The sequence below is a fragment of the Brevibacterium sp. HMSC24B04 genome, assembly GCF_001806835.1.
Lineage (GTDB): Bacteria > Actinomycetota > Actinomycetes > Actinomycetales > Brevibacteriaceae > Brevibacterium > Brevibacterium ravenspurgense.
Map to the genome: position 1 here is coordinate 1 of NZ_KV786086.1, position 51,269 is coordinate 51,269.

The 51,269-nt window shown below is 62.6% G+C and carries 49 protein-coding genes, 1 tRNA gene and 1 other RNA gene; 13 read left to right on the forward strand and 38 right to left on the reverse strand.

The window, feature by feature from the left end; translation table 11 throughout:
* Positions 1–423: 423 nt before the first annotated feature.
* The 3 genes from HMPREF3092_RS04570 to HMPREF3092_RS04580 all read right to left on the reverse strand — a co-directional run bounded on the left by HMPREF3092_RS04570 (position 424) and on the right by HMPREF3092_RS04580 (position 5,618).
* Positions 424–843, reverse strand: a complete 420-nt coding sequence (locus HMPREF3092_RS04570) for an ectoine synthase (RefSeq protein WP_256173386.1) — start codon at positions 841–843, stop codon at positions 424–426.
* 123 nt (positions 844–966) lie between these two features.
* Complete coding sequence (gene topA / locus HMPREF3092_RS04575; protein WP_070423993.1) at positions 967–3,756, reverse strand: type I DNA topoisomerase; 2,790 nt, start codon at positions 3,754–3,756, stop codon at positions 967–969.
* A gap of 110 nt (positions 3,757–3,866) precedes the next feature.
* A complete protein-coding gene (locus tag HMPREF3092_RS04580; protein ID WP_083274251.1) occupies positions 3,867–5,618 on the reverse strand; it encodes a DUF7059 domain-containing protein in 1,752 nt (583 codons plus the stop codon).
* 75 nt (positions 5,619–5,693) lie between these two features.
* On the opposite strand from HMPREF3092_RS04580, the gene HMPREF3092_RS04585 reads away from it, so the two are divergent.
* Positions 5,694–8,180: a DEAD/DEAH box helicase gene (locus tag HMPREF3092_RS04585; RefSeq protein WP_070423994.1), complete on the forward strand. Its 2,487-nt coding sequence runs from the start codon at positions 5,694–5,696 to the stop codon at positions 8,178–8,180.
* A gap of 86 nt (positions 8,181–8,266) precedes the next feature.
* Here the strand turns inward: HMPREF3092_RS04585 and HMPREF3092_RS04590 are convergent, their stop codons facing one another.
* The 5 genes from HMPREF3092_RS04590 to HMPREF3092_RS04610 form a co-directional block, all read right to left on the reverse strand.
* Positions 8,267–9,070 carry a 3-oxoacyl-ACP reductase gene (locus tag HMPREF3092_RS04590; protein ID WP_244878104.1) on the reverse strand — a complete coding sequence of 268 codons (804 nt, stop codon included), beginning with the start codon at positions 9,068–9,070 and terminating at the stop codon, positions 8,267–8,269.
* A 63-nt stretch (positions 9,071–9,133) separates the two neighbouring features.
* Positions 9,134–10,735, reverse strand: coding sequence for an SLC13 family permease (locus HMPREF3092_RS04595; protein WP_062020159.1), 1,602 nt, complete (start codon positions 10,733–10,735; stop codon positions 9,134–9,136).
* A 93-nt stretch (positions 10,736–10,828) separates the two neighbouring features.
* A complete protein-coding gene (locus HMPREF3092_RS04600) occupies positions 10,829–11,224 on the reverse strand; it encodes a hypothetical protein (protein WP_239232859.1) in 396 nt (131 codons plus the stop codon).
* Complete coding sequence (locus tag HMPREF3092_RS04605; protein ID WP_082790993.1) at positions 11,221–11,610, reverse strand: TadE family protein; 390 nt, start codon at positions 11,608–11,610, stop codon at positions 11,221–11,223. The genes HMPREF3092_RS04600 and HMPREF3092_RS04605 overlap by 4 nt, the downstream gene beginning before the upstream one ends.
* A gap of 56 nt (positions 11,611–11,666) precedes the next feature.
* Positions 11,667–11,882 (reverse strand): DUF4244 domain-containing protein, encoded by a 216-nt coding sequence (locus HMPREF3092_RS04610; protein ID WP_019174483.1) that lies wholly within the window; start codon positions 11,880–11,882, stop codon positions 11,667–11,669.
* An 830-nt stretch (positions 11,883–12,712) separates the two neighbouring features.
* Between HMPREF3092_RS04610 and HMPREF3092_RS04615 the strand changes: the two genes are divergently transcribed.
* The 3 genes from HMPREF3092_RS04615 to HMPREF3092_RS11600 all read left to right on the forward strand — a co-directional run bounded on the left by HMPREF3092_RS04615 (position 12,713) and on the right by HMPREF3092_RS11600 (position 14,789).
* Positions 12,713–13,261, forward strand: a complete 549-nt coding sequence (locus HMPREF3092_RS04615; RefSeq protein ID WP_019174482.1) for an RNA polymerase sigma factor — start codon at positions 12,713–12,715, stop codon at positions 13,259–13,261.
* Between the two features lie 169 nt (positions 13,262–13,430).
* A complete protein-coding gene (locus HMPREF3092_RS04620; RefSeq protein ID WP_019174481.1) occupies positions 13,431–14,240 on the forward strand; it encodes a hypothetical protein in 810 nt (269 codons plus the stop codon).
* A gap of 141 nt (positions 14,241–14,381) precedes the next feature.
* Positions 14,382–14,789, forward strand: a complete 408-nt coding sequence (locus HMPREF3092_RS11600) for a peptidase inhibitor family I36 protein (RefSeq protein ID WP_162131021.1) — start codon at positions 14,382–14,384, stop codon at positions 14,787–14,789.
* Between the two features lie 87 nt (positions 14,790–14,876).
* Here the strand turns inward: HMPREF3092_RS11600 and HMPREF3092_RS04630 are convergent, their stop codons facing one another.
* From HMPREF3092_RS04630 to HMPREF3092_RS04665, 8 genes are all read right to left on the reverse strand, one after another.
* The gene (locus tag HMPREF3092_RS04630; protein WP_231863257.1) at positions 14,877–15,320 is read right to left on the reverse strand and encodes a hypothetical protein; all 444 of its coding nucleotides are present in this window, start codon (positions 15,318–15,320) and stop codon (positions 14,877–14,879) included.
* Entirely contained in the window at positions 15,307–16,404 is a 1,098-nt protein-coding gene (locus tag HMPREF3092_RS04635) for a DUF3238 domain-containing protein (protein ID WP_231863256.1), read from the reverse strand. The genes HMPREF3092_RS04630 and HMPREF3092_RS04635 overlap by 14 nt, the downstream gene beginning before the upstream one ends.
* 648 nt (positions 16,405–17,052) lie before the next feature.
* On the reverse strand, positions 17,053–17,694 hold the full coding sequence (locus tag HMPREF3092_RS04640) for a type II secretion system F family protein (RefSeq protein ID WP_019174477.1): 642 nt from the start codon (positions 17,692–17,694) through the stop codon (positions 17,053–17,055).
* On the reverse strand, positions 17,694–18,416 hold the full coding sequence (locus tag HMPREF3092_RS04645; protein WP_070423995.1) for a type II secretion system F family protein: 723 nt from the start codon (positions 18,414–18,416) through the stop codon (positions 17,694–17,696). Before HMPREF3092_RS04645 ends, HMPREF3092_RS04640 begins: the two co-directional genes overlap by 1 nt.
* Positions 18,413–19,639, reverse strand: a complete 1,227-nt coding sequence (locus HMPREF3092_RS04650; RefSeq protein ID WP_070423996.1) for a TadA family conjugal transfer-associated ATPase — start codon at positions 19,637–19,639, stop codon at positions 18,413–18,415. The genes HMPREF3092_RS04645 and HMPREF3092_RS04650 overlap by 4 nt, the downstream gene beginning before the upstream one ends.
* Positions 19,636–20,652, reverse strand: coding sequence for a septum site-determining protein Ssd (gene ssd, locus HMPREF3092_RS04655; protein WP_070423997.1), 1,017 nt, complete (start codon positions 20,650–20,652; stop codon positions 19,636–19,638). The genes HMPREF3092_RS04650 and ssd overlap by 4 nt, the downstream gene beginning before the upstream one ends.
* A 180-nt stretch (positions 20,653–20,832) precedes the next feature.
* A complete protein-coding gene (locus tag HMPREF3092_RS04660) occupies positions 20,833–21,672 on the reverse strand; it encodes a Fic family protein (RefSeq protein WP_019174473.1) in 840 nt (279 codons plus the stop codon).
* Positions 21,672–23,357: a hypothetical protein gene (locus tag HMPREF3092_RS04665; protein ID WP_070423998.1), complete on the reverse strand. Its 1,686-nt coding sequence runs from the start codon at positions 23,355–23,357 to the stop codon at positions 21,672–21,674. The genes HMPREF3092_RS04660 and HMPREF3092_RS04665 overlap by 1 nt, the downstream gene beginning before the upstream one ends.
* Before the next feature lie 255 nt (positions 23,358–23,612).
* Between HMPREF3092_RS04665 and acs the strand changes: the two genes are divergently transcribed.
* A complete protein-coding gene (acs, locus tag HMPREF3092_RS04670) occupies positions 23,613–25,571 on the forward strand; it encodes an acetate--CoA ligase (RefSeq protein WP_070423999.1) in 1,959 nt (652 codons plus the stop codon).
* Positions 25,572–25,652: 81 nt separating this feature from the next.
* Positions 25,653–26,060, forward strand: coding sequence for a phage holin family protein (locus HMPREF3092_RS04675; RefSeq protein ID WP_061940936.1), 408 nt, complete (start codon positions 25,653–25,655; stop codon positions 26,058–26,060).
* A gap of 117 nt (positions 26,061–26,177) precedes the next feature.
* On the opposite strand, the gene HMPREF3092_RS04680 is transcribed toward HMPREF3092_RS04675, so the two are convergent.
* A complete protein-coding gene (locus HMPREF3092_RS04680) occupies positions 26,178–26,861 on the reverse strand; it encodes an NUDIX hydrolase (RefSeq protein ID WP_256174378.1) in 684 nt (227 codons plus the stop codon).
* Positions 26,858–27,604, reverse strand: a complete 747-nt coding sequence (gene nth, locus HMPREF3092_RS04685) for an endonuclease III (RefSeq protein WP_070424019.1) — start codon at positions 27,602–27,604, stop codon at positions 26,858–26,860. The genes HMPREF3092_RS04680 and nth overlap by 4 nt, the downstream gene beginning before the upstream one ends.
* Positions 27,605–27,774: 170 nt before the next feature.
* On the opposite strand from nth, the gene HMPREF3092_RS04690 reads away from it, so the two are divergent.
* Positions 27,775–28,452, forward strand: coding sequence for a Crp/Fnr family transcriptional regulator (locus HMPREF3092_RS04690; protein WP_026022688.1), 678 nt, complete (start codon positions 27,775–27,777; stop codon positions 28,450–28,452).
* A 122-nt stretch (positions 28,453–28,574) separates the two neighbouring features.
* Here the strand turns inward: HMPREF3092_RS04690 and HMPREF3092_RS04695 are convergent, their stop codons facing one another.
* From HMPREF3092_RS04695 to HMPREF3092_RS04760, 15 genes are all read right to left on the reverse strand, one after another.
* The gene (locus tag HMPREF3092_RS04695; RefSeq protein ID WP_070424001.1) at positions 28,575–29,417 is read right to left on the reverse strand and encodes an MBL fold metallo-hydrolase; all 843 of its coding nucleotides are present in this window, start codon (positions 29,415–29,417) and stop codon (positions 28,575–28,577) included.
* The gene (locus HMPREF3092_RS04700; RefSeq protein WP_019174465.1) at positions 29,414–30,334 is read right to left on the reverse strand and encodes an NUDIX hydrolase; all 921 of its coding nucleotides are present in this window, start codon (positions 30,332–30,334) and stop codon (positions 29,414–29,416) included. The genes HMPREF3092_RS04695 and HMPREF3092_RS04700 overlap by 4 nt, the downstream gene beginning before the upstream one ends.
* Positions 30,335–30,422: 88 nt before the next feature.
* The gene (locus HMPREF3092_RS04705; RefSeq protein ID WP_019174464.1) at positions 30,423–30,887 is read right to left on the reverse strand and encodes a RidA family protein; all 465 of its coding nucleotides are present in this window, start codon (positions 30,885–30,887) and stop codon (positions 30,423–30,425) included.
* A gap of 1 nt (position 30,888) precedes the next feature.
* Positions 30,889–31,047 (reverse strand): Sp36 family protein, encoded by a 159-nt coding sequence (locus HMPREF3092_RS11315; RefSeq protein WP_019174463.1) that lies wholly within the window; start codon positions 31,045–31,047, stop codon positions 30,889–30,891.
* 86 nt (positions 31,048–31,133) lie between these two features.
* Complete coding sequence (locus HMPREF3092_RS04710) at positions 31,134–33,290, reverse strand: transglycosylase domain-containing protein (protein WP_256174379.1); 2,157 nt, start codon at positions 33,288–33,290, stop codon at positions 31,134–31,136.
* Positions 33,291–33,352: 62 nt separating this feature from the next.
* Positions 33,353–34,255: a metallophosphoesterase gene (locus HMPREF3092_RS04715; RefSeq protein WP_070424003.1), complete on the reverse strand. Its 903-nt coding sequence runs from the start codon at positions 34,253–34,255 to the stop codon at positions 33,353–33,355.
* Between the two features lie 11 nt (positions 34,256–34,266).
* Positions 34,267–35,181: a metal ABC transporter permease gene (locus tag HMPREF3092_RS04720; RefSeq protein WP_070424004.1), complete on the reverse strand. Its 915-nt coding sequence runs from the start codon at positions 35,179–35,181 to the stop codon at positions 34,267–34,269.
* Positions 35,178–35,921 (reverse strand): metal ABC transporter ATP-binding protein, encoded by a 744-nt coding sequence (locus tag HMPREF3092_RS04725; protein ID WP_019174458.1) that lies wholly within the window; start codon positions 35,919–35,921, stop codon positions 35,178–35,180. The genes HMPREF3092_RS04720 and HMPREF3092_RS04725 overlap by 4 nt, the downstream gene beginning before the upstream one ends.
* Before the next feature lie 88 nt (positions 35,922–36,009).
* A complete protein-coding gene (locus HMPREF3092_RS04730; RefSeq protein WP_070424005.1) occupies positions 36,010–37,011 on the reverse strand; it encodes a metal ABC transporter solute-binding protein, Zn/Mn family in 1,002 nt (333 codons plus the stop codon).
* Positions 37,012–37,171: 160 nt separating this feature from the next.
* Positions 37,172–38,203, reverse strand: a complete 1,032-nt coding sequence (locus HMPREF3092_RS04735) for an aspartate-semialdehyde dehydrogenase (RefSeq protein ID WP_070424006.1) — start codon at positions 38,201–38,203, stop codon at positions 37,172–37,174.
* On the reverse strand, positions 38,200–39,495 hold the full coding sequence (locus tag HMPREF3092_RS04740; RefSeq protein ID WP_061940957.1) for an aspartate kinase: 1,296 nt from the start codon (positions 39,493–39,495) through the stop codon (positions 38,200–38,202). Before HMPREF3092_RS04740 ends, HMPREF3092_RS04735 begins: the two co-directional genes overlap by 4 nt.
* Positions 39,496–39,552: 57 nt before the next feature.
* Positions 39,553–40,155, reverse strand: a complete 603-nt coding sequence (gene recR, locus HMPREF3092_RS04745; RefSeq protein ID WP_070424007.1) for a recombination mediator RecR — start codon at positions 40,153–40,155, stop codon at positions 39,553–39,555.
* Complete coding sequence (locus HMPREF3092_RS04750) at positions 40,152–43,025, reverse strand: DNA polymerase III subunit gamma and tau (protein WP_070424008.1); 2,874 nt, start codon at positions 43,023–43,025, stop codon at positions 40,152–40,154. Before HMPREF3092_RS04750 ends, recR begins: the two co-directional genes overlap by 4 nt.
* Positions 43,026–43,075: 50 nt before the next feature.
* Positions 43,076–43,693 carry a TIGR03085 family metal-binding protein gene (locus HMPREF3092_RS04755; RefSeq protein ID WP_070424009.1) on the reverse strand — a complete coding sequence of 206 codons (618 nt, stop codon included), beginning with the start codon at positions 43,691–43,693 and terminating at the stop codon, positions 43,076–43,078.
* Between the two features lie 74 nt (positions 43,694–43,767).
* Positions 43,768–44,640 carry a Sir2 family NAD-dependent protein deacetylase gene (locus tag HMPREF3092_RS04760; RefSeq protein WP_070424010.1) on the reverse strand — a complete coding sequence of 291 codons (873 nt, stop codon included), beginning with the start codon at positions 44,638–44,640 and terminating at the stop codon, positions 43,768–43,770.
* Positions 44,641–44,648: 8 nt separating this feature from the next.
* Between HMPREF3092_RS04760 and HMPREF3092_RS04765 the strand changes: the two genes are divergently transcribed.
* Positions 44,649–45,122 carry a flavodoxin family protein gene (locus HMPREF3092_RS04765; RefSeq protein WP_331711384.1) on the forward strand — a complete coding sequence of 158 codons (474 nt, stop codon included), beginning with the start codon at positions 44,649–44,651 and terminating at the stop codon, positions 45,120–45,122.
* Positions 45,123–45,218: 96 nt separating this feature from the next.
* Here the strand turns inward: HMPREF3092_RS04765 and HMPREF3092_RS11505 are convergent, their stop codons facing one another.
* Entirely contained in the window at positions 45,219–45,353 is a 135-nt protein-coding gene (locus HMPREF3092_RS11505; protein WP_019174449.1) for a hypothetical protein, read from the reverse strand.
* Positions 45,354–45,489: 136 nt separating this feature from the next.
* Here HMPREF3092_RS11505 and HMPREF3092_RS04770 point away from each other — a divergent pair, with 136 nt between their 5' ends.
* Entirely contained in the window at positions 45,490–46,047 is a 558-nt protein-coding gene (locus tag HMPREF3092_RS04770) for a hypothetical protein (protein ID WP_070424011.1), read from the forward strand.
* Between the two features lie 99 nt (positions 46,048–46,146).
* On the opposite strand, the gene HMPREF3092_RS04775 is transcribed toward HMPREF3092_RS04770, so the two are convergent.
* Positions 46,147–46,329 carry a CsbD family protein gene (locus HMPREF3092_RS04775; protein ID WP_070424012.1) on the reverse strand — a complete coding sequence of 61 codons (183 nt, stop codon included), beginning with the start codon at positions 46,327–46,329 and terminating at the stop codon, positions 46,147–46,149.
* 311 nt (positions 46,330–46,640) lie between these two features.
* Here HMPREF3092_RS04775 and HMPREF3092_RS04780 point away from each other — a divergent pair, with 311 nt between their 5' ends.
* Positions 46,641–47,177: a type 1 glutamine amidotransferase domain-containing protein gene (locus tag HMPREF3092_RS04780; protein ID WP_070424013.1), complete on the forward strand. Its 537-nt coding sequence runs from the start codon at positions 46,641–46,643 to the stop codon at positions 47,175–47,177.
* A gap of 25 nt (positions 47,178–47,202) precedes the next feature.
* On the opposite strand, the gene HMPREF3092_RS04785 is transcribed toward HMPREF3092_RS04780, so the two are convergent.
* Positions 47,203–47,544, reverse strand: a complete 342-nt coding sequence (locus tag HMPREF3092_RS04785; protein ID WP_070424014.1) for a cupin domain-containing protein — start codon at positions 47,542–47,544, stop codon at positions 47,203–47,205.
* Between the two features lie 178 nt (positions 47,545–47,722).
* Here HMPREF3092_RS04785 and HMPREF3092_RS04790 point away from each other — a divergent pair, with 178 nt between their 5' ends.
* On the forward strand, positions 47,723–48,217 hold the full coding sequence (locus tag HMPREF3092_RS04790) for a hypothetical protein (RefSeq protein ID WP_070424015.1): 495 nt from the start codon (positions 47,723–47,725) through the stop codon (positions 48,215–48,217).
* Here HMPREF3092_RS04790 and HMPREF3092_RS04795 read toward each other — a convergent pair.
* Together HMPREF3092_RS04795 and HMPREF3092_RS04800 are read right to left on the reverse strand one after the other, a co-directional pair.
* Positions 48,195–48,902 (reverse strand): DUF1345 domain-containing protein, encoded by a 708-nt coding sequence (locus tag HMPREF3092_RS04795; RefSeq protein WP_070424016.1) that lies wholly within the window; start codon positions 48,900–48,902, stop codon positions 48,195–48,197. The genes HMPREF3092_RS04790 and HMPREF3092_RS04795 overlap by 23 nt on opposite strands.
* Before the next feature lie 194 nt (positions 48,903–49,096).
* Positions 49,097–49,182, reverse strand: a tRNA-Ser gene (locus HMPREF3092_RS04800).
* 192 nt (positions 49,183–49,374) lie between these two features.
* Here HMPREF3092_RS04800 and ffs point away from each other — a divergent pair.
* Positions 49,375–49,470: signal recognition particle sRNA small type (ffs, locus tag HMPREF3092_RS04805), an RNA gene on the forward strand.
* Positions 49,471–49,708: 238 nt separating this feature from the next.
* A complete protein-coding gene (locus HMPREF3092_RS04810) occupies positions 49,709–51,214 on the forward strand; it encodes a L,D-transpeptidase (protein WP_070424017.1) in 1,506 nt (501 codons plus the stop codon).
* Positions 51,215–51,269 lie beyond the last annotated feature (55 nt).

Sequence of the window (51,269 nt, forward strand, 5' to 3'; positions counted from 1 at the left end):
GCCCAACAACGCCAAACTCACGCTTAAATGCAACTTCACGCGCTAATGCACCGCATTAAACCGCAAACCTGCATTACCGCGTAAATCCAGCCGCGCAACGGGAACGAGGTGGCTGGGACGGACGAGGTGGAGTTGCCGGGACGGTTGGGAGCTGCGGGTGGAGGTGCGGGCTGAGTTGAAGGGCTGGGCTGGAATGCAGGGCTGGGCTAGCCGGCACCGGTCGCACTTCTCCCGCACGACGACGCCAAACTCACGCTTAAATGCAACTTCACGCGCTAATGCACCGCATTAAACCGCAAACCTGCATTACCGCGTAAATCCAGCCCACCCGCCGCGGCTGATACTCAGCCCGGCAGCCACCGCATACAGAAGCGCCCGGTCAGCGTGCACAACTGCATGCTGACCGGGCGCTGTCGTTGAAGCTCAGTAGCTCGAGAAGCCGTCCTCACTGAGCACGTGCTTCTCAGTGCCGTCGATCGGCGGGTTGAAGATGCTCAGCAGCTCCATGTCTTCGTGGTCGGACGCACGCAGGTAATGCGGGTCGTGCTTGTCCAGGACGTAGATGACGCCGGGGGTCACGGGAAACACGTTGCCCTCTGTGTCCTCAACGTTGCCGGAGCCCGAAATGCAGTAGCAGGCTTCCAGGTGATTGCGGTACTCAAGCTTCGATTCGGTGCCCTTGCGCACAACGGTGCGGGCAACGGCGAAGCCCATATTGTCTTTTGCAGTCAGGACGCGCTGGCTGGTTCCAGCACCCCACTCAACAGCTTCGACATCGTTAACGGAACGAGTGAACACGGCGCCTCCTATGAGGTCGTATTGAGAAATCCGTACATCAGTCACGCTACGAGAACGCTCCCTGCGCCACAAGGCACAAGGAGCGTTCTCAGTGCTTACCAAGGGTTCTCTCCGCCGACGGTCGAGGAGTGACCGTCAGCAAAGAAACTCGGCCTAGCCAGTCCGCCGTTACGACTTCTTCGCGGTGCTGCTTTTCACAGTGCTCTTCGCAGTCGTCTTCTTAGCCGTGCCCGTCTTCGACGCAGTGCTCTTCGCAGTCGTCTTACGCGCCGTTGTCTTCCGCGTGGTCGTCTTCTTCTTGACCGGCCCCTTAGCGCGCTTTTCAGCCAGCAGCTGGAATGCGCGTTCAGCGGTGATGCCTTCGACGGTGTCGTCCTTGCGCAGGGTTGCGTTCGTGGTGCCGTCGGTGACGTACGGGCCGAAACGGCCGTCCTTGAGCACAACCGGCTTTTCGGAGTTCGGGTCGGTGCCGAATTCCTTCAACGGCGGCTTCGCAGCACGGCGTCCGCGGGTCTTGGGCTGAGCGAAGATTTTTTCGGCTTCTTCAAGCGTGATGGTGAAGATCTGCTCTTCAGATTCGATAGACCGGGAGTCGGTGCCCTTCTTCAGGTACGGACCGTAGCGGCCGTTCTGCGCGGTGATGTCGACACCTTCGGCGTCCTGGCCGACAATCCTGGGCAAGCTCAGCAGCTTCAGCGCTTCTTCCAGACCGATGGTGTTCAGATCCATCGACTTGAACAGGCTCGCTGTGCGCGGCTTGGGCTTCTTGGCTCCGCGCTTGGGCTTTTCGTCAGATTCCGGCAGAACCTCGGTGACATAGGGGCCGAAGCGGCCGTTCTTCGCCACAATCGTGTGTCCGCTTTCGGGATCGACACCGAGTTCACGGTCGCCGTCGCCCTGCTTTTCGATGAGCTCACGAGCTTTTTCTGCCGTGAGTTCATCCGGGGCGAGGTCATCCGGAAGCGACACTCGCTTGGGCTGATCCGGGTTGTCGCCTTCGGCTTCGAGATACGGGCCGTAGCGGCCAACGCGCAGGTTGATTCCATCGGCAATGTTCACGGTGTTGAGTTCACGCGCGTCGATGTCTCCGAGGTTGTCGACAATCGACTTCAGCCCCGCGTGACCGACGTCGGAGTCCATGCCAGCCGGCGCATCGTGACCGTCCTCGGCCGTGCTGCCGAAGTAGAAATCGCGCAGCCATTCGGCGCTGTCTTCCTGGCCCTTGGCGATTTCGTCGAGATCAGCTTCGAGCCCGGCGGTGAACTGGTAGTCCACAAGGTCATCGAAGTGCTCTTCGAGCAGCTTGACCACCGAGAACGCCAACCAGCTGGGAATGAGCGCGTTGCCGCGCGTGGTGACGTAGCCGCGGTCCTGGATGGTGGAGATGATGGCCGCGTAGGTCGAAGGACGGCCGATGCCGAGCTCTTCCATCCGTTTGACCAGGCTGGCTTCCGTAAAGCGCGGCGGAGGTGCCGTGGTGTGCCCATCGGCTTCCACGCGGTCGACCGACAGGGCGTCGCCTTCTTTGACGTCCGGCAGTCGGCTCTTGTCCTTTTTGTCCGAGCCATAGCGCTCGAGGTCCTGGCCTTCTTCGTAGGCGGCGAGGAATCCCTTGAACGTGATAACGGTGCCGCTTGCGGTCAGTTCGGCACTGCTTCCGCTGCCGAGGTCCGCGTTGATCCGCATGGTTGCGGTCGAACCCTTGGCATCGGCCATCTGCGATGCGACAGTGCGCTTCCAGATGAGTTCGTAGAGCTTGAATTCGTCACCGCGCAGCTGACTCGACACCTGGGCCGGCGTGCGGAAGTGGTCACCGGCGGGGCGGATGGCTTCGTGTGCTTCCTGCGCACCCTTCTGCTTGGAGGCGTAGATGCGCGGCTTCGACGGCACGAATTCGGGGCCGTAGAGCTCACCCACCTGACGGCGAGCAGCCGAAAGCGCTTCCGATGACAGGACTGGTGAGTCCGTACGCATATAGGTGATGTAGCCGTTTTCGTACAGCGACTGGGCGGTGCGCATGGCCTGACGAGCACTCATGCGCAGCTTGCGGCCGGCTTCCTGCTGGAGGGTCGAGGTGGTGAAGGGCGCCGCGGGACGACGCGAGTACGGCTTGGTCTCAAGTGCCGTGACTGACAGTCGGTCTTTGGCTTCACCACTGAGTTTGGCTGCGAGTTCTTCGGCGTCCTGCTGACCCAGAATGCGCGCCTTAGTGCGCGGTTTCAGCGTGCCTTCGTCAGTGAAGTCGCGGCCTTGGGCGATCTTCTGCCCGTCAACGGCGGTGAGTTTCGCCGCGAAGCTTTCGGCCTGCCCGGGAGCCTGCAGGTCGATGTCGAGGTCCCAGTAATCAGCCGAAACGAACGCCATGCGCTCACGTTCGCGTTCGACAACAAGACGGGTGGCAACGGACTGCACACGGCCGGCGGACAGCCCCGCACGGACCTTGCGCCATAGAACGGGCGAGATTTCGTAGCCGTACAGGCGGTCGAGGATGCGGCGGGTTTCCTGCGCGTACACGAGGTCGTAGTCGATTTCGCGGGTGTTTTCGAGTGCCCGTTCAAGGGCTTCCGGGGTGATTTCATGAAACACCAGGCGCTTAACCGGGACTTTCGGCTTGAGCACTTCCAGAAGGTGCCACGCAATGGCTTCACCTTCGCGGTCCTCATCTGTTGCCAGATAAAGCTCATCGGCTTCTTTCAGCAGCTTGCGAAGCTCGGTGACTTTCTTCTTCTTGTCAGGGTCCACCCGGTAGTAGGGCTTAAAGCCGTCTTCGACGTCGACTGCGAATTTGCCGTAGGGCCCTTTTTTCATGTCCGCGGGCAGTTCAGAGGGCTGTGGGAGATCCCGAATGTGCCCCACTGAGGCTTCGACGGTGTAGCCGTCGCCCAAAAAGCCGACAATCGTCCGCGCTTTCGTCGGGGATTCGACGATCACCAAACGACGTGGTTTCTTCTCAGCCACAGTTTTCCTTTCCACGGATACGCTGCGAATGTAGCACCGGGCACTGACACGGCGTTGATGCTGATAGCCACATCCAGGCTTCTTGCAGCCGTCACCTGACTGTAACGGTCCTACTCGAGTACAGGGTAGACGAATCCAAGCGGGAGTATGTCGCGCACTTGCTCTACCAGCTGCTGACACAGCTTGTCAGAATCCACTTCGAGCAAGGCTGCGAGCGCCCCTGCCACGGTGCGCAGAGTCATGGTCCCGTCGGCCACTCCGATGAACGCGGCGAGTGCGGTATCAACTGTCAGCGTCTGCCCGAAACCGGTTCCCTGCGCCATTTCGATGACGGACGGATTTTCGCTGCCCGGTGTGTGGTGCCGGTGTTCGACGATATCGGAGCCGCGAACAAAAGCCGTGTCGGCTATTTCCGAGTCTTCGGCACCGGCAAGCCATTCGAGCATTGCCATACGGGTGTCGAGAAACGCCGCCACCCCTGCCGCGTTCGCCCCGAGCGGGCCGCTGACACGATGCGCGGCAACAACCGGCACGCCACCAGCGCCCCTCTTGAACCGCACCCACCCAAACGAGATCTGCTCGACGCCGCGCGAAACGAAGTCGTCAAGCCAGGCGGCGGTATCTGCGTTCCACTTTTCGCTGGCGCGAACCACACCGCCGTCGCGAATCCACGTGTGCGCGTAGGCGGTAGGCGACAGCTGCTCGCGTTCAATCACCATGAGCGATGTCTGGCCGACGGCAGCTGTGCCAACCGCCGCCTCGTCTGCTGATGCGGCCTCATCCTGCGCCGCCTTGTGCCAGGCAGAGGGACCGGCCTCGGCATCCGGCTGGCCGACCTCCCAGTTGCCGAGCATGGCGGCCTGCCCGCCGTCGCTCAGATGATGCGGAATGTCGCGCACGAGCGAGCGCATCAGCTGATCACCTGGCATCCCGCCATCGCGGTATTCAAACTGCCCGCGGGCAGCCTGCGGCGTGATGACGAACGGCGGATTCGTCACCAAGAGGTCGACCGTCTGTCCGTGCAGAGGCTCCAGCAGACTTCCCTGCCGGGTTTCGATGTTGCCGATCCCGTTGATCTGTGCGTTCAGGCGCGTGAACTCCAGGGCGCGCTCAGAGATATCGGTTGCGATGACGGTGTCTGCGTGCAGCGCCAGAGCGAGCGCCTGAATCCCACAGCCCGTGCCAATGTCAGCCGCTGTTGTCACGGCTTCGCGCGGTGTGATCTCGATGAGAGTGCGCCCTGCACCGCCGAGTCCCAGCACGAAGTCGCCGTCAAGCACTTCCGGCCGTGTGAGCGTCCCGAAATCCGATGCCAGGTAGAGGGTGTCAGGTTTGCGCCTGCCAGCCAGCCGCGGCACACCCACCGGCAGGGAGTACGGAGCGATCGACACGGAACTCACGAGGCGTCGCTCGCTTTCCTCCGCATGCTCACCCGGGCTCGGGTCACCTGAGTGGGACTCACCAGCATCGGGTGAAACCAGCAGGCCAGCAGCTTGCAGCGCACTGACGAGTTCGGCGCCCAGAGCGTCCTCAGCGCTGGCTGTGGGAACAGCATCCGCCAGCAGAAACAGCCGTGCGACAACAGCAAGCGGTGCGGAGCTTGTGCGCGAAAACCACAGGGCGGGTGCGGCATCGTTTGTCTGCAGCGCCTGGTCGACGTCCGGTCCCCACAGTGCTTTCAGACCCGGCTGCGTGTACTCCAGACCTTCCAGCGCCAAGCGCAGGCGCGCCGGCCATGCAGAGCCAGCAGCATGGCCACCGGCCACGGTCGCTCCCGAACCCCCTGATGTTTCAGAGCCTGCGGACGTTCCAGCAGCCCCTGCAGAGTCAATCCGGGGCACAGCGGGCAGCGAGCTTCGCATATTTCCTTCCAACAGCAGGCAGCAGACAGCGCATATCAAGCCTACGCACAACCGGGCACGTGAGAGAATGCGCGCATGCCGTCCGCTCTTACCGACCTCCTCACTCGCTTTGGCGAACGTGCCGACCGCGTGACCCACATTGAGAGCATTCCGCATCGGCAAGCACTTACCGGTGACTGGCCCGACTGGGTGCACGACGACGTCACCGCGGTATTCGCCGGTACGGGCATCACCAAGCCGTACAAGCACCAAGTCGAAGCTGTGAACAGCATTGCATCAGGCACTGACACAGTGGTGGCGACCGGCACCTCGTCAGGTAAGTCCCTGACCTTCCTGGTGCCGATCCTCGATTCCATAGCCCGCACCCGCGACAGCATCCGGCCGGCGACCTCCATATATTTAGCGCCGACGAAAGCCCTGTCACACGACCAGCTGACGGCTGCGAAGAACCTGCCCCTGCAGGGCCTGCGGCCGGCAGCCTTCGACGGGGATGCCTCACGCGAACAAAAGGACTGGGCCCGCCGGTGGGCGAACCTGCTGTTCACCAATCCGGACATGCTGCACCGTTCAGTCCTTCCGGCCCACTCCCGCTATGCCCGCTGGTTCAAGTCCCTGCGGTTCGTCGTCGTCGACGAAGCCCACAGGTATCGGGGCGTTTTCGGTTCGCACGTGGCACTCGTGCTGCGGCGGCTGCTGCGCATTGCCGAGCACTACGGTGCCCAGCCGGTGGTCATCGGCGCATCGGCCACCATGAGCGAACCGGCCGAAACCTTCGCCCGGCTCACCGGTCGACCGGCTGCCGCAATCACCAACGACTGCTCCCCGCGCGCCGCCGGAGAATTCATCCTGTGGGAACCTCCGCTGCTGCCAGGCTCTGCTGACGGGGGCCTCGGAATTCCCTCCACCGCACCGACCACGCCGACCACACCGGAATCCACCGACCCAGCAAACACCCCTGACACCTCGCCGCCCGGGTCCGACGACGCCGACGACGCCCTCCCCGCAGACGCAGCCCGCCGCTCCACGATTGCCGAAGCCGCCGACATGCTCACCGACACCACGTGCGCCGGCTACCGGTCGATTGCCTTCATCGCCTCAAGAAAAGGAACGGAAGCCCTCGCCTCGGCCATCCGCCAGGAAGTCGAAACCATCGCACCGGAACTGACGAAGACGATTGCGGCCTACCGCGGCGGGTACCTGCCCGAAGAGCGCCGCATGTTGGAAACCGCCCTGCGCAACGGCAAGCTGCGCACCGTCGCGTCGACGAACGCACTGGAGTTGGGCATCGACATATCCGGGCTCGATGTGGTCGTCATGGCCGGCTGGCCCGGCACCCTGGCCGCCCTGTGGCAGCAGGCGGGACGGGCCGGTCGTTCCGGCCAGCAGTGGTCTGCGGTTCTCATCGCCCGCGATGACCCACTGGACACCTACGTTGTCCACCACCCCGAGGCGATCTTTGACACCCCTGTCGACGCCGGCGTCATCAACCCCGCCAACCCCTATGTCCTAGCGGGTCACCTGTTGGCCGCAGCCGCCGAACTGCCGCTGACCACCGCCGACTTCCCCCGTTTCGACGCCCATACTCACCCAAGCGCCCACCACTCCACCCCTGACCAGCCGGAACAGACAGAAGAACCGGGCGGCGCCTCGTCATCCCAGGCAGCCCAGCTTGTCGCCCAGCTGACCGAACACGGCATGCTGCGGGCCCGCCCAACCGGGTGGTTCTGGACGAAAGCGGAATCGGCGGCAGCGCTGACCGACATCCGCGGTTCCGGCGGCGGCCAGGTGCGGCTTGTGGAACACGAAACCGGGCAGCTGCTGGGCACGGTTGACGACGCCAGCGCGCACATGCAAACCCACACCGGTGCGATCTACGTCCACCAGGGCATCGAATATCAGGTGATGGACCTCGATTTGGACAACTCGCTCGCGATGGTCCAGCAGGTTTCCGTCGACTTCACAACGCAGGCGCAGTCGACAACAGAAATCAGCATTGTCGAAACCCACGACCAGTTCGCCTTGCCCAGCGGAGTGCGGGTTTTCAGCGGGATCGTCGATGTGACTGACCAGGTGACATCATTTGTGCGCAAGCAGAAGCGCACGGGTGTCCGCCTGGGCGAATTCGAACTCAACCTGCCGGCCCGCACCCTGCAGACCTCGGCTGTGTGGTGGACCGCCCCGGAAGGGCTGATTGCCGATGCCGAGGTGGAGGCAGCAGATCTGCCGGGTGCGGTTCACGCGGCTGAACACTGCGCGATCGGCCTGCTGCCGCTGTTTGCTGGGTGTGACCGGTGGGACATCGGCGGGGTGTCCTCGGATAAACACGCCGACACCGGCATGGCGACGGTCTTCGTGCACGACGGTCAGCCCGGCGGAGCGGGCTTTGCCGAACGCGGATTCGCGGAATTCCGCCGGTGGTGGCAGTCCACTCTGGACACTCTGACCAGCTGTGAATGTGTCAGCGGCTGCCCTAGCTGCGTCCAGAGTCCCAAGTGCGGCAACGGCAATGAGCCGCTGGACAAAGACGCCGCCCGCCGGCTTCTGCAGCAGATGCTGGGGTGAGGGCGACAGCCCCAAAAGTGGGGCGTCTTCCCCTGACGAAAGTGGGGCGCCCAAGCCTCCCCGACCAACTCAGTCGATGCTGAGACTCAATCCATAACGAGGCCGTTGTCGACCACGAGGTTCTGGCCCGTGACCGCGCGCGATGCCGGCTGGGCGAAGAACGTGGCGGCCGAGGCGAATTCCTCCGGTGTGGTCACGTGGCCCAGCGGTGTTGTTGCTGCGATTGCGTCGAAGACTTCGTCCGGAGTGGCGGCCGAAGCGTCGGTGGTGCGCAGCAGACCGCCGGAGACCATGTTGACGCGCACGCCCAGAGGGCCGAGGTCCTTTGCGAAGGTGCGGGTCAGCGACAGCAGGGCAGCTTTGGCGGCTGTGTAGTCGTGGTAGGGCACGACGGGGTTTTGGAACAGGTTGGTCCCGATGTTGATGATCCGGCCCGAGCCGATTTCCCGGAACCCGTTCATAGCCGCCTGGATGACGTGCACCGCGCCGCTGATGGTGCCGCGGAACTGGTCGTCAAAAGCGGCATAGGAAATGGAGTCCGCGTCCGGGCGTTCGTCGCCGTTGAATGAAAAGTCGACCAGCGCGTTGTTGACCACGGTGGTGACGGGCCTGCCGAATTCTTCGCGTGCGGCATCGAACATGGCCTTGACCTCGCGGAAGTCAGTGACGTCCGCGCGCACGGCCAGCGCCTCGCCGCCTTGCGCCCGGATCTGTTCGGCAAGGCGAACCGCCTGGTCTTCCGAGTTGCGGTAGTTGATGACAACAGCCGCACCTTCGGCGTGGAAGGCTTTGACGAGAGCAGCGCCCAGCCCGCGTGCGGCACCGGTGACTAGCACCAGCTGTTCGCTCACGGGCATGGCTGCTGTTGTGTGAGCTTGTGCGTTCGTCATTGAACCTCCCTGGGTATTGACCGCCATGGTCAAACTGCGTGGACTTCCACCCTAACCCGGTCCTCAGACCAGGCCTATCCACTTCCAGTAGGTGGCGGACAGAAGCAGGACCAGCAGGTAGCCGACGATGGTGATCGGAATGCCCGATTTGAGGAACTGCTTGGCCGTGAACGCGCCGGTTCCGTAGGCGAGCATGTTCTGCGGGGCGGAAATGGGGAGCAGGAATCCGAAGCAGATGAGGAACTGCTGGATGATGACGAACCCGATTCCGCCGCCTGCCGCACCGGGGATGGACTGGGCGAGTGCGATGAACACCGGGATGAGCGCGGAGCTGAGGGATGTTGCCGATGCGAATCCCAGGTGGATGAGGATTGTGAAGATGCCGACGAGGGCGATCATGGCGAGCATCGGCATGTCGGTCACACCCAGTGCGCCGAAGGTTTTCTCTGACAGCCACGTTGCCGCTCCCGTGTTCAGCAGGAGCGAGCCGAGCGAGATTCCGACGGCGAACACGATGAGCGTGCCCCAGTTGATGAGCTTTTCTGCGGTCTTCCAGGAGAACACTCCCACGCGGGGAAGCAGGAGGAAGCCGATGGCGACGATGGTGACGGTTGCCGAGCTGAATGGGTGCAGCACTTCTTCGGTTGCCCACAGGAACAGCAGGCACACGGCGACGATGACCAGGCGGATTTCTTTTCCGGTGATGGGGCCGAGTTCGGCGAGTTCTTTTTCAACAACTGCCCGGCCACCCTGTATGTGATCGACTTCGGGTTTGATGACGCGGCGCATGATGAAGAACAGCGCGATGCTCATAAGAACCGACCACGGGGCGGCCCACAAGAACCACTGCCCCCAGGAGATCGACTGGCCCATGGAGGTTTCGATGAAGCCTGTGGCCACGAGGTTCTGTGCTGCTGCGGTTTTGATGCCGACATTCCAGATGGACACGGCCTGGGCTGCTGTGATGATGAGCAGGGCGCCCAGTCGTGAGTTGGTGGGCAGGCCGAAGGCAGCGACCATGCCCAGAAGAATCGGCACGACGGCACCTGCGCGGGCTGTTGCGGAGGGGACGAAGAACGCGAGGATCGTCGAAATGACGATCGCGCCGATGAGCACGCTGCTGGTCTTTTCGCCGGCGACTTTCAGTACCAAGAGGGCCAGGCGCTTGTGCAGGCCGGTGGCCTGCATCGCGGCCGCGAGCGCAAGTGCTGCGGCGACGAGCGCAACGGCGGCGCTGGAGAATCCGCTCAGTGCCAGTTTGATTGATTCGGTTGTGCCCATCGCCTCGGGGGATTCACCGTCGAGTGCTGGCGTGAAGGACAGCATGACGGTGATGATTCCGACGATCAGGATGGACGAGACCGTGTAGGAAACTGCTTCTGTCACCCACATGACGATTGCGAAGGCCAGCACGGCCAGACCCATTTTCCCAGCAAACGTCAGGTCGTCACCGGTGGGAATGAACATCACTCCGATGAGTGCTGCAAAAGCGATGAAGAACCAGATTGGTTTGAGGTTCAGGTGAGCGAGGAAGCCGTCGGGGTGTTTGCCGGAGTCAGCTTCTTGTGCCTGGGCGACAACCGCTTTTTCTCGCTTGGCGGATTCTGCGTCACGTGATCGCCGTTCGGCCTGTTTGCGGAGGGGGCTTTTGCCTGAGCTGGCCATAGCGCTCCAATCAGTGTGCTGCAAAGTGCAATGTTCACATTCGACGGTACGCCCCTGTTGCAAACACTGCATGAACTGCCCCGTTTTGGGTTTTCAACCGGCTGTGTGCGGCTGCGGCCCACCTGCCACGGCTGAGCGCTTCACTGCGGGAAACGGGGCTGGCAGCTTCGCTTTGACGGTGACTTTCGCCCGTCCCAGGTCAGGACGGGCAATGCAGTCGTCCATTGTGAAGCCGTCGGCTTCGATGAGTTTCTTTGCAACGTCACAGGGGTCGCCGGTACGGATTCCCCGCGCAGCGTCAGCTGCTGCCAGGGCTGCAAGGTCGGCACTGCCGTCTGCGCGCGCGGATACGAGGATGACTTTGCTGGTCAGTCCAAGCCCTGCAATGAGCACTGCCGCTAACCCCATGAGGCTGACTGCGATTGCGGGCATGGACCCGCGATCTGCCCGGCGGTGCCGCTGAGCTTGCCGCGTTTGCTGTGTGCTCATTGTGCGTCTCCGGACTGCGCGCTGCTTTCCGTGCGCGCTCTTTGCACTGCTTGCACGCGAGGGATGAGCTTCCGCATGGTCTTCGGTGTCGGGACGGTGACGGTGACGACCGTGTATTCGCCGTCTTTGCCGATTGTGACGGCGGAACCGGGGCCGGCTTTGCTTTCCGCACTGCGGCGCACTTCTGCGGTGGGTTCGCCGCGGGCGGCTTCGCGTGCGCCGGCCCGCGCAGCTTCGTAGGTGCGAAGCTGCGCGAGGCCGAGGGTGCCCACTCCGATGACCATAAGAATGACGAGCACGATAGCCGGCATGATCATGGCGAATTCGGCCGTGACGGCACCGCAGTCCTTTCCTGCGGTCCGCTTCCGGCAGAGAGCGTTTGACATACGAGCAGCGTCACGAGTGTGGCTCCCTGGGCGAAACATCGAAGTGGGCACTGCCATCACCCGCCCATGTTGAGCGCTTTGGAGATGACACCTGTGATGAGAGTTTGGATGCCCTCGGATTTCAGCACCACAACGAGCAGTGCGGCAAAACCACACGCGGCGAGTGTTGTGATCGCATACTCTGCCGTTGTCGCTCCCCTGTCTGGTTTGCGCAGGCGCACGGGTTTCTTTTCTTCTTCCATCGGAACGAGTTCCTGAACTTCGTTGTCCATCTTTTCCCTTCCTTTCTTCAGATGGCGCTTCCAGCGTGCAGGTGCGGAGCACCCGAAAGAAGAGAGAAGAAAAGCCTGGGGACAACCGCGAAGTTATCCCCAGGCTTCAGAACTGCAGTCCAGTTTCAGCCGCGTCGATCAGCAGGAGCCCTTCACCCAAACAGCACCGACATATTCGTCTGTCTGGAGTCAACCGTGGGGATCAACCCTCCGAGTTCGAATGACCCTCATTCCCTGAGCTTCAGCGCGGCAGGCACCCGCTCGCGATTCGTGAAATCTGTGATCAAGTCATGACTTGACTGCCTTCAAGGGTCGGTTCACTGCGATGTCGATGAATGCTGACGGACCGTCATTGAGCTGGTGTCTCGTTGCGAGGACTACACACGTCAGAGGAAAGGCAGCTGGAGGTGACGACAATCCCGACTCCTGCCGCACCCCCGTTCACCCGACTCCCCTCTGCCGCTGTCCCCGCCCCGCGAGGACGCTACTCCAACTGTGAGCTATAGCGGCTTCCTCTACCTTCGCTATTTTCTGAGCACAAACCCGCACTACATCGTGTTATACAGATCACATTTATGGTGGTGGCGGGCTCCTTGACTCTGTGTGGTGCACGCCTGGCCGTGGAGGACAGGTGGCACGGCTCGCTTGGGATGTAACGCGGGGACGCTGTCAGCAAATAGAAAACTGTGAGAGGTGCGATTGGGACGAGCCAGATGGGGCGGGCATGATAGCGATCAGGGCGGTCGTATCTGAAGCTGTTCTGAAGTCTCTCATCGTGCCGAGGAGTGATGTTCGGAGGGCATCGATCCGATCGATCGGAAGGAGACGAGGTGAGGCAGGAAGCCGACGGCGACAGCGTGGCGCACGCCGAGGTGTTCGCGCACTTCTATGCTCGACACTATCGCCTCGTCCTCACGGTTGCCCAGCAACGTCTATCGGGAGTCGCCGATGCCGAGGATGTGGCAGCGGAGACCTTCCGGATCACGTGGGCTCACCATCAGTCCGGAGGTGATCTCTCTCTGCCCTGGGTGTACAAAGTGTTGCGCAATATCATTGGCAACGAGTACCAGCGCGTGGCTCGTTCGACGGAGCTGTTTAGCCGGATCGGTGGGCTCAGCGGCGATAGCTCCTACAGGATGGAGACCGCAGATGCACTGGATGTTCGCCGGGCTCTGGCAGGACTGAGAGAAACCGACCGCGAGATTCTCTACATGGCCTATTGGGAAGACCTCACTCGTGCGGAGATTGCGTCGATCCTTGGGATATCGACGGTGACCGTGCGGGTACGGCTGTTACGTGCCCGACAGACGCTCAAAGCGTTGCTGTACAACGCCGTCGAGGACGCTCACAGTGAGGAGGTCAAGGATGGACGAGTTTGAACGACGCATCCGCGATGCGCGACCACTGAGTGGGCACCGACACCTCCCGTTGACGGGGCGCGCGAAACAAGAACTCGCTGACTTGGTTCTCTCCTCCCCAAATGTCCCACCAGCGAGTCGACGACTCGGGCCCAGCCCGGGTCACCCTCGACGATTCAGCCGGCGGCTGATGCTCATCGCATCCTCCCTTGCAGCGTTCGCCATAGCCGGGGGCGTCACACTCAACATTCTCCCCGACACACCGGCATCAGCGGCGACCCCACCACTGCTCGTCACCGATCACATAGATGCTTCCGCGGAAGAAATTCTCGACGAGTCAGCAAAGTTGATGTTGCAGCGCGACCCGCCGCCGAACAGGATCCGGATGGAAACCTGGGTGCTGAACACCGAAATCGACGCCAACGGCACTATTATCTCCTCGTCCGTCGAACCGCGGCACGAAGAGATCACGTTCGTCGGCGACGGGAACGTACACGTCGTAGTTACCGTTGCGCCCCCATTCCCTGGACAAAAGACCGAGCATCTGGCCACGCCGGGGACGGTGCTGTCAGACGAGACGTTCGCACCTGGCGAATTTGACACTCCTTACCCCGAAGCAGTGCCGACTGAACCGACAGAGATCGCTGACTACCTCGCCACAGTGGCAGGAAGCGAACAGCCGCTAGGAGCTGGAGAGACGATCCAGGAGGTCTCCAGCATTCTCTCCAGCAACGTCCTCTCTCGAGACCAGGAGAGCGCGCTTCTCTCCTACGTCAGCGGTCTGCCTAATCTGGAGGTCGCGGGCCGCGTCACCGACCGCCTCGGACGTGACGGCATCGCCATCCGCGCCACAGACCGCGACCCCGGACACGTCGAAGACCTACTCATCATCTCGCCCCGCGCGGGCTCGATCACCGCAGCTGAGACCATCTACATCGGCAACGACCGTACGGACATTGCGTCACCATCTGTCATCCATTACGTAGCCTGGGACCGCTGACCGGTCTCGTCTTTCTCACAAGAAAGTGACCACGACATGCGAAGAGCATCTCGCCTTACCGCCACGCTCACCTTGACCTTGACCTTGATCTTGCTTCTTGCCCCGCAGAGCTCCTGGGCAGCAGGTCCGACAGACACATCGATGCAAGAACGCGTCGATGACGTAATCGAGGACTTCGGAGGCTCCCAAACCGGTTGGAACGAGGTTACCTGGGGCGAAGGCGCGATCGTGCTCACTCTCGATCCCACCGACACTGCGCCGGGCTCCACTCCCAGAGCAGCGACTGCGCGAGAGGTCTCCGCCAAATGCGCATCGGGACGCTACTGCGTCTACTCCGCAGCAGGGTTCCGGGGCAACAAACTCAGTTACGCGACCTGCCCTGCAACATATACCTCGTTCGCTGCGCTCCATGGGAAGGTGCGTTCCGTAAAGAACTCCCGCAGTTCCGGCACAGTGCTTGCCTACGCTGGTTCCCAGGTGAAGGCAACAGTCAAAGCAGGCAGAGGTGCCAGCAGCGTTTCCCGCATCACCAAGATCAGATGCTCCTGACAGCACATCGATTCCATGTGGCATCGACTGGGGAAAGTAAGTGCCCGCCGCACGAAGAAAGAGATCTTTGCGCGGCGGGCACTGTCGTCAGGCACGGCGTGGAGCCGTGACGAGGGCGGCTACAACCATCGAGATGATGAAAGATGTCCACGCCTCGCCCGTGAGGCCGAAGAAGTAGTGAATTCTCTCCAGCGCTCCGCTCACACGCATGGGCACCTGCTCGGCCACAGCATCACCGATCTCCCCGAGTAGAGCGTACGAGAGGATGAACACAACGGCCGCGAGGACCGCAGACCAGGCGACGCGACGAATCCGTCTCTCCCGTCCCCAGGTCGCGACCGCGACAACCACGACCATGACACCGGCAGCAACGACAGGCGGCCACCGGCTATCCGCCGGGACTTCCAGAAGCGCGGCGAACGCAAGGCTGTAAAGCGCCTGCGCGGCGAACCCGCCCACGAGCGCACCTCCCATGATTGCGCGACGCCGCAACATGACCTTAGATCCGTGCAGCCGATCAGTACTTTCCATAACCCACCATCTGCGCCTCGGGGCACAACCAACTCACCAGGCACGCGGCACTTGCGTACTTCCGCTGGTAGACAGTCTTCCACTTTCCACTGATCGAAGAAACGTACACCTCGTGATTCGGCATTTGACGATGACTGCCGGAAATGATGCTGTACGACCCGTTTTTGGTGATCGTGATCGTAAAAGCACCCTGAATCGAGTTGTACTTACAGAACGGGTTTCCCGCTTTTAGCCGGAAGCGAAGATCGACATCGGTCTTCGTTTTTCCGAGCTGCTTGATAGACATATCCTTTGTAGAAGCTGTCTTCGTAGCCACAAGCTTTCCCTTGGAGTTGTAAACCTTCGTTGCGCCGACGTTCTTGGAACTCCCGATGAGTCCCCGGCCGTCCCATCGAACGTTCGCGTTCATACTCGTGCGAGACGTGCCTGAACTGGCACCGAAGCCGCGGTTGTCCCCACCGAACTTGTAGCTGCTCCTATAGCTGCCGCAACCTGCCCGCGGTGCACTGAGCTTTGCTTGCGGAATGAACGTCCTGTATCTCACCGTCGATCCCGTATAAGCGGCCATTGCTTCAATCTGGGTGTTATGTTCCGCAGCCTCTGCTGCCAGGTCCGTCGAGTCAGGTACCACGACGTCGAACCCCTGGATCGTCACCTCGTCGTCGTGAAGAGGGGCTGCCCCTTCAGGAAGGATGGTCTCCACCCGATAATGATGGATTACGCCCGGGACCGCGTCCGAGTCGCGGAACGACCGCTCAGACGTTTCTGCGAGGAGTTCATCGTCGCGAAACACTGCATAGCTGCGTGACGCGTCGACACCCTCCCAGGAAAGATCAACGTGCTCCGTGTCCACCGCCGCGAGCGCTCCATGATCGGCGAGAGAAGCATCAACGATCACTGTCTCATCGCCCTTGAACGTGCCGAGCTGCACCCCATCGGTGATGTCAGCGTTCGGTGCCGCTCGACGCCCCAAATTCCCATCGGGTTCGGCACCATCGATGACAAGGTCACCGCTGGACAGCGCGTCGAGCGTGTACTCAGCGTCTTGACCGTTCGGACCTTCTGCATGCGCTGGCGCGACCATGCCCGCTACGAACACCCCCGCTGCGATCGCAGACGCACACGTCCACACAACTCGTCTTCGTGGTCTCATGGCTGTTCCACCTCCGGAGTCTCCTGGCGCGCGGGACTGTCCCACGCGCCCTCACTGGTCTTATTTGCCGACCTGCGCTCCGCGTTACACCCCGCCACGTCGACCACCACATCCCTGTCACGGCCACCCCTGCGACCTCCCAACCGCGGGCTGTGGCGTAGACACGACAGCCAGCCTCCTGCCGTTCCACTCCACGCTCGGTGCCCTCAGGGTCGTCACTGATCCTGACGTACACCACCGCCTGCAACGACGATGCTGATCCCGCAGCCTGTTCCTGCTCTTCGTGGCCCATGTCCTGGCTCCACCTTCCTACTCGTGTGAAAGGTAGGCGCGTTTACAGAACCTCGGCTAGCTCAGCGCTGCTCACGGCGCTTCCAATCAATCTCGACGACATCGGAGGCAGACTCAAGGGTGGTGCCTCGCCTGACGTATCCAACAGGGTGAATGATGACCGTCATGAGCGCCTCCACCACTGAACGCAGACGCGAGAGCGTTCACTCCTCATCGTTCCACCACGCACGGGCGTCCACGACTCCGACGAGTTCGGCGAGCGGATCGATGTCGACCAGCAGGAGCCCTTCACCCGAACAGCACCGACATGTCGTCGATGAGGGTGAGCACCACGGGAACAACGCCCAACAAGATAAACGCCGGCAGAATGCACGCACCCAGCGGAATCACCAGCTGCACTCCCAGTTTCGCCGCCGCCAGCCTCCGGCGCTGATGTTCAGCCCGACGCAGGTCGTAGGCCATAGCGGACAGCAGGCCGGCAAGTGCCGCACCGGTCTGGGCAGAGAAGCGGATGAGCACAATGACTTCGCTCAGATGCTGATCCTCAAAATCCGTCTGCCCCAGTTCAAGGGCCCGGCTCAGCGCACCCAGATTCGACCGGTCACCGCCAGCCGCAGCGGCCAAAGCCAACGCTCGCCCAATCGGCAAACCCGCGCGAAGACAGATGGCGGTGAGCTCAAGGTCGAAGGCGAGCGCCTCAACATCAGATTCGCCGGGGTCGCTCTTCTGCTCACGACTGAGCCCCAGCAGACCCTCCAACAAACCTGAGGACCTCTTTTCTTCGCCCGAGCCCGCGTTCTGCGTATCAGCGCCGGCTCGATCACCAAGGCCGACTCCGCCATCAAGCACCCGCTTGAGCCGCGCATCCGCATCCCCGATCCACAGCCACACGGCAGCAGCAATGAGAACCGCGGCAACCACTCCGGCCATCACAGTGCCCTCTTCAACATCCGGCGCATCCACAGTCGACCGACCACCAAAAGAACCGCCCCGCTGATGCACGACACGGCACCGGGAACGGAAGTCAGGAGTTCCACCGGATCAGCGCCGATGAGCACCGCCAGACCGAGTGACAGAAGCGGCAGCGCGGTGAGCACCTTCACGGTCGACTGGGGTCCGGCCAGCGCAATGGCCCGCTCGCGGGCTGAATCCGTCTGCATCCGCGCGGTCTTTGCAAACCGCTCGAGCAGATTTGCCGCAGGGGCTCCCGCAGATTCGGCGACGAACCACACCGACGCCATGTGAAGCAGAATGTCTTTCGACTGCGCGGGAAGACCTTCGGCCTGCGCGGAGATCGCCTGATGCGGAGCAGACCCAAGCTCAGCAGAACGCGCCGCCGTAGCCAAAGCTGCCTGCAGGTCCTCTGGCCCGGGCAGCTTCGACAGGTGTTCCAACACCGCCGCCGGTGCCGCGCCCACACGCAGCAGTTCCGCAGCCCGGTCAATGACGGCGATAGCGGCCGCCGCATGTTCGTCATCAGCTGCGTCCGACTTGCGGAACCGCCGCACCAGCCCCTGCAGACCATCATCCGCACGCGTCCGAGGCCCATCCGAATCATCGCGCGGCAGCAGCTTATTCAGCCGCCTTTCGGCGGGGTCCCACACCCACAGCCCGGCCGCCGCGGCGGCCAGCAGCGCAGCGAGCACGATCATGACCGCTCCCCCTGCTTCCGCCTCAACCAGTCCACGAAACCATCCCAACCGGCACCAGCCCCGTGTTCAACGCTCCACACTGTTGCCAAGTCCGCCGAGGTGCCGCCGGCTTCCGCCGCCACCTCACCAGAAGTCTGGGGTTCGGTAGGGGCAGTGTGCTCGGCGCTTGTGCGCGCGGCGATTTCGGCGAGTCTCCTGTGCCCGTCACGTCTGCGGGTGATGTGCAGGATGACATCAATTGCCGTCATCGACTGGGAGCGCACAGCCTCCGGGCTCATACCCGCAAGCGCCCCCAGTGCTTCAAGACGGGCAGGGACCGCCGACGCGGTATTCGCGTGAATAGTGGCACACCCGCCTTCGTGACCGGTGTTGAGCGCGGTGAGCATGTCGCGGACCTCAGCCCCTCGACACTCCCCGATGATCAGCCGGTCCGGCCGCATGCGCAGGGCATTGCGCACGAGGTCAGCCATTGACACTTCGCCCATGCCCTCGACGTTTGCCTGTCGGGCTGCCAGCTGAACCACGTGATCGTGGCGCACATTGAGTTCACGTGAGTCCTCAACGATGACAATGCGCTGGTCAGCCGGTATTTCCGCCAGAAGCGCGCCCAGCAGAACTGTTTTCCCGGAACCGGTTCCACCCGATATGAGGATGTTGGCCCGCACTTCCAGCAGCGCCAGAAGAACCTCGGCGATCTCAGCGGTAAGAAAAGCCCTTTCAATGAGTTCTGACAGTCGAAAGCCTTTGCTGCGGGGTACGCGAAACGACATCACGGTGTGCTCCCCTGCAAGCGGCGGGATGAGTGCATTGAGCCGCACTCCGTCGGGCAGGCGCACGTCAACCAGGGGCTGGGAGTCGTCCAGGCGCCTCCCGCCGAGTGCTGCCAAGCGCACCGCGAGAGCCCGCACATCATCTTCGGTTCCCAAGGACAGCGGCACGGGCACCAGCCCGCTTCCCCTGTCCACCCACACGTCCTGCGGGCTGTTGACGAAGACGTCCGTCGTTTCGGGCTCATCGAGCAGTGACTGCAGCGGACCTGCACCGCCCAGCTGAGCCGAGATCCGACTGACCAGCTCCAGAAGCTCAGCCGATCCGACCACCCGGCCACTGCGGGCGAGCGCGGTGGCAACAGATCCCGCTGTCACCGGCCCGGGGTTTTCCAGCAGGTGGGTTCTGACATCGCGGATGAGCTCCGCATCGAGCCATTGACCGTCAAGAGTCACAGCGAACCGCCTTCCACGATCTTTTCGGCCACACGCCCCACGTGGGTGCGTGCAATCGGCAGGCCTTCGCCGCGGTCAACGGCGGCCGCTGCCTGTGGGTCGTCCTTGATGACACCCACCAGCGGCAGTCCGATGGTGTCGGCGACGAGTTCAGGCCGAACACCGCCTCTGCCTGCGTCGCGCACAGCGATGCGCACGGCCGAATTGACCGCTTCCAGACGCCTGGCGACCCGCGATGCCGCAACCGCGGCGCGCACTCTGCCGGGCACCACCACGGTGAGTTCGCTGCACATGCGCGCCCACTGCACGGGCGCGTGCCGCGGTAAATCGACGACCACCAGCTCGAAGGCCTGCTGCGCCGCCATCATGACGGCCTCAAAGACTTCGGGTGTGAGCTCTTCTGTTCCCGTCCGATCCCACGACAGCACCGCCAGTCCCTCTGTGCGCGGCAGTGAATCCCGCAGAGTCGACGGTCGCAGTCTGCCGCGGGAAGCCGCCAGGCTGGGCCAGCGCAGACCGTCTTTGCCCTCTGCACCCAGCACGAGGTCGAGCCCACCTCCCAGCGGATCGGCATCAAGCAGCACCGTGTCGATTCCCTGCGCGGCGGCACTGCGAGCGACCGCGCAGGCGAGCACCGAGGTGCCCGCTCCCCCAACTCCGCCGACGAAACCCCACGTCTGCGCGGGCTCGGCCGGGGGTTCCACGGCGTTGATCATACGGATAGTCAGCCATTCCGCACCAGCGGGCAGCACAGCCACGGTGTCAGCCCCCAGCCGCGCAGCAGTCGCCCACACCGCGTTGGACTGCGTCAGGGTCACAAGGACGGTGGGCACATTGCCGACGTCCGGGGCTTCTGTGATGTCATCGCCGATCAGAACGAGTGCGGCATCCTGCCACCCGCCGTTTTCCGGCAGACGAATGTCGAGGCCCAGGCCGATGCCATCTGCCAGCGCGGCACAGTGGTCAATGAGGCTGGGCACTCGAGTGAAGAGCACTACACGAGGTCGATTCATGCCTCCACGATCGCGCCGTCTCTCAGCCCCGAACACCCTCAAAAACCCGCTGTGGACAAACGCTCCCCTATCCACAGACGGCAGCACCCAAGTCACAGACAAGGCCGAGGTGGAACTCCCCAGGAGTTCCACCTCGGCCTTTGTCGTGGGACGGCACGGCCGCCGACAGCTGCCGCGAACTCAGGTGCGCGGAATGCGGCCGGCCTGTACGCTCTGGCAGATCTGCACGCCCTCGCCGACGCCCTTTTCCACAGCCTCTGCGTTCATAGTGATCCAGCCGATCACGTCCCGACCGCTTGTGTAGGCAGCACCAGCCTCGCCGTAGCCTGCAGCATCAGACAGCAGCGCCGCTTCCGGCACCGCAACACCCGTCACATCAACGCCTGAGGACACCATGTGGATGCGAAACAGGGCGCGGGCAATGAGTCCGTTGCCGATCACAAACGGGCGCATCGCGAGGATCTCTCCGTGCAGAATGCACGCAACCACGAAACCGGGCAGGCTTTCGTCCTGCAGAAGCGCTTCGAGGTCGGCCAGGCGCTGCTGGACTTCGTCGGGGCTCGGAGCTGCGGGCAGTCCGCCCATGTCACCGGGTTCTTCGCCTGCTCGCCGAGGCCTGCCCAGCTGATCGTCCTCAGCCAGGCCCGCCCCGGCTGCCAGGCTCAGCCTGGCCAGGTGACCCATAAAGCCAGACCGCAGAGCGTCCGGGGTCTGCGACAGTTCGTCGGCGACGGCAGCCACCCGCACCGCGGCGCTCAGCTGCACACCCGACATGTCGTCGGTGACTTCACGCCCAGCGCCGATGACCTCGCGCACATAGTTCAGCGGGTACCGAGCACCCTCCAACGCTGCCGAGGTGCGCGCAGCCCTCACTGTCGCTTCTGCGCGACATTCCGCCATCCGCTTGCGCAGCGCGTTGTGCCAGCGCAGCTGCGTGCAGGCGGTGCGGACGCGCTCGACGGCCTCTTCGACCGCCGGGACCTGCGCCAATGCGCGCAGGGCCTGTGAAAGATCCGTCATCAGCCGCGCTCAACTCCATGGACGTTGCGCAGTTCGCCGATCCGACCGTCTTCGCTCTGCACCGTGAACGAATCACCGTTGTCCGCAACTGCCAGAATCCACTTTCCGGGCTCCAGCTGGAACGCCGGGTTGCCGGCTGGGTCAACGGCCACGCGCGGTTCCGGAACCGCAAACCAGAACGGGGTCTGCTGCGGCTGGGCTTGCTCGGACTGAGACGTGGGGAACGCCTGGAACAGCTGGGTCTCTTCCTGAACGGGCTCTTCCCGTTCCGGCTGGGGCTGCTCCTGCCTGCCCTCGTCTGCCGAGGCGCCGCTGAGCTCGGTCGTGGCCTGCCGGCGAGTGCAGTCTTCCGAAGCGGTCAGATCGGATTCGCGGCCGTAGTGCTTCTCCGCGTCGCTTCCGGTGGAGTCGGCGGTGGTGGAAAGACCCGCAGCCTCCGAGTGGGAAGTTTCCTCATCAGAAGGCGAGACCGGGTCTTCGGGAACGGGCGTGAAGTCTGCCGACTGCGACTGCACACTGCTGGCTGACGGCTGCGAATACGCCCCGATGTGTCCTGTACCGGCGTGTGAGCCACGCGCGGCGTCACTCGGGTTCGGCTCCTGCTGAGCGGGCGCAGATTCAGCGGGTGCGGGCTGAGCGAAACCGGGGTGTGCCGGTCCGCTCTGTGCCTGCACGTGCTGGCCGGAGCCGGGCCACTCTTGGCTCTGCTGGGCAAAACCGGGCTGGGCCGGTCCGCCCTGAACCTGACCGTTCTGAGCAGGGGCACCCGGTACAGGTCCGGGCTGACCGGGCCCCGGCTGTGCAAAGCCGGGGTGCACGGCGGGGGCCTGCACTGGGGCGCGGCGCACAGGGCGGGCCTTCGGGTGTGCGGGCACGGATACGCGCGCTGCGAACTCAGTGGCGCCAAGCGCCGGAATTGTGGTGAACAGAGCGGCAAATGCAGCAAGTGCCGAACCGATCAGGCCCACAAAAGCACCCCACGAGGGCATGACGAACTCGAACAGGTGGATGAACGCAACAAAGTGAACTGCAGCGCCGGTCACGGCGAGGGCCGTAATGAACTGATCGGGGCTGAACGACCCGATGCGCTGAGGGAACGAGCGAACAGTCTTGTTGAGAACACCAATGAGAGCAGCGGCCAAAACCGGCAGAACACCCAGCAGCAGTACGCCCGAACCGTACAGGCTGTACGCCCACAACCAGTCGTAGCTGCCAGCAGAGAGCGAGTCCCCTCCCCACTTGTACTGCGGCAGGAAAACGGACACGAAAACCAGAAAACCACCCGAGGCCAGCAGGATTTCGCGAAGCCCAAACGCGGAAGGCTGTTTGGGCGCTTGAGGCTGTCCGAAGCTTCCGGCGCCGCTGGCGGCAGAACCGCCGACTGTGCCGGGAGCGGATGCGTTCGCTGCTCCGGGTGCTGCGCCGGCGGGCGGGTTCTGGCTGAAGGCCGGCTGGCTCGCACCGTAGGGCTGGCCCTGACTGAAGGCCTGCTGATTTGCAGACGGGCTCGCACCGTACGGCTGGCCCTGGCTGAAGGCCGGCTGATTTGCGGCCGGGTTCGCACCGTAAGGCGGGTTCTGGCTGAAGGCCTGCTGTGCGGCCTGAGGATCCTGCGGACTGTTGTGGGGCCCGGGCTGCGAGAAGCCGCCAGCGTAAGGCTGCTGGTCGCCCGATGGACTGCTCATTGCTCAATGACTCCTTAATCGGCGGATGAAGGGCAAGCCTGAAGATCAGGCGGACCCCATCAGTGCACACCGGCTATGTTTTCACACGGCGGTACGAACGTGAACTGCAGAAGACACAGTGGATTCTTTGAAGAAACAGCGAGAAACAAACCTCTTTCGCACAGGGCGCGTCCGGCGTTAGTGTGAAGAACACAGCGGCCCGTGTGCGCAAAGAAGCTCACGAGGGTCGGAACACACATACGAAACGAGGATGTTTTGGCAGACGAAAACACACAGAGCCTTTTGCAAGAAGACCGCACTTTCGCTCCCCCGCAGGCGTTCGCGGAGCAGGCCAATGGAACTGAGGAACTCTACCGACGTGCAGAAGCCGATCGCCTGGGCTTCTGGGCTGACCAGGCACGTGAGCTCGTTTCGTGGCACAAAGACTTCACGGAAGTCCTCGACTGGACCAACCCTCCTTTTGCCAAGTGGTTCCAGGACGGCGAACTCAATGTGGCCTACAACTGTGTGGACCGGCACGTTGAGGCCGGCAACGGCGACCGCGTGGCCCTGCACTTCGTGGGCGAACCCGGAGACACCCAGGACATCACGTACGCGGAGCTGTCGCGCCGCGTCAACCAGACGGCCAACGCTCTGACAGAACTGGGAGTCAGCCGCGGTGACCGCGTGGCCATCTACATGCCGATGATCCCCGAAGCGGTCATCTCGATGCTCGCCTGCGCTCGTCTGGGTGCTGCGCACTCCGTGGTGTTCGGCGGTTTCAGCCCCGATGCCCTGCACTCGCGCATCATGGACGCTCAGGCAGAAGTCGTCATCACAGCCGACGGCGGTTATCGCCGCGGCAAGCCCAGCGACCTCAAGGCCACGGTCGACGAAGCCCTGGCCCACGGTGACACCCCGGTCCGCCACGTGCTCGTCGCGCAGCGAACCGGCGAAGACGCCCACATGGTCGAAGGCCGCGACCAGTACTTCCACGATGTCGTCGACCGCCAGTCCACCGAACACTCCCCCGAGTTCTTCCCAGCCGAACAGCCGCTGTTCATCCTCTACACCTCGGGAACCACCGGAAAGCCGAAGGGCATCCTCCACACCTCCGGCGGCTACCTGACCCAGGCGGCGTACACCATGAAATACGTGTTCGATGCCAAACCGGAAACCGATGTCTTCTGGTGCACCGCGGACGTCGGCTGGATCACCGGACACACCTACATCGCCTACGGGCCACTGGCCATGGGCATGACAGAGGTCATCTACGAGGGCACCCCGGACACCCCGCACCAGGGCCGCTGGTGGGAGATCGTCGAAAAGCACGGTGTCACCCAGCTGTACGCCGCCCCCACCGCCATCCGCACGTTCATGAAATGGGGCGAGGAGATCCCGGCGAAGTACGACCTTTCGTCGCTGCGCCTGCTGGGCTCGGTGGGCGAACCCATCAACCCGGAGGCCTGGATGTGGTACCACCGGGTGGTCGGTGGCGAGAAGTGCCCAATCGTCGACACGTGGTGGCAGACCGAAAACGGTGCGAACATGATCGCGCCCCTGCCCGGCGTTGTCTCCACCAAACCCGGTTCGGCGCAGCGCCCGCTGCCGGGAATCAGCGTCGACGTCGTCGACGACAAAGGTGAGCACATCGGGAAGAACCAGGCCGGCTACCTCGTCATCACAGAACCGTGGCCGTCGATGCTGCGCGGTGTCTACGGCGATGACCAGCGCTACAAGGACACGTACTGGTCGCGCTTTGAAAACATGTACTTCGCCGGTGATGGTGCGCGGTTCGATGACGATGGCGACATTTGGTTCCTCGGCCGCGTCGACGACGTCATGAACGTATCCGGCCACCGCTTGTCGACCGCGGAAATCGAATCGGCTCTGGTGTCCCACGACGCTGTTGCCGAAGCCGCTGTCGTCGGCGCGGACGACCCCACGTCCGGGCAGGCGGTCATGGCGTTTGTCATCACACGCGGTGATTTTGCCGACGGCGACGGAGCAGAAGAACAGCTGCGCCAGCACGTGGGCCGCGAAATCGGCCCGATTGCCAAGCCCAAGCGCATCTACTTCGTTGACGATCTGCCCAAGACCCGCTCCGGCAAGATCGTCCGCCGGCTGCTGAAGAACCTCGCCGAACGCAAAGACGGCGGGGACTCCTCGACGCTGGCTGATGCTTCCGTCATGACGAGCATCCAGGCGGCCGTTGATCGCGCGCACAACTCCTGAGTGAGCCCTTTCGTTGGTGCTGATGAACAGTTCCCACTAGTATCGTGACAAAGGCCTGCATTTCTAGGAGGACAACGCCCCATGTCTGATCGTTCCATTGCGCAAATCGTGCGGGACATTTCTGCCGACACGAAGGCTCTGGCAGAAGAAGAAGCCGCACTGGCCAAGCAGGAGATCAAAGAGGGTTCCGTCAAGCTCGGCACCGCCATCGGTCTGACGGTCGTCGGCCTGGGCATCCTCATCATGTCCCTGTTCGTCCTCACCGCGTTCTTCGTCGCGATCTTCCACGACTTCGCCGGTTGGGGCTGGTGGGCGAGCACGCTCATCGTGTTCGGCATCTACGTGGTGATCGCTTCGATCCTCGTGGCGATTGCGGTGCCGCTGTTCAAGAAGGGCAACCCCACGCCGACTCGCGCCATTGACCGCGGCAAGTCGGTCATCGCGGCGGTCAAGACCGCACTGACCAACCCATCGGGTCCGCGCGTGTGAATCTCTGAACCCCAAACACAAGAGGGGCCAGTCCGTCTGGACTGGCCCCTCTTGTCGTTTTCGGTTCTTCATGCCCGGGGAGCTCAAACATCCTCCCGAGGTGGAGGTCAGGTGGGTTCACATGTCGATGTGCAGACGATTGGACCGGTCCCACTCCCGCGACCAGCCAAGCGCCTCGAACGCGCTGTCGAGAAGCCCCGCAGTGAACCCCCAGGACCGCAGCACGCCCGCATCGAAAACCGGCGAATGCCACCCGGTTTTCGGCACCTGAAAAACTCCGCGGTTGTCCGGTGCCACAAGGTCGGCCACGGGGACCCGGTACACGGACGACGATTCCGCCTGGTCCACGGCCCGCAGCGACTGCAGACCATCCCACGAGGCGATCACGGGCGTCACACTGTGCCGACTGACGGGAACCCACAGCGAAGGCCACGTGCCGATGACGTCCACACGACCCGGGTCAACTCCCGTCTCTTCCTGTGCTTCTCGCAGAGCGGCATCAATCGCGGTTGCGTCCTCGGGGTCTTTGCGCCCACCCGGGAACGCCACCTGGCCGGGATGATTGCGCAGAGTTTCGGCCCGTTTGAGCAGCACGACATCGACGTCGCCGAAATCCCCCAAACGGTCCTGTTCGCGCAGACCCGCTTCGGTACGCGGCTGTGTACCGCGGCCGAACAGCATGAGGACAGCCGCCAGGCGCACAGAATCGTCCTGTTTCGGCCTGCGGTGATGAATCCAGTGATCGGAAATATCCGACTGCGCCAGACCGCTGAGGGCTTCCACCAGGCGATCATCGCTCACAGCCGCCACCCGCCTTCCGGAACCTGCAGGCCGTAGGCGAGCTTCGCCTCGGCCTCGGCAGGGTCAAGCGGACCGGTGCCGAAACTCGGACACAGGCGGGCAATCGGGCACACACCGCAGGCGGGCCCGCGCGCGTGGCAGATGCGCCGACCCAAGAAGATCAGCCGATGCGACACCATCGTCAGATCGGACTTCCTGTACAGCGGAAGCAGATCAGCTTCGACCTTGTCGGGATTGTCTTCGGTCGTAAACCCCAGCCGTCTGGCCAAACGCCCCACGTGAGTGTCAATCGTCAGTCCCGGAGTAGAAAAGGCATTGCCGAGCACCACGTTTGCAGTCTTCACCCCAACCCCGGGAAGGCGAACCAGCGCAGCCTGGTCGGCAGGCACCTCGCCCCCGTGATCCTCGACCAGCTGCTGGGCTAAGGCGATGATGTTCTTCGCCTTCGACCGGTAGAAGCCCGTGGGCCGGACAATCTCCTCGACGTCTTCCAGCCGAGCCTGCGCGAGCGCCGTTGCATCCGGATAAGCCGCAAAGAGCTCCGGGGTCACCTGATTGACCCGAATATCCGTAGTCTGCGCAGACAGGACCGTCGCAATCAGCAGTTCAAACGCATTGCGAAAATCAAGCTCCGCACGCGCATCGGGAAACACCTTCTGCAGCATCCGGTCGATCTTGCGCGCCCTGCGGACCCTGCCCAACTGAGTTTCCTCGGCAAAGCGACGCTGACTGCGCTCAAGCATGCTCTTCTGCGCCACACACACTCCTTTATCTGCTGGTCAGCATAGAACACGGACCCGTGCCACACCCGGTGAGCATTGCTAGGATTGAGCTGAATCACATTGCGGCAGAAGTTGACTGGGCCGAAGAACCGCGTCCCAACGTCGCAGAACAGCAACCTGGAGGTACAGACGTGGATATCGAAGTAGTCCGCAGCGCGACCCTGTTCGCAGGACTCGATGACGAATCGACGAACGCCCTTGTCAAGTACATGAAACCGCGCAGCCTGCGCCGTGCCGCCGTCCTCTTCCACGAAGGAGACTCCGGCGACGAGCTCTACATCGTATCCTCCGGCAAGCTCAAGGTCGGCCGCGAATCCGACGACGGCCGCGAAAGCCTCCTGTCGGTCGTCGGCCCCGGCGAAATCATCGGCGAACTCGCGCTCTTCGACCCGGGCCCACGCTCCTCGACCGTCACCGCTGTCAGCCAGACCGAACTGCTCAGCCTCAAGCACGAAGACCTCATGGCCTGGCTGGAAGGCCGCCCGCGGGCCGCAATGAACCTGCTGCGCGCACTCGCCCAGCGTCTGCGCCGCACCAACGAAACCGTCGGCGACCTCGTGTTCTCCGATGTTCCCGGCCGTGTCGCCAAGGCACTCCTGGACCTCAACCGCCGCTTCGGTCGTCCCGCACCGGACGGCAGCCTGGTGCAGCACGACCTCACGCAGGAAGAACTCGCCCAGCTTGTCGGCGCATCGCGTGAAACCGTCAACAAGGCTCTGGCTGACTTCGCACAGCGCGGCTGGATCCGCCTGGAAGCACGCGCTGTCGTCATCCTCGACATGGATCGCCTGCACAACCGCGCACACTGATCCACCAGCCGCCGGCTCTGCCGGTGAAGGTTGAAAACGCTGAAGGCCCGCCCAGACAAACTGGGCGGGCCTTCAGTGCCCTCTGGCACTGCTTGCTGTGAAAGCGACTCAGCCGCGGCAGCTCAGCCGTGCTTCTGCACGTATTCCAGCTGAGCGGCCACAATCGTATTGACGGTCTCCCGCATATTCTGCGGTGCCGTGGCATACACGGTCCGGCCCACCTTCTCAGTCAGTTCGTGCTCAGGTGAGATTTCGACCCCGGTGAGCTCCGCCTCGTGCTCCTTGAGAGCCGCACGCACTTCGTCCAGCCGATCGCGGCGGTGGGCAATGTAGTAGTCCAGAACCTCGCCCGGGTCCGTGATGGCGTCCCCGTGCGCAGGCTGGATCTCGGTGACAAGCCCCTCGTCCACCATGCTGCGCAGGCGCGTGAGCGAATCCAGGTACTTTTCGACCGAACCGTCACCGTGCATGATGACGGTTGTTCCGCGCCCCAACACGGTGTCACCGGAGAACAGCACACTGCCGAACAGCACGCTGATCGAATCGAGCGTGTGCCCCGGCGTTGGGATCAGCTGGATGCGGTCGTCCTCCGCTGGACCGAACTCGAGGACCGCATCGTCTCCGTGCAGATCGTCGTGCTCCAGTGCGGGAACGAAGCGCGCGAACCTGCTGTCAACAGCAAAAACAGGTGTCTGCGGCGCCCAGTCATCGACCGTCTTCAGCAGGTCTGAATGATCCCAGTGGTGGTGGGTGAGCACAATGCCTCGCAGCTCCCGGTCCCCCACGAGCTCGCCCAGTTCCTGCAGGTGCGCTTCGAGTTCAGGGCCGGGGTCGATGATGACGGCGGCTGTGTCATCCGCCGTGAACAGCACATAGGAGTTCGTGCCGTCCAGCGTCATGGGGCTGGGGTTGTCTGCTGTGCGGCGAACAAAACGAGGTGCCGCCTGCTGGTCTGGTGTCGTCATTCTTCTTCTGGTGGTTCGCTTTCTGATTCCGACAGCGTTGTCGGATCTTCTTCTTCACTTTCAGTTGTCAGCTGAGACAGTTCGTCAATTGCGTGGTCGGTCTGGTTGTCAATGCTGATGTACCAGTCGCCCTTGTGCTGCAGGACTGTCGGCTGCAGGGGCCTGAGGTCGCGAATCTTCAGCATACTTGCGGCCGCGCTTGGGACAGTGCGCAGGGATTCCAGCACGAGGCGCGTTGCCACGCTGATGAACTGGGCTGAGGCGCCTTGGCCCTCTTCCCACACATCGACGGCACCCAGGATTTCCTGTGGGGTCATCCATCCGCCCCACGACTGGTTGATTGATACGAAGTCCACGTGCTGGCCGGGTGGGACCACGCACACGAAGTACACGGTGTCGTAGCGGCGCAGCTGCCACGAGGTGTTGACCCACCGCATCCACGGTTTGAGGAGGTCGGGCCGGAACTCAACGTCACGGCTGCGCAGCACCGCGGGAAAGGACACACGGTGATCGCGCAGCTTCTTCCCCGCGGTGTGGAGGAACTGCGGTTCGATGTCGGTTACTACACGCAGGTCGTGTCCCTCAGCCAAGGTGATGCCCATGTTCTGCAGGGCCAGCCGGCCGGCAGCGGAGAAAAACGCAACAGCGCGGCCGGAACGGTTCAAGCGCAGAGCCCTGGCGCAGCGCTCTGATGTCCAATCGCCCATTGAAAGCTGGCGAGAATCCTCCGGGCGGACCACGCTGAAGGGGAACGAAAACCTGTTGCGGTCACTGACGCCGCGCTGGTCGGCCTGCCGAGTGATGAACACCTCGAGTCCCTTCTCGGTGTCACGCACCAGCACGAGGCTGACCGCCCTGCGCGGATAGTCGGGGTTGGGCTGTGTGTCAGCGGAGCGGAAAAGCTCGATGGTGCGCACCAGTTCGCTGGAGGCGCGAATCAGGCGGGTGGGTCTGTTCGACCCCCCCGCCTGAAGACTCGGCGCAGACTTCTGCGCCGGCTGAGCGTCAGTCGCGGACGCGGAAGATGAATTCAATCTCGACGCAGGTGCCCTTGGGCAGGGCGTTGGTGCCCAGTGCCGAGCGTGCGTGCTGACCGGCTTCGCCGAAGATGTCGGCGAGGAAGTCCGATGCGCCGTTGATGACTTCGGGCTGCTGCTTGAAGTCATCGGTGCTGGTCACGAAACCGTTGACCTTGACCACGCGTTCGATCTTGTCGAGGTCGCCGATGACGCTCTTGGCTGCGGCGAGTGCGTTGAGCACCGAGTAGCGGGCGGATTCCTGGGCCTGTTCGACGGTCACGTTGTCGCCGAGGCGGCCGGGGTTGGCAAGTTCGCCGTCGCGGAACGGCAGCTGGCCCGAGGTGAATACGAGGTCACCCGACTTCACTGCGGGCAGGTAGGAGCCGGCGGGCGCTGCGAGCTGCGGCAGCGGGAAGCCGAGTTCATTGAGGCGGTCTTCGATCTTCGACATATCAGCCTTTCGGACGCTTCATGTAGGCAACGAGTCCCCCGTTGCCCTGGGGACCTTCCACTACCTGGACGAGTTCGTAGCCGTCCTCACCCCACAGATCGAGGATCTGTTTGGTGTTGTGGATCATGAGGGGCACGGTGACGTACTCCCACTTCTGCATTTTCTCCCCTTTCGGTGGACGGGTTCAATTGTACGAGCCGCAGGTGCTGCCGGCACGGTGCGCGTCATAGACGCGACGGGCGCGTGTCAGTCGTCATCTTCGTCGCTCTTCGGCTTCTTCGCGCTGTTTCCAACAGGGCCGCCGATGCCCTTGTTGTCCTTGACGATCTTGACCGCCTGGTTCATGTACCTCTGCCACGTGGCACCGGAGTAGGTGGCACCGTAGACACGGCCGCGAACAACGCCCTTGCCGTTCTTGCGCCAGTCGCGCGAACCGTTTGGGTCGCCGGTCCACACGGCTGTCGACATATTGGAGGTGAAGCCCGCAAGCCACGTGGATCCGACCTCGAAGTTGGTGGTACCGGTCTTCGCTCCGGCAGGAGCGCCGATCTTCAACCGCGTGGTGGTACCGCCGTTGAAGGTCTGCGACAGTGCGTAGGCCACGTTCTGAGCAACGTCTTCATCGAGTGCACGGTGGCAGTCGGAGTCCGGGATTTTGACTTTCTTGCCCTCGCCGTCCGTGATCTCCTCGATGGGAGTGGGCTGGCACAGCATGCCGCCGGAGGCAAACACAGAATAGGCGTTTGCCATGTCGATGGGTGCAACCTGCACAATGCCGAGAACCGAGGACGGCAGGAGCGCTTCGACAACACCCAGCTGTTCGTGGACGGTTTCCAGCGACTGACCGTTGCCGTACTTGATGCCAAGAGCTTCGGCAGTCTTCATGATGCCGCACATGTTGAGCTGGTTGGCCATTGCAGCGTAGGCGGTGTTGACCGAGTTCTTCGTGGCCGCCAGTGCGGTCATCTTCTGGGTAACGCGGGAGTCACCGGCGTTGTTCGGCGACCAGTTGGAGCCGTAGCTGTCACAGCCGTCATACCGCCATGAGCCCGCCGAGAAGGTGCGCTTTGTGGCGTCGACAGAGCCGTTGAGGCTGTGGCCTTCTTTCAGCCATTCAGCCAGCACGAACGGCTTCCACGTTGAGCCCACCTGGAAGCCGTTTGCCCCGTTGTAGGCCTTCTGCACGTTGTAGTTGATCGCGGTGTCTTTGTTCTTCTTGCCCTCCGTGACGGAGTAGTTGCGGTTCTGCGTCATGGCAAGGACTTTCCCGGTGCCCGGTTCGACCGTCACGATCGAATGGCCTGCACCCGAAGGATCGCCGATTGGAACGCGCTTCTTGACCTCCTTGAAAGCGGCTTTCTGCAGCTTGGGGTTGATGGTCGTCTTGATGGTCAGACCACCGCGCTGCAGGAGGTTGCGTCGTTCGTCCTTGGTCTTGCCGAAGGCCTCGTTGTTTTCGATGTAGGCCTGCACGTAGTCGCAGAAGAAGCCCATGTCACCTGCACCCATGCAGCCGTTAGACATCTTGGTGACCTTGAGGTCAAGGCCTGATTTTTTGGCTTCTTCGTATTCTTCGTCAGAGATTTTGCCCAGCTGGTGCATGCGGGCAAGCACCACGTTGCGACGATCCAGCGCGTTTTCCGGGAAACGTTCGGGGTTGTATGCGCTTGGGTTCTTCACAATGCCGGCCAGGGTTGCGGCCTGAGCGTAGTTGAGTTTGGAAGCCGGAATCGACCAGTAGTGCTGCGCAGCCGCTTCGACACCGTAGACATTCGGGGAGCCCGAATAGTTGTTGATGTTCATGTAGCGGTTGAGGATCTCTTTTTTGTCGTACTTCTTTTCGACCGCCACTGCCAGCTTCGCTTCGCGGAGCTTACGGGCGTAGCCCGCCATACCGGAAGCTTCCTTGGCCGCCTGTACGCCTTCTTCGTCAGCATCCGCGTGCGCGTTTTCTGCCAGCACGTTCTTCACGTACTGCTGGGTCAGCGTCGATCCGCCCTGTTTGGAGGAGGACACAAGGTTGTGCACGAGAGCACGGCCGATGCCCTGGAAGTCAACACCGCCGTGTTCAAAGAAACGGTAGTCCTCGATGGCCACCGTGGCTTCCTGCATGGGCTCAGAGATCTTGTCCAGCGGAACTTCTTTGCGGTTGAGCCAGTAGAAGCTCGCAATCTGCTTGCCGTCTGCGTCAAGCATGCGCGACTGTTCGGCCAACGGCCTTTCGTCGAGCTGCGCGGGCAGGGCGTTGAATATCTTGAGGGCGTTGTTCGCACCGATGGATGCCACACCCACGGATGGGATTGCAAGACCTGCCCCGACGATTCCGGCAACGACGCTGACGGCAATGAACTGCATCCATGCCGTGAAAGTCGATGCCGCAGACGCTGATTCTGAAGACACCATGCCCAATATCGTACAGGCGACGCCTGACACGGGCACCCAATACAGGGCCCCGGCCGGACCGGTCAGCGGCTGATGAGTTCCAGGACCGACACCTCGGGCCTGCAGAACAAGCGGATCGGCGCCATCGGCGCCACCCCGACCCCAGCGGTGACGTTGACAAGCGCCCCGCCTCGGCGGAACAGACCGCGGGCTTCGTCGCGCGGACGGTCGCAGTTGGTGGCCGGCGCACCGTAGAACGGCACTCGGATCTGCCCGCCGTGCGTGTGACCGGCCGCAATCAGCTGCGCCCCAGCACCCGCAAGACGATCGAGCACACGCGAGTACGGAGCGTGCGTCACCCCGATCTTCACTTCTGAACCGTCCGGAAAAGCGGGAGCTTCGGGCGCATCGGCCTTCATGTGCGCATCACCCAAACCTGACAGACCGATCCGCGTGCCCTTGATAATGATGACAGCGCTCCGATTGTCCAGCTGTGTCCAGCCGCGCTGCGCAAAGGCATCAATAAGCCCGCGAGCGTCGAGATCCGGCGGATTGCTGTGGGCCTTTGCTACATTCGACGGGCCCAGAAGATAGCGGGCCGGATTTTTGATCCTCGGCGCCCAGAAGTCATTCGAACCGAGAACAAATGCGCCTGGGATGTCCAACAGCTCATCAAGGCTGTCAAGCACGATCGACTTGGTCGAACCGCCGTAGTTATCGCCGGTGTTGAGGACGAAATCCGGCTGCAGACGGGCTGCCAGACTGCGCACCCAACGCGGCTTGCGTCGCTGCCACGCCGTCTGGTGAAGGTCCGATATGTGCAGAATCCGCACGGGTTCACGGCCCGGCGGCAGCACCGGGATTCGTTCGCGGCGGACAGCGAACATGTTCGGTTCAACCAGCACACCGTAGGCGGCGGTCGCCGCGGCAGCAGCGCTCAGCCCCAGTGCCGCACGGCGAAGAGGACGGGCAGCAGAACGTGTCATAGTGCCGAAGTCTAGTCGGCCGCGGGGACGTCCCGCCCTTCCGCAAGGTGGGGGTGCTTGTCGAGGTCGCCCAGACGGCGGTTGCGCGCCTCGAGCTGGTGTTTGGTGCGGTATCCGCCGATCATCCGGGCAATGATGTAGAAGAGGAAGCTGATGGTCGTCACGAACGGGCTGATGGGCACGACCGGAGATCCGAGCGCGATGAGGATCCCGCCGACCGATGACGTCACGGCGAAGACAACCGACAGGATCGGCACGACAATCGGGTGGGAGGACAGCTGCATGGCGGCCGCCGCCGGGGTCACCAGCAGGGCCATGACCAGCAGAACGCCGACCACCTGCACAGACAGTGCAACCGCCAGGCCGAGTGTCACCATAAACACGACAGTGAGAGTGCCAGTGGGAACGCCTTTTGCCTTGGCGATCTCAGGATCGACCGATGCGAACTGCAGAGGTCGCCAGATGACGAAGATGACAGCCAGAACAACAACTGCGCACACCATGAGCAGTTTGGTCTGGCCGGGACTGATGGCGACGATCTGTCCGGTCAGCAAGCCGAATTTATTGGCTGAGCGCCCGTCGTAGAGCGCAAGGAACAGGATTCCCAAGCCGATGCCGAAGGGCATGAGCACGCCGATCATCGAGTTCGCCTCTGAGGACCGAATGCTGCCGATGCCGATGATGAGTGCCACCACCAGCGAACCGATGATCGAGCCGTACACCACGTCGTAGCCGATGAACAGCGCGAAGGCGGCTCCGGCAAAAGACAGTTCGGCGATGCCGTGCACGGCCAGGGCGATGTCGCGCATTTTGACGAAAACCGAGACGACACCGCCGACAACGCCCAAAAGGGCTGCCGCGATGATCGAATTCGACAGCAGCGACAGCAGTTCGCCGTAGTCTTCGAATGTGAAGAGACCGTTCACAGTCCAGCCTCCTCGGGGTGGTGATGGTCGGCTTCCGTGCCGACCACAACCAGCTGGCCGCCGACGGTCACCACCTCGATCTTGGTGCCGAAAAGTGAGCTGAGAGCCTCGGAGGTCAGCACCTCGTCCGGGGTGCCCACCAGGAAATGGCCACCGGCAATGTACAGAACCCGGTCCACGTACTTCAGAATCGGGTTGATTTCGTGGGTGACGAACAGAATCGCCATGTTCCGTTCGCGCCGTTTTTCATCCAGCAGCCGGGCAACCAGGTGCTGGTGGTTGATGTCGAGACTCAGCAGCGGCTCATCGCACAGCAGCAGCTTGGGGTTACTGGCCAGTGCCTGGGCCAGCCGCAGACGCTGCAGTTCACCGCCGGAGAGGATGCCGACGGGACTGTCGGCGAAATCAGTCGCCCCGACCTGAGCGAGGAGCTCATCAACCCGCCGCTCCTTTTTGCGGTTGGGCAGGCCGAAGCCGAAACGGTGTCCGTCGATTCCAAAGCGGACGAGGTCGCGAGCCCGCAGCGGGGTGTCACGGTCGACACCCCGCTGCTGGGGCACGTAGCCCACATCCGCGTCACCGCGGTAAGCCGCGTGGCCGTTGACTTCGACGGTCCCCTCATACAGTCGGTACTGCCCCAGCAGGGTTTTCAGCAGCGAGGTTTTACCCGTGCCATTGGGGCCGAGCACGGCAATGAATTCTCCGGGCTCAACGTCAATGGACAGGTGGTGCCACAGCACCCTTTCGCCGAAGCGAAGCTGGCCGTCAGTGATCGACAGTGCGGGACTGGAAATGAGGGAACACGTCCTTTCGGAGGGCTGGATCTGATCAGCCTTTAAGGGCCTTTTCCACGTCGTCGATGTGCGATCCCATCCAGTCGACGTAGGTTTCGCCCTCGTTGAGGGTTTCGGGCAGTTCGACAACCGGCACGCCAGCATCGTCAGCGGACTTGCGCAGGGTTTCAGCCTGCTCGTTCACTGCCTGCGGATTGAAGCCGAGGACAGCGACCTCCTTGTTCTTGACCTGGTCCTGGGCCTGCTTGAGAACCACGGGTGCTGCGTCCGAACCTGCTTCAACTGCCGACAGGAACTTCTGCGGAGTGATGGTTTCCAGACCGAGGTCTTCGAACAGCCACAGTGCAACCGGTTCGGTTGCCGCGCTCTTCTTGCCTTCACCGGTCTTTTTGACCTCATCAGCTTTCTTCATGAGACCGTCGAGCTCACCCTGAAGCTTATCGGCATTCTCTTCGTAAGCAGCTTTGTTGTCCGGATCTTCTTCAGACAGAGTTTCTTCGATTGAGTCGACGACGTTCTTCATAGCGCTGACGGAGTACCAGATGTGCTCGTTGAACGCGCCGTGGTCGTGACCGTGGTCGTGGCCGTGCCCCTCCTCGCCATGGTCGTGGTCGTGGCCCTCTTCACCGTGGTCGTGGTCGTGCGGTTCGTTCGCGGAGTTTTCCTCTGCTCCCGGCAGCTCCGAGACCTCAACGCCGTTGACGACCTTCGGGTCTTTGTCCGCTGCTTCAAGCAGGGTGGTCATGAACGCGTCGTAGCCGCCGCCGTTGACGATGACAACATCGGCTTTCGACAGTTTGAGCTGGTCGTTCGACGTCGCTTCGTAGTCGTGCGGGTCCTTTGATGCATCCGAAATGATCGGCTCGACGTCAGCGGCGTCACCGGCAACCTGAGACGCGAGGTCGGCGTAGACATTCGTCGAGGTGACAACCTTGAGCTTGTCACCCGACCCCGCCGATTCGGCGTCACCAGTTCCGCAGCCGGCAAGAACCAGACCCGCAGCAGCGGCAATAGCCGCAATGCGCACAGACTTCATGAGCGTGCAACTCCTTTGAATAGAAGGCAAATGACCTCAATGTAGGTTTCGCACTCGAACATCTACCAATAGACATATGCGCACGCGGGCATACAAAAGCAGGGTGGGTGCGGCCATTTCAACCGCACCCACCCGCCGTGAACTCAGGCGACTGAGCGTGTCAGCGATCCAGCAGGGCCGCCAGCTGAACCGTGTTCAGAGCAGCGCCCTTGCGCAGGTTGTCGTTCGACACGAATAGAACCAGGCCCTTGCCCGCGGGCGCGGACTGGTCAGCTCGGATGCGGCCGACAAACGACGGGTTGCGGCCCGCGGCCTTCAGCGGTGTGGGAATGTCCGCCAGTTCAACACCGGCGGCTTCTGCAAGGATTTCCTCGGCGCGCTGCGGTGTGATGTCGTTTTCGAACTCCGCGTGGATTGCCAGCGAGTGGCCGGAGAACACCGGCACGCGCACGCAGGTGCCGGCAACAAGCAGTTCGGGCAGACCCAGAATCTTGCGGGATTCGTTGCGCAGCTTCTGCTCTTCGTCGGTTTCACCCGAACCGTCATCCACGAGCGAACCTGCCATTGGCAGAACGTTGAACGCAATCGGGTCGGTGTACACCTTCGGCTCCGGGAAGCGCGCGGCCGTACCGTCGCGCACAAGCTGCTTGGAGTCGGGAAGAACATCTTCAGCCTGACCGTAGAGCTCGTTGACACCGGCCAGTCCGGAACCCGAGACCGCCTGATAGGTGGCGACCTTCAGGCGCACAAGCCCCGCCTCGTCGTGGAGGGGTTTGAGGACCGGCATAGCAGCCATCGTCGTGCAGTTGGGGTTGGCAACAATCCCCTTGGGGATCGAGTCGAGGGCTTCCGGATTGACTTCGGAGACCACAAGCGGCACCTGGTCGTCACCGCGGAAGGCCGATGAATTGTCAATCACGGTCACACCGGCCGCGGCAAAGCGCTCTGCCTGTGCCCGCGAAGTCGCTCCGCCCGCGGAGAAAAGCGCCACGTCCAGTCCCGCGGGATCAGCTTCGGCGGCGTCCTCTACAACAATCTGCTCGCCGCGGAACGGCAGAGTTGTGCCTGCCGAACGGGCCGAGGCGAAGAAGCGAACACTCGCGATTTCGAAGCCGGGTTCGGTTTCGAGAATGTCGCGGATGACCTCGCCAACCTGGCCGGTAGCCCCGACAATGCCGAGATTAAGGCTCATCGTCCTGTACCTCCGTAGACAATTGCTTCGCTTTCAGATCCGTCGAGATCGTATGCGGTGTGTGCGGCGCGCACGGCGTCGTCGAGGGCGTCTGCGCGGGTCACCACGCTGATGCGGATTTCTGACGTCGAAATCATTTCGATGTTGACCTTGGCGTCTTTGAGCGCTTCAAACAGTGTTGCTGTCACACCGGGGTGTGAGCGCATGCCGGCGCCGACCACGGAGAGCTTGCCGATCTGGTCGTCATACCGCAGGTCTTCAAAGCCGACGTTGTCGCGCTGCGCTTCGAGGGCCTTCATAGCCTTGGCCCCGTCAGACATGGGGAGGGTGAAGGAAATGTCGGTCCGGCCGTTCTGCGTGGTCGAGATGTTCTGCACGATCATGTCGATGTTGATCTCTTCGCTGGCCACGATCCGGAAGATCTCCGAGGCCTTACCCGGAATATCCGGGACGCCGACCACGGTCAGCTTGGCTTCGGAGCGGTCGTGCGCAACACCGGAGATGATGGCCTGTTCCATGGCTTCCTTCTTTACGTCGTCTGCGAATTCGGGTGGTACGGGTTCGTCTGTCACCCAGGTGCCCGGGTGGGGGCTGAAGCTGGAGCGCACATGAATCGGCACTCCGTAGCGGCGTGCGTATTCAACGGCGCGCAGGTGGAGGATTTTGGCTCCGCTGGCGGCCAGTTCGAGCATTTCGGCGTAGGAAATGGTGCCGATCTGGCTGGCGGTGGGGACGATTCGCGGGTCTGCGGTGAAGACACCGTCAACGTCGGAGAAGATTTCACACACGTCAGCGCCCAGTGCCGCCGCGAGTGCCACCGCCGTGGTGTCAGACCCGCCGCGGCCCAGCGTGGTGATGTTCTTGGTGTTCTGGGAAACACCCTGGAAGCCCGCGACGATCGCAATGTTGCCTTTGTCGATGGCTTCCTGGATGCGGCCGGGGGTGACGTCGATGATGCGTGCGCGCCCGAATGCTTCGTCGGTGATGACACCGGCCTGGGAGCCGGTGAACGACTGCGCGGAGTAGCCCAGGTTTGCGATTGCCATGGCGAGCACGGCCATGGAGATGCGCTCTCCCGCGGTCAGCAGCATGTCGAGTTCACGGGCCGGCGGCAGCGGCGAGACTTCTTTTGCGAGGTCGATGAGGTCGTCTGTCGAATCGCCCATTGCGGATACGACGACTACGACGTCGTGGCCGGCTTTGCGGTATTCGACAATCCGTTTGGCAACGCGCTTGACGCCGTCGGCGTCAGCTACGGAGGACCCGCCGAATTTCTGGACGACTAGGCTCACTTCACACACTTTCTCCCGGCAGCGCTGTTTACCGCTGATCAGTTTAGAGGACGGCGTTCAGCTGACTTTTGTGCGGCCTTGGAACGCTCTTCCCAATGTGACTTCGTCAGCGTATTCGAGATCACCGCCCACTGGCAGGCCGGAGGCCAATTTTGAGACGGTGACGCCGATTGAGGACAGCAGGCGGATGAGGTACGTGGCTGTTGCTTCGCCTTCGAGGTTGGGGTCGGTGGCGAGAATGCACTCCTGGACGTCGTCGCTCTGCAGTCTGGGCAGAAGTTCGCGGATCCGCAGGTCGTCGGGCCCGATGCCGGACATGGGATCGATTGCGCCGCCGAGAACGTGGTACAGCCCGCGGTATTCGCGTGTCCGTTCGAGTGCGACAACATCTTTGGGCTCTTCTACGACGCAGATGAGGCTGCTGTCGCGGCGCGGATCAGAGCAGATGGAGCACAGTTCGCCTTCTGCCACGTTGCCGCACTGGTCGCAGAAGCGGACGTGTGTTTTGACGTTTGTGAGAGCGCTGATGAGCGAATCAACGTCTTCGCGCGGTGACTGCATGACGTAGAAAGCCAGCCGCTGTGCGGATTTGGGGCCAATGCCGGGCAGCTTGCCGAACTCTTCAACAAGGTCGGCAAGTGCGCCTTCGTAAACACTCATTCGGTGATCTCTTCGAGGATGACTCCGCCCAGCAGGCGCTGGACGACGGGAATGCCGACTTCTGGGGATTCAGACACATCGAGGTCTTCGTCGACGTTGAAGTCGGGGTAATCGGATTCTGCGGCCTCACCCCAGCCGTCAGCCGTTGGGGTTTGGCCGGTCTCCTGCCAGCTGTTAGCGGGGTCGACGTGAGCCGGTTGATCCACGCTGTCGGGCCGGCCCATGTTGCCCACGTAGGCGTACGGGTTTTCCCGCTGCTGCGGGGCCTGTTCCTGCACTGTCGATGTGGGTGGGCCTGCGAAGATGTCTTCGTCGGCGTAGGCGCCGATGAAGTCGTAGTCGTCAGCCGCTGAGCTTTCCTCCGCGGGCTGGCGTTCTTCCGCGGGGCTGTCCTGCTGTTCTGGTGTGTCGTCGATGTCGGCTGGCGGCGGCACGACGACCGCCGGGGCTTCGACGGCACCATCGCCCCAGGACGTGCCGGCGTCTTCCGGCTCAGCGTCCCAGCTGTCTTGCGAGGTGGGCTCAGGTTCCGGTTCCCAGTTGCCAGCCGAGGAGTAGTCGGCCTCGCCTGCATCTTCACCTGCAGGCTCCGGTTCCGCTGCTTCGCTGCCTGTCGGGGCAGATTCCGGTTCTGGCGTGAACTCACCGTGGTCGACGGCCGGCTGATCGCCCTCCTGGTCGTCGTCTTCGGGGGTTTGCTGCCAGTACTGTTCGCGGTCGGGGACTTCCTGGTCCATGGCCTGCTGGCCGACAACCGCCTGGATCTGGGCTTCTGTCGGCCGGTTGGCCGGCCGGGTTTCGCGGTTCCCGCTTTCCCGAGGCGCCTGCTGGTGCTGGCCGCTGGGGTTTTCGTGGGTTGAGGGCGATTGGTACCCGGATGCGGGTGCGTCCATGCGCAGGTTGACGTGTTCGCCCACCTGCCCGATGTCGACTTTCACCGTCAGTCCGAGGACTTCGCTGACGGCGGCTTCGAGGGCCTGCGGATTGGATCCGCGCGTGAACGCACCGACCGCACCTTGGTTGTTAAAGGCCAGGAGCAGTCGGCCGTCCTGCAGATCTTGCGGCACGGCGTTGCCTGCCAGTACTGCGCGGGCCAGTTTGGCGCTGCGGCCGACCACGTCGAGAATCGCCTGCCACGAACGGCGGATGGCGTCGATGTCCTGCCCCGCGGGGCTTGCTGCCGCCTGCGGTTGAGCAGGCTGTTGGGCAGTCGGCGGCGCCGAGGCCGGAGCAGCTGTTCGCTGCGGCTCACTGGGCTGTGGCTTGCGGTTCTGCTGCTGGCCCTGTGGCGCTTCTGCTGCCGCCGCTGCCTGCGGTTCCGGCTGTTCGCCGCGCTGTTCACTGCGGGTGCCGCCGTCACGCTGTGGCACCGGTGAGGATTCCTGTGCTGGGGCTGCCTGTGGAGCCGATTCCTTCTGGCTTTCCTGTTGCGGTTCGGACTGTCCGGAGGCGAGCGCTTCAGCTTGCGAAGCGACATCGGCGAGATCGTCGAGATCATCCCAGGAGTCACGCGACTCCTGCTGAGCCGAGGATGTCGGCTGGCCGGAGCGGCTTCCCTGCTGGGCAGCGTTCTGCGAAGCAGGCGTACTCTGCTGTCCAGCCTGCTGGCTGCCGGCTTCCGTTTGTTCGGCGCCCGGCTGTTCGACTGCCGGCATAGCGGCTTGTCCAGCCGTCGCCTGGGGCATACCCGGAACGGCTCCGGATGCCTGCATGCCCACCCGTCGTTCCATGCGTTCGACACGGGACAGCACGGAGCTGCGCGCGCCGTCCATGGCCGGCAGCAGGATGCGCGCGCAGATGAGTTCGAGCTGCAGGCGCGGTGATGTCGCTCCGGTCATTTCTGAAAGACCGGCATTGAGGAGGTCGCCGGCACGGGACAGTTCTGCCGGACCGAGGGTCTGTGACTGCTGGACGAGCCGTTCCAGGAGGTCTTCGGGAGCCTGCGGCAGGAAGGCGCGAGCGTTCTGCGGGGAGGTGCTGATCACCAGGAGGTCGCGAATGCGCTCCAGGAGGTCTTCAACAAAACGGCGGGGGTCCTGCCCGGATTCGATAACCCGATCGACCACGCGATAGACAGCCGCACCGTCGCCCGCCGAGAAGGCATCGACGATGTCACCCAACAGCGAATCAGGCGTGTAGCCCAGAAGAGCCGTGGCCCGTCCGTAGTCGATTCCATCTGGCCCTGACCCGGCAATCAGCTGATCGAGAACAGACAGGGAGTCACGCACTGAACCGCCGCCGGCGCGGACCACAAGCGGCAGCACACCCTTGCCCACCGGCACACCCTCCTGCTGGCACAGGTGATCCAGGTACGAGGTCATGGTGTCCGGCGGCACCAAGCGGAACGGGTAGTGGTGAGTGCGCGAGCGAATAGTGCCGATGACCTTTTCAGGTTCGGTCGTGGCGAAGATGAATTTGACGTGCTCTGGTGGTTCTTCCACCAGTTTGAGCAGCGCGTTGAAGCCCTGCGGGGTGACCATGTGGGCTTCGTCGAGGATGAATACCTTGTAGCGGTCTCGAGCCGGCGCGTAGACAGCACGTTCGCGCAGGTCACGCGCATCATCGACACCGGAGTTCGATGCGGCGTCGATTTCCACGACGTCCAGTGATCCCGGTCCGCCCGTTGCGAGGTCGCGGCAGCTGGCGCATTCACCGCACGGCGTGGGCGTGGGCCCTTCCGCGCAGTTGAGGCACCGCGCCAGAATGCGCGCACTGGTGGTTTTGCCGCAGCCGCGTGGGCCGGAGAACAGGTACGCGTGGTTGACCCGACCACCGGCCAGAGCGGCCTTGAGCGGATCGGTCACGTGTTCCTGGCCGATCACCTGGTCGAAGGTGTCGGGGCGATAGCGACGATACAGAGCTGTTGACACGTCTACAGCCTACTGGGAGGCACTGACATGAGATCTGCGCCAGGCCCCATTCAGATCTTCTCCGAGCGCACCTCGACCTGAGCCTGCTCCTGTCGCCCAAGCGCATAGAGCACAATTTCAGAGGGCTTGCCGGAGACGACTTTCGACTTGACGTCGGTCTTGCCGAACGAGAACTCTCCGATGCCCAGCGCGATGAACTTCACTGCTGTTTCCGGCCGCCACGGGGGAAGGCGCACCATGGTCGGCAGCGCCGACCACAGCTGCTGTTCGAGTTCGGGCAGGATGTTGCGGCGCGTCCACCCGCGGCGAGCCCGGCGCACATCTTCTACGTGCACGTAGAACTCGACTGTGTTCGCAAGGATTTCACCTGGACCCCAGCCGACCGGAGACAGCATCCCGGGGCCTTCTGCGACCATCCCGACCAGCTGCTTCCAGTCGAGTTCGCCGAGTTCGCGCCGGCGCTGTTCAGCGCGCTTGTTCAGGAACGGAATTTTGGCGGTCACCTCGCTCGCCTCGCCCGCCATGGCGGACGGATAGCGGTCGCGGAGGACGATGTGGACGGCAAGATCGCGCGTGCTCCAGCCGTCACAGAGAGTAGGGGCATCTGGGCCTACTTCGCGGAGAAGAGCCGCGAGCGTGAGCCTCTCGGAACGGGCGAAATTCGTCATGTGTCCCAGCCTAGTCACACAGTGCGGATTTGGATACGCCCAAAGACGCAGAAGCTCCATTCAAAAGCGGCGCATCACCTAAGCACTCTGTCTTTCCAAGCCCGGAAGAATTCCCCCACCCGACTGAGCGACCGGTAGTCGGCCAGTTCATCTGCCCGGGTCGGCCCATCGGTGATGATAACCACCGGCCTGCCCTCTTTAGCCGCCTGGCGCACAAAGCGCAGGCCGGACATCACAGCCAGGGATGTGCCGGCCGCTATTAGGCCCGGCGCCGCTGCGGCCGCGGCAGTGGCATCCAGGGAGCGCTCCTTGGGCACTGTTTCGCCGAAGAACACCACATCGGGTTTGAGCAGACCTCCGCAAGCGGGACAGTCGATCATGCGAAAGTCGGCGGTGTCCTGCAGGGGAACATCGCCATCGGGAGCTATTTCGACCATGTCGATGGCCTCCCTGTGGTCACGCAGGAAGTTCGCGTTCTCTTCATCGAGCCTCTGCTGTACCCATTCGCGGTCGTACATTGCCCGGCAGTCCAGGCACACAACGCGATCCAATCGGCCGTGAAGATCCAGAACTCCCCGCGAACCTGCCTTTTGGTGCAGACCGTCGACGTTCTGTGTAAGGAGTGCCGCCGGGTACAGCTGGGCCAACGACAAATGCGCTTCATTGGGCTGGGCATCACGCATGAAGGACCACCCCATCCAGGATCGCGCCCAGTAGTGGGTGTGGTTTTCCCGGGATGCGGTCAGCTGCTGAAACGTCATGGGACGACGATTGACCGACGATGGGCCTCGATAGTCCGGCAGCCCCGAATCCGTGCTGAACCCGGCTCCAGTGAGAACGGCCCAGTCGCGAACCGGCCGGGAGCACAGCACGTCGAGGATCTCTTCGTCCGTGTGGCTGGGTTCCGGGCGGACGATCCCGCGCAGCGGGTCGCGAATAATGCTCATGTGGCTCCTTGCGGCGATACAGTGGCCGTATGGCTACCGTACTCTTGGTTCACCACTCCCCCACCGACACGGTCACACCGCTTGCCGAGGCGGCACGGGCGGGCATATGCATGCCAGAGCTGGAAGGCGTTGAACTCGTTGAGCGCCAGGCTCTCGAGGCGACCGTTGAGGATGTTCTTGCCGCTGACGCCTACGTGCTGGGCACCACCGCGAACTTCGGCTACATTTCCGGCGCGCTCAAGCACTTCTTCGACACCGTGTATGACGATGTGCGCGAACCCACCAAGGGCCGCCCCTTCACGTACTGGATCCGCGGCGGATTCGACACGACCGGTGCTGAAAGGGCAATGGAGCAGATCACCACCGGTCTGGGGTGGAAGCTCGCGGCCCCCGCGGTCGTCTTCACCGGCGACGTCACCGACGAACGCAGAGAACAGCTGACAGAGGCCGCGGCGACAGTCGCCGCATCAGTCATGGGCTGAGCCACGGGCAAACCAAAGGGCGACTGCGGTGGAGAACCGCAGTCGCCCTTTGGTTTGCCGGACAGGTCCGGACTTACCGGACCGTTCCGAACGAAGTCACTTGTTGAACTTGTCCTTGACTTCGTTCACCTTGTCCTTGGCGTTGTTGATGTCGTCCTGGTGTTCGTTGACGGTGTCCTTCGCGTCGTTGAACTTGTCCTTGGCGTCGTTGAACTTATCTCCGAGTCCCATTTGCGGGCTCCTTTCGAATCGACTGCTCTTTCACACTTTCGCATCCGACCCCCGCCTGTAAAGCTCAGCAGGTGAACTTCCGCTGAGAAGACCCAGATAAACTGTTCTGTACCGTAGCCCCCGCAGAAAGGCACTTGTGACCACGAATCCCGCGGAGCGCCCGCAGCTGCGCCAGGAGGACCAGCTGTGGATCACCTCTGAAATCAATCAGCCCAGCTGGAACTTCATCAGCGGCTTCGGTTTTTTCTTCTTTTCCGCTGGCCTTGTCTACACGGTCCTGACCTCGCCGCTTTCGGGCCCCGCGAAGACAATTGCGACTCTCGCGTCGCTGCTGATTGTGGTTCCCGGCATCTACTTCATCAAAATCGGCCTGGCGCGCATCATTCCGCTGCGCCGTCTGCGCAAGGCTGTCACACCGATTGCACACCTCGACGTCGATGCTGTGCACGGGCATTCCCCAGATGTCCTCATCGTCGAACTGTCCAACGGACACTCATATCTGATCACCGGCCCCGCAGTGAACTATTTGGCGCAGACAAATGTGCTCCACGGCTCCCAGCGCCCCGACGATCTGTCATTCGATTTCTTCTCGACCCCGCCCACAGCTGAAGACGCGGCGGCCTCCCCCGTACGCATGTCCATTGCCGATCGCGGTTCCGCTGCGGGCAATGCTGAGTGGTACGCCGAGGCCTGATCCCGGCCCACCCCAAATGACGAGGTGCCGCTCACCTTTCCAGGTGAGCGGCACCTCGTGATCTAGGCGGTGATGAACACCGCGGCTGCGTCCAGCCGATCAGTTCTTGAAGTTGTCGGCGACGTCCTTGATGTCGCCCTTAACCTGGTCGAGCTTGGCCTTGCCCTGGTCGCCCTTGCCTTCGGTTTTGAGTTCGCTGTCGTCAGATGCAGCGCCGACAGCCTCCTTGGCACGGCCCTTGAGTTCTTCAGCCTTGCTCTTGATGTCGTCTCCGAGGCCCATAGTCTTCTCCTTGTGCAGTCAGCGGCGCCGCCGGTGCGACACCTGGTTCCTTCACCCTTTCGCACAAGCGGCCGGCTTTCAAGCGATGTGACTGAATACGACGGTATGCCAAGGCTTTTCCCAGGCTGTGGCCAAGCACGCCAGATTTGCGCGGTAATGCAGACTCACGCGTTAATGCGCTGCAACAACGCGTGACTCTGCATTAAAGCGTGAATCTGCAACGGCGGCACCCACTGCCTCGGGCACGGAATACTCGCCTGGCCTGCATCGTTCATCCAGATGTGGTGAACGCACCCAATGGAAGGAGCACCATGGCCCTGTCCGATAAGAAAGTTGCATTCCTGCTCACGCGCGGCGTCGAGCAGGTCGAACTCACTAGCCCGCGTAAGGCGCTTGACGAAGCCGGCGCTCAGACATTCATCGTGTCCCCCAGTGAGGGCACGTTGCAGGCAATGGAGGGCGACTGGGAGCACGCCGAGGTCTTCGACGTCGACGTCCCGGTCGCGGATGCCAATGCCGATGACTACGACATGCTCGTACTGCCCGGCGGCACGCTCAACGCCGACTCACTGCGCCTTGATGCAGATGCAAGCAAACTCGTTGAGGCGTTCTTCGCAGCCGACAAGCCTGTCGCTGCGATCTGCCACGCTCCCTGGATCCTTGCCCAGACTGGTCTGGCCAAGGGACGCAAGCTGACCTCGTACGAGTCGATCAAGGTCGACATGCAGAACGCTGGAGCAGCTTGGGAGGACTCCGAACTCGTCGTCGACGGCAACCTCATCACCTCTCGCAACCCCGGTGATCTGGAGGTCTTCAACGCCGCACTCATCGAGGCCCTCTCGAAGTGACGTTCAGCTGCTGACCAGCCATGGTTCACGACTGCAGGCGGCTGCGGTGGACGAGAGTGAGCACAGCGATCGTGTCACGGTCAGCATCAAGCCGGTGGGTCTCCTGTGGGATGTCCGCGGTCTCACCGGAGTCGAGGGCGATCGTCTCACCGGATGCGCCGGTCAGGGTGGCGGCTCCGCGGTGGATTGTGATGACCGCCTCACCGGGGTTGGGGTGGTCGGACAGCTGCGCGCCCGCACGCATCGCGATGAGCATGCGCACGATTGCGGCATTGTCCGAGGGGATCCGTTTGGTCGCCAGCTTCGTCGGTTCGTCGGCCGCACGTTCGAGCAGTTCGTTGCCGACGTCGGTGATCGAGAAGGTCATGCCCATCAGTCTAGACAAGTCCAAACCCTCCCCTAGGGTGGTGCCAGGCCGATCGCACAGTGCATGTCAGCCGACGATCATCAAACGTCGGCAGGGCGTCAGCTGCCGCTTTGGGACTACCGGTTGAACATGCTGATCAGCTGACGGCAGCGGCGCCGACTGGACATAGACTACGGCCATGCGTTCTGCCGCTCTAACTGCCCGGCTTGTCATCCCTGCCATCTGGCTGGGTCTCATCATCGCCATCGACCTCATTGAGGCGCCGCTGAAGTTCCAGGCCCCCGGCATCACGATCCCGCTGGGGCTGGGCATCGGACGGCTTGTGTTCACTGCGATGAACATCGCCGAAGGCGTGCTCGCGCTCATCCTCATTGCAGCCGTCGTCACGACCCGGCACATCCGCCCGGCCTGGACACTGCTGGCGACGATCGCCGGACTGCTGATCGTCAAGGTCGCACTCGTGCGCCCGCTCTTGAATGCGCGCACCGAAGCCGTGCTCGCCGGCACTGCAGAAGCGGGCAGTTCAGTGCATGTCATCTACATAGCCCTCGACGCGGCACTGTTCTTTGTGCTCGCCGCCTTCACCTGGGTACAAGCTCGAGCACTCATCGCACCTGCCGCCGCAGTCGGTGTCTCCGGCCGCGGTGCCGTCACCGAGTCAGAGCGGAGATGACGACCGAGACGATCATCGCGAGCACGAGCGAGTTGAACCCGAAGGCGACGACGACGTTGGTGCGCACCTGCTTCCAGGCAGCCTTCGTGCGGATCTCTGCTGAAAAGCCGGCAGCCATCGTCGAGGCGAGCACTGCCAGGGTGAGGTAGTCGTCGAAATCCTCGGGCGGTTCGCTGTGGAAGCGGATGTGGCGCTTGTCGGCATCGGGCACGTTTAGGTGCATGTAGGCGGAGGCGAAGGCGAGAACCATGAACACCCAGGAGGCGGCAACGGCGACGACGCCGAGTGCGAGGTAGAGCGGCGACTGGCGCACCATCTCAGTCTGGGCAAGCACGACGGTCAGGAAGATGGCGAAGGCGGCAGCGGTGACAGCGAAGTTCGTCGCACCGCTGAACCCTAAAGCCCGCGCCCACCAGCGACTCTGCATCCGAACTTCGCGACGAACCTGTCCGATGAGCGCCGATCCGCTTAGGTGCTTGTAGCTCCGTATCGTCCACGTGACGTAGATGATGACGAAAAAGTTCCAGAACAGCAGGTAGAAGAGGACGAGGAGCTCAGTAGACAGTGATCTGCCCGTCGAGTCGGGGCGCAGCAGGAGAATCCAGGCCGTTTCGATCAGCAGGGTCAGGAGAATCGCGGAAACAGTCGAAACAGAGTAGCGGACGTCATCGGTCGCAGTCTTCAACGGCTTACCCTCACTCGCATCGCAGATTCGGTGCTGGAAACAGTGTAGCCAGGCAGGAGCAGTGCGAATAAGTGCTCGACCGTGACGAATCCGGGCACCGTGGGCCGATGTACGGCCCACCATCAGCACTGGAGCGCTCCACCAGAACAACCCGAAGGCCCCTGACCATATGGTCAGGGGCCTTCTTCATCGCGCGGAGGATAGGGGATTTGAACCCCTGAGGGCTATTAACCCAACACGCGTTCCAGGCGTGCGCACTAGGCCGCTATGCGAATCCTCCGCAAGACAGCATACAGAAGTTTGTGCGGAAGGACGAATCAGCCGTAAACCGCAGATGAACACAGCCTGCGCAAACCGCACTGCCCGCATCGCGAAAAGAGGGGCTGTCCTATAGATGTCCTAAAAACTGCCCGCACTCCCCCACTCCACCCCTGCGCGTTCGCTTTGTCGTTCCCACATGGCCTATACTCGATTCGGCCCTTCGCGTGGCAGCATCTTGTGAACTCCCCCAGGACCGGAAGGTAGCAAGGGTAAGCAAGCTCTACTGGGTGCGCGAAGGGCCCTTATCGTCTTCAAGGCGCCCCACCGCGGTCTATCACTTTCTTATAACTTCCCCTCACGGCGCGGACCAGTGCTGATAATGGGCACACATCGCCTGTGACCCTTTCGCAATCAAGATGCAACATTGCAACCAAAAGCGAAAGGTACAATCGCGGAAGCTCAAAATCGTGCCTCGGGCAGCATCAGCGCGTTGCCCGATCACTGCTCAACAGCGCTTTATATCAGCCTTTCCGAAGGGGTCTCCCGTGCGTTTTCGCCTCTTGTCCGCTGCCGCAGCGGCAACGTCAGCTCTTCTGCTCATCAGCGGATGCTCGGTTGTTGACGAAACGAATCCAATCGCCAAAAAAGAGGTTCCCAAGCCCACGGTTGAAGTGACCGCGGACGCTCCTGGGAAGAAGCTCGCCCTCAAGGTCACTGACGGCACGTTCGAAAACGTGCAGCTGATCGACGACGACGCCGAAGGCTCTCTTGTCGACCTGGGCGAGTTCAAAGACCCCTCAGACGATGCCTCAGAAGAACCAACTGACGGCGCCACTGACGCAGCCGAAGATTCAGACGAATCTTCAGAGGACGCTTCGGAAAGTGCCGACCCCTCCGCTGACTCTTCGGCAGACGCGTCCACTGACCCGTCCGCTGACGCATCCGCTGACCCCTCAGCTTCAACCGGCGAAGAAGCCTCCGACGATCAGCAGACCGCGTGGGAGTCTTCCTACCGGCTTGCCGGAGATTCGACCTACACGTGGACCGCTTCGGCACTCGACGCTGACGGCAAGGAGCACACTCTCACCGGCACGGTCGACACCGACAAGCTCGAGCGCACCGAGATCAGCGCCCGCACCCTCATCGGCGACAACCAGAAGGTCGGTGTCGGTGCGCCCATTATTGTGAACTTCGGCAGCACAGTGCCGGAGGAGTTCCGCGCCACCGTGGAAAGCCGCCTGGGCCTGTCGTTCAAGGACGCCGACGGCAACAACCGCGACGTCGAAGGCTCCTGGGCTTGGCTTCCCGATGTCGACGGGATTTCACGCATCCACTACCGACCGCGCGAATACTGGCCCGAGCACACCGATGTTGACCTTCGCATGAACCTCAAGGACGTCCCCATGGGCAAGAGGCAGAAGGGCGAAAAGGACGTCGAACTGAAGTTCACGGTCGACCGCAACCAGGTGGTTGAGGGCAACACCAAGACCCACCGCATGGTCGTCAAGCGAAACGGCGAAACCAAGTGGGACTTCCCCGCGTCCTTCGGCCGTGCCGGTTCGCGCACGGAAACCCACAACGGCACGCACATCGTGATGTCCAAGCACGAGTACTACGTCATGCGCAGCCAGCAGTGGGACTACGAAACCCCCACCAGGCACGCTGTGCGCATCCACAACAACGGCGAGTTCATCCACGGCGCACCGTGGTCGGTCGGCTCGCAGGGATCGGCAAACGTGTCGCACGGCTGTGTCAACCTCGCCCCCGGCAGCGCGCAGAAGTACTTCAACTCCGCCCTCTACGGCGACCCCGTCGAAATCAAGGGCTCTAGCGTTTCGCTCAGCCCCGCCTCGGGAGATGTTGCGGACTGGACCTACGAATGGGACGACTGGACCGCCCTGTCGGCCATCCCGGCTGACCAGCGCGAAGCAGCCGAAGAAGCCATGAAGGACAACGCCGCCTCGGCATCGCCGTCGGCTGACGCGACCGGCTCCCCCACCGAGGGAACCTCGGCACCCAGCGAATCGGCCACCGAGGAAAGCACCGACTGACTTCCTCCACACAAAGCACGAGGTGGGGCTCACCTTTCCAGGTGAGCCCCACCTC

Bases quoted from the DNA above. Each gene is read 5' to 3' on its own strand.
- HMPREF3092_RS04705 (WP_019174464.1), bottom strand. From the start codon at position 30,887: ATGTCGAAGATCGAAGACCGCCTCAATGAACTCGGCTTCCCGCTGCCG.
- HMPREF3092_RS04590 (WP_244878104.1), bottom strand. From the start codon at position 9,070: ATGACGAACGCACAAGCTCACACAACAGCAGCCATGCCCGTGAGCGAA.
- HMPREF3092_RS04755 (WP_070424009.1), bottom strand. From the start codon at position 43,693: ATGACGAATTTCGCCCGTTCCGAGAGGCTCACGCTCGCGGCTCTTCTC.
- HMPREF3092_RS04760 (WP_070424010.1), bottom strand. From the start codon at position 44,640: ATGAGCATTATTCGCGACCCGCTGCGCGGGATCGTCCGCCCGGAACCC.
- recR (WP_070424007.1), bottom strand. From the start codon at position 40,155: ATGAGTGTTTACGAAGGCGCACTTGCCGACCTTGTTGAAGAGTTCGGC.
- HMPREF3092_RS04600 (WP_239232859.1), bottom strand. From the start codon at position 11,224: ATGAGCACACAGCAAACGCGGCAAGCTCAGCGGCACCGCCGGGCAGAT.
- HMPREF3092_RS04660 (WP_019174473.1), bottom strand. From the start codon at position 21,672: ATGACGGATCTTTCACAGGCCCTGCGCGCATTGGCGCAGGTCCCGGCG.
- HMPREF3092_RS04595 (WP_062020159.1), bottom strand. From the start codon at position 10,735: ATGGCCAGCTCAGGCAAAAGCCCCCTCCGCAAACAGGCCGAACGGCGA.
- HMPREF3092_RS04785 (WP_070424014.1), bottom strand. From the start codon at position 47,544: ATGACCTTCTCGATCACCGACGTCGGCAACGAACTGCTCGAACGTGCG.
- HMPREF3092_RS11600 (WP_162131021.1), top strand. From the start codon at position 14,382: ATGCAAGAACGCGTCGATGACGTAATCGAGGACTTCGGAGGCTCCCAA.
- HMPREF3092_RS04605 (WP_082790993.1), bottom strand. From the start codon at position 11,610: ATGTCAAACGCTCTCTGCCGGAAGCGGACCGCAGGAAAGGACTGCGGT.
- HMPREF3092_RS04585 (WP_070423994.1), top strand. From the start codon at position 5,694: ATGCCGTCCGCTCTTACCGACCTCCTCACTCGCTTTGGCGAACGTGCC.
- HMPREF3092_RS04580 (WP_083274251.1), bottom strand. From the start codon at position 5,618: ATGCGAAGCTCGCTGCCCGCTGTGCCCCGGATTGACTCTGCAGGGGCT.
- HMPREF3092_RS04610 (WP_019174483.1), bottom strand. From the start codon at position 11,882: ATGGACAACGAAGTTCAGGAACTCGTTCCGATGGAAGAAGAAAAGAAA.
- ssd (WP_070423997.1), bottom strand. From the start codon at position 20,652: ATGAATCGACCTCGTGTAGTGCTCTTCACTCGAGTGCCCAGCCTCATT.
- HMPREF3092_RS04735 (WP_070424006.1), bottom strand. From the start codon at position 38,203: ATGAGCCTTAATCTCGGCATTGTCGGGGCTACCGGCCAGGTTGGCGAG.
- HMPREF3092_RS04665 (WP_070423998.1), bottom strand. From the start codon at position 23,357: ATGAGCAGTCCATCGGGCGACCAGCAGCCTTACGCTGGCGGCTTCTCG.
- HMPREF3092_RS04730 (WP_070424005.1), bottom strand. From the start codon at position 37,011: ATGAAGTCTGTGCGCATTGCGGCTATTGCCGCTGCTGCGGGTCTGGTT.
- HMPREF3092_RS04790 (WP_070424015.1), top strand. From the start codon at position 47,723: ATGCGTTCTGCCGCTCTAACTGCCCGGCTTGTCATCCCTGCCATCTGG.
- HMPREF3092_RS04640 (WP_019174477.1), bottom strand. From the start codon at position 17,694: ATGGCCGGAGTGGTTGCCGCGGTTCTCATTGCTGCTGCCGTGTGGCTG.
- HMPREF3092_RS04695 (WP_070424001.1), bottom strand. From the start codon at position 29,417: ATGACGACACCAGACCAGCAGGCGGCACCTCGTTTTGTTCGCCGCACA.
- HMPREF3092_RS04675 (WP_061940936.1), top strand. From the start codon at position 25,653: ATGTCTGATCGTTCCATTGCGCAAATCGTGCGGGACATTTCTGCCGAC.
- HMPREF3092_RS04780 (WP_070424013.1), top strand. From the start codon at position 46,641: ATGGCCCTGTCCGATAAGAAAGTTGCATTCCTGCTCACGCGCGGCGTC.
- HMPREF3092_RS04645 (WP_070423995.1), bottom strand. From the start codon at position 18,416: ATGATCGTGCTCGCTGCGCTGCTGGCCGCCGCGGCGGCCGGGCTGTGG.
- HMPREF3092_RS04715 (WP_070424003.1), bottom strand. From the start codon at position 34,255: ATGACACGTTCTGCTGCCCGTCCTCTTCGCCGTGCGGCACTGGGGCTG.
- HMPREF3092_RS04620 (WP_019174481.1), top strand. From the start codon at position 13,431: ATGCTCATCGCATCCTCCCTTGCAGCGTTCGCCATAGCCGGGGGCGTC.
- HMPREF3092_RS04630 (WP_231863257.1), bottom strand. From the start codon at position 15,320: ATGGAAAGTACTGATCGGCTGCACGGATCTAAGGTCATGTTGCGGCGT.
- nth (WP_070424019.1), bottom strand. From the start codon at position 27,604: ATGCTTGAGCGCAGTCAGCGTCGCTTTGCCGAGGAAACTCAGTTGGGC.
- HMPREF3092_RS04635 (WP_231863256.1), bottom strand. From the start codon at position 16,404: ATGGTCGCGCCAGCGCATGCAGAAGGTCCGAACGGTCAAGACGCTGAG.
- HMPREF3092_RS11505 (WP_019174449.1), bottom strand. From the start codon at position 45,353: ATGGGACTCGGAGATAAGTTCAACGACGCCAAGGACAAGTTCAACGAC.
- HMPREF3092_RS04710 (WP_256174379.1), bottom strand. From the start codon at position 33,290: ATGGTGTCTTCAGAATCAGCGTCTGCGGCATCGACTTTCACGGCATGG.
- HMPREF3092_RS04775 (WP_070424012.1), bottom strand. From the start codon at position 46,329: ATGGGCCTCGGAGACGACATCAAGAGCAAGGCTGAAGAACTCAAGGGC.
- HMPREF3092_RS11315 (WP_019174463.1), bottom strand. From the start codon at position 31,047: ATGCAGAAGTGGGAGTACGTCACCGTGCCCCTCATGATCCACAACACC.